The organism is Vogesella sp. XCS3 (genome assembly GCF_020616155.1).
Classification (GTDB): domain Bacteria; phylum Pseudomonadota; class Gammaproteobacteria; order Burkholderiales; family Chromobacteriaceae; genus Vogesella.
Genome location: NZ_CP085530.1, coordinates 419,019 through 475,321 on the forward strand (window position 1 = coordinate 419,019; position 56,303 = coordinate 475,321).

52 protein-coding genes, 1 tRNA gene and 2 riboswitches (2 of these 55 cut by a window edge) are annotated in these 56,303 nt (G+C 61.5%); of the genes, 34 read left to right on the forward strand and 19 right to left on the reverse strand.

Going from position 1 to position 56,303, the window contains the following annotated elements:
• The 4 genes from LCH97_RS01835 to LCH97_RS01850 all read left to right on the forward strand — a co-directional run.
• On the forward strand, positions 1 to 596 hold the 3' end of the coding sequence (locus LCH97_RS01835) for a YjbH domain-containing protein (protein ID WP_227303103.1). It extends 2,197 nt beyond the left edge of the window; 596 of the gene's 2,793 nt are visible here — the last part of the coding sequence; its start codon lies beyond the left edge, outside the window; the stop codon is at positions 594 to 596.
• 43 nt (positions 597 to 639) lie between these two features.
• Entirely contained in the window at positions 640 to 2,481 is a 1,842-nt protein-coding gene (locus LCH97_RS01840; protein ID WP_227303104.1) for an SLBB domain-containing protein, read from the forward strand.
• Between the two features lie 36 nt (positions 2,482 to 2,517).
• Positions 2,518 to 3,654, forward strand: coding sequence for a Wzz/FepE/Etk N-terminal domain-containing protein (locus LCH97_RS01845; RefSeq protein ID WP_227303105.1), 1,137 nt, complete (start codon positions 2,518 to 2,520; stop codon positions 3,652 to 3,654).
• Between the two features lie 87 nt (positions 3,655 to 3,741).
• A complete protein-coding gene (locus LCH97_RS01850) occupies positions 3,742 to 4,872 on the forward strand; it encodes a glycosyltransferase (protein ID WP_227303106.1) in 1,131 nt (376 codons plus the stop codon).
• A 50-nt stretch (positions 4,873 to 4,922) separates the two neighbouring features.
• Here the strand turns inward: LCH97_RS01850 and LCH97_RS01855 are convergent, their stop codons facing one another.
• Both LCH97_RS01855 and LCH97_RS01860 read right to left on the reverse strand, forming a co-directional pair.
• On the reverse strand, positions 4,923 to 6,227 hold the full coding sequence (locus tag LCH97_RS01855) for a nucleotide sugar dehydrogenase (protein WP_227303107.1): 1,305 nt from the start codon (positions 6,225 to 6,227) through the stop codon (positions 4,923 to 4,925).
• A 166-nt stretch (positions 6,228 to 6,393) separates the two neighbouring features.
• Positions 6,394 to 7,128 carry a peptidylprolyl isomerase gene (locus tag LCH97_RS01860; protein WP_227303108.1) on the reverse strand — a complete coding sequence of 245 codons (735 nt, stop codon included), beginning with the start codon at positions 7,126 to 7,128 and terminating at the stop codon, positions 6,394 to 6,396.
• 204 nt (positions 7,129 to 7,332) lie between these two features.
• Here LCH97_RS01860 and LCH97_RS01865 point away from each other — a divergent pair, with 204 nt between their 5' ends.
• Positions 7,333 to 7,833 (forward strand): GNAT family N-acetyltransferase, encoded by a 501-nt coding sequence (locus tag LCH97_RS01865; protein ID WP_227303109.1) that lies wholly within the window; start codon positions 7,333 to 7,335, stop codon positions 7,831 to 7,833.
• A 127-nt stretch (positions 7,834 to 7,960) separates the two neighbouring features.
• Positions 7,961 to 9,211: a nitronate monooxygenase gene (locus tag LCH97_RS01870; protein WP_227303110.1), complete on the forward strand. Its 1,251-nt coding sequence runs from the start codon at positions 7,961 to 7,963 to the stop codon at positions 9,209 to 9,211.
• A 70-nt stretch (positions 9,212 to 9,281) separates the two neighbouring features.
• Here the strand turns inward: LCH97_RS01870 and LCH97_RS01875 are convergent, their stop codons facing one another.
• Entirely contained in the window at positions 9,282 to 10,166 is an 885-nt protein-coding gene (locus LCH97_RS01875; protein WP_227303111.1) for a sulfite exporter TauE/SafE family protein, read from the reverse strand.
• Positions 10,167 to 10,348: 182 nt separating this feature from the next.
• On the opposite strand from LCH97_RS01875, the gene LCH97_RS01880 reads away from it, so the two are divergent.
• A complete protein-coding gene (locus LCH97_RS01880) occupies positions 10,349 to 11,035 on the forward strand; it encodes a MarC family protein (protein WP_227303112.1) in 687 nt (228 codons plus the stop codon).
• Between the two features lie 51 nt (positions 11,036 to 11,086).
• On the opposite strand, the gene LCH97_RS01885 is transcribed toward LCH97_RS01880, so the two are convergent.
• Positions 11,087 to 11,359 (reverse strand): SemiSWEET transporter, encoded by a 273-nt coding sequence (locus LCH97_RS01885; RefSeq protein ID WP_227303113.1) that lies wholly within the window; start codon positions 11,357 to 11,359, stop codon positions 11,087 to 11,089.
• A 150-nt stretch (positions 11,360 to 11,509) separates the two neighbouring features.
• Between LCH97_RS01885 and LCH97_RS01890 the strand changes: the two genes are divergently transcribed.
• From LCH97_RS01890 to LCH97_RS01900, 3 genes are all read left to right on the forward strand, one after another.
• On the forward strand, positions 11,510 to 12,271 hold the full coding sequence (locus LCH97_RS01890; RefSeq protein ID WP_227303114.1) for a TSUP family transporter: 762 nt from the start codon (positions 11,510 to 11,512) through the stop codon (positions 12,269 to 12,271).
• A gap of 72 nt (positions 12,272 to 12,343) precedes the next feature.
• A complete protein-coding gene (locus LCH97_RS01895; protein WP_227303115.1) occupies positions 12,344 to 13,039 on the forward strand; it encodes a TerC family protein in 696 nt (231 codons plus the stop codon).
• 381 nt (positions 13,040 to 13,420) lie between these two features.
• Complete coding sequence (locus LCH97_RS01900; RefSeq protein WP_017509182.1) at positions 13,421 to 13,894, forward strand: Lrp/AsnC family transcriptional regulator; 474 nt, start codon at positions 13,421 to 13,423, stop codon at positions 13,892 to 13,894.
• Between the two features lie 80 nt (positions 13,895 to 13,974).
• On the opposite strand, the gene LCH97_RS01905 is transcribed toward LCH97_RS01900, so the two are convergent.
• The 4 genes from LCH97_RS01905 to LCH97_RS01920 form a co-directional block, all read right to left on the reverse strand.
• Positions 13,975 to 14,826: a 23S rRNA (adenine(2030)-N(6))-methyltransferase RlmJ gene (locus tag LCH97_RS01905; protein WP_227303116.1), complete on the reverse strand. Its 852-nt coding sequence runs from the start codon at positions 14,824 to 14,826 to the stop codon at positions 13,975 to 13,977.
• 109 nt (positions 14,827 to 14,935) lie between these two features.
• Positions 14,936 to 16,054 carry a hypothetical protein gene (locus tag LCH97_RS01910; protein ID WP_227303117.1) on the reverse strand — a complete coding sequence of 373 codons (1,119 nt, stop codon included), beginning with the start codon at positions 16,052 to 16,054 and terminating at the stop codon, positions 14,936 to 14,938.
• The gene (locus LCH97_RS01915; RefSeq protein ID WP_227303118.1) at positions 16,051 to 18,903 is read right to left on the reverse strand and encodes an ATP-binding protein; all 2,853 of its coding nucleotides are present in this window, start codon (positions 18,901 to 18,903) and stop codon (positions 16,051 to 16,053) included. Before LCH97_RS01915 ends, LCH97_RS01910 begins: the two co-directional genes overlap by 4 nt.
• A gap of 203 nt (positions 18,904 to 19,106) precedes the next feature.
• Positions 19,107 to 21,269: a malate synthase G gene (locus LCH97_RS01920; protein WP_227303119.1), complete on the reverse strand. Its 2,163-nt coding sequence runs from the start codon at positions 21,267 to 21,269 to the stop codon at positions 19,107 to 19,109.
• 133 nt (positions 21,270 to 21,402) lie between these two features.
• Here LCH97_RS01920 and LCH97_RS01925 point away from each other — a divergent pair, with 133 nt between their 5' ends.
• A complete protein-coding gene (locus LCH97_RS01925; RefSeq protein WP_227303120.1) occupies positions 21,403 to 22,299 on the forward strand; it encodes a LysR family transcriptional regulator in 897 nt (298 codons plus the stop codon).
• Between the two features lie 161 nt (positions 22,300 to 22,460).
• Positions 22,461 to 22,545, forward strand: a tRNA-Tyr gene (locus LCH97_RS01930).
• Positions 22,546 to 22,651: 106 nt separating this feature from the next.
• Here LCH97_RS01930 and corA read toward each other — a convergent pair.
• Positions 22,652 to 23,623 (reverse strand): magnesium/cobalt transporter CorA, encoded by a 972-nt coding sequence (gene corA / locus LCH97_RS01935; protein ID WP_227303121.1) that lies wholly within the window; start codon positions 23,621 to 23,623, stop codon positions 22,652 to 22,654.
• Positions 23,624 to 23,882: 259 nt separating this feature from the next.
• Here corA and LCH97_RS01940 point away from each other — a divergent pair, with 259 nt between their 5' ends.
• From LCH97_RS01940 to LCH97_RS18825, 6 genes are all read left to right on the forward strand, one after another.
• Entirely contained in the window at positions 23,883 to 25,634 is a 1,752-nt protein-coding gene (locus tag LCH97_RS01940) for an ABC transporter transmembrane domain-containing protein (RefSeq protein WP_227303122.1), read from the forward strand.
• Between the two features lie 61 nt (positions 25,635 to 25,695).
• Positions 25,696 to 26,706, forward strand: a complete 1,011-nt coding sequence (locus LCH97_RS01945) for a nucleoid-associated protein (protein WP_227303123.1) — start codon at positions 25,696 to 25,698, stop codon at positions 26,704 to 26,706.
• 166 nt (positions 26,707 to 26,872) lie between these two features.
• The gene (locus LCH97_RS01950) at positions 26,873 to 27,688 is read left to right on the forward strand and encodes a bifunctional 2-polyprenyl-6-hydroxyphenol methylase/3-demethylubiquinol 3-O-methyltransferase UbiG (protein ID WP_227303124.1); all 816 of its coding nucleotides are present in this window, start codon (positions 26,873 to 26,875) and stop codon (positions 27,686 to 27,688) included.
• A gap of 272 nt (positions 27,689 to 27,960) precedes the next feature.
• A complete protein-coding gene (locus LCH97_RS01955; protein ID WP_227303125.1) occupies positions 27,961 to 28,110 on the forward strand; it encodes a hypothetical protein in 150 nt (49 codons plus the stop codon).
• 41 nt (positions 28,111 to 28,151) lie between these two features.
• Positions 28,152 to 28,358 (forward strand): hypothetical protein, encoded by a 207-nt coding sequence (locus LCH97_RS01960; RefSeq protein WP_227305437.1) that lies wholly within the window; start codon positions 28,152 to 28,154, stop codon positions 28,356 to 28,358.
• Positions 28,300 to 28,476 (forward strand): transposase, encoded by a 177-nt coding sequence (locus LCH97_RS18825; protein WP_227303126.1) that lies wholly within the window; start codon positions 28,300 to 28,302, stop codon positions 28,474 to 28,476. Before LCH97_RS01960 ends, LCH97_RS18825 begins: the two co-directional genes overlap by 59 nt.
• 176 nt (positions 28,477 to 28,652) lie before the next feature.
• Here the strand turns inward: LCH97_RS18825 and LCH97_RS01970 are convergent, their stop codons facing one another.
• Positions 28,653 to 29,291 carry a transcriptional regulator gene (locus LCH97_RS01970; protein ID WP_227303127.1) on the reverse strand — a complete coding sequence of 213 codons (639 nt, stop codon included), beginning with the start codon at positions 29,289 to 29,291 and terminating at the stop codon, positions 28,653 to 28,655.
• Positions 29,292 to 29,371: 80 nt separating this feature from the next.
• A complete protein-coding gene (locus LCH97_RS01975) occupies positions 29,372 to 30,340 on the reverse strand; it encodes an ornithine cyclodeaminase family protein (protein WP_227303128.1) in 969 nt (322 codons plus the stop codon).
• A 159-nt stretch (positions 30,341 to 30,499) separates the two neighbouring features.
• Between LCH97_RS01975 and LCH97_RS01980 the strand changes: the two genes are divergently transcribed.
• Both LCH97_RS01980 and LCH97_RS01985 read left to right on the forward strand, forming a co-directional pair.
• Complete coding sequence (locus tag LCH97_RS01980; protein WP_227303129.1) at positions 30,500 to 31,282, forward strand: transporter substrate-binding domain-containing protein; 783 nt, start codon at positions 30,500 to 30,502, stop codon at positions 31,280 to 31,282.
• 110 nt (positions 31,283 to 31,392) lie between these two features.
• Entirely contained in the window at positions 31,393 to 32,634 is a 1,242-nt protein-coding gene (locus LCH97_RS01985) for an FAD-binding oxidoreductase (protein WP_227303130.1), read from the forward strand.
• 350 nt (positions 32,635 to 32,984) lie between these two features.
• On the opposite strand, the gene LCH97_RS01990 is transcribed toward LCH97_RS01985, so the two are convergent.
• The 4 genes from LCH97_RS01990 to LCH97_RS02005 all read right to left on the reverse strand — a co-directional run bounded on the left by LCH97_RS01990 (position 32,985) and on the right by LCH97_RS02005 (position 37,387).
• The gene (locus LCH97_RS01990; protein ID WP_227303131.1) at positions 32,985 to 34,385 is read right to left on the reverse strand and encodes an L-serine ammonia-lyase; all 1,401 of its coding nucleotides are present in this window, start codon (positions 34,383 to 34,385) and stop codon (positions 32,985 to 32,987) included.
• 153 nt (positions 34,386 to 34,538) lie between these two features.
• Positions 34,539 to 35,795: a serine hydroxymethyltransferase gene (gene glyA / locus LCH97_RS01995; protein ID WP_227303132.1), complete on the reverse strand. Its 1,257-nt coding sequence runs from the start codon at positions 35,793 to 35,795 to the stop codon at positions 34,539 to 34,541.
• 149 nt (positions 35,796 to 35,944) lie between these two features.
• A riboswitch (glycine riboswitch) is annotated at positions 35,945 to 36,040 on the reverse strand.
• A gap of 1 nt (position 36,041) precedes the next feature.
• Positions 36,042 to 36,129: riboswitch (glycine riboswitch) on the reverse strand.
• Positions 36,130 to 36,293: 164 nt separating this feature from the next.
• Positions 36,294 to 36,743 carry a nuclear transport factor 2 family protein gene (locus LCH97_RS02000; protein WP_227303133.1) on the reverse strand — a complete coding sequence of 150 codons (450 nt, stop codon included), beginning with the start codon at positions 36,741 to 36,743 and terminating at the stop codon, positions 36,294 to 36,296.
• Positions 36,740 to 37,387, reverse strand: a complete 648-nt coding sequence (locus LCH97_RS02005; RefSeq protein ID WP_227303134.1) for an NAD(P)-dependent oxidoreductase — start codon at positions 37,385 to 37,387, stop codon at positions 36,740 to 36,742. Before LCH97_RS02005 ends, LCH97_RS02000 begins: the two co-directional genes overlap by 4 nt.
• Positions 37,388 to 37,510: 123 nt before the next feature.
• Between LCH97_RS02005 and LCH97_RS02010 the strand changes: the two genes are divergently transcribed.
• From LCH97_RS02010 to LCH97_RS02030, 5 genes are all read left to right on the forward strand, one after another.
• Positions 37,511 to 38,374, forward strand: coding sequence for a LysR family transcriptional regulator (locus LCH97_RS02010; protein WP_227303135.1), 864 nt, complete (start codon positions 37,511 to 37,513; stop codon positions 38,372 to 38,374).
• Between the two features lie 344 nt (positions 38,375 to 38,718).
• Positions 38,719 to 40,587: a methyl-accepting chemotaxis protein gene (locus LCH97_RS02015; RefSeq protein ID WP_227303136.1), complete on the forward strand. Its 1,869-nt coding sequence runs from the start codon at positions 38,719 to 38,721 to the stop codon at positions 40,585 to 40,587.
• Positions 40,588 to 40,715: 128 nt separating this feature from the next.
• Entirely contained in the window at positions 40,716 to 41,660 is a 945-nt protein-coding gene (gene mmuM, locus LCH97_RS02020) for a homocysteine S-methyltransferase (RefSeq protein WP_227303137.1), read from the forward strand.
• Between the two features lie 240 nt (positions 41,661 to 41,900).
• Complete coding sequence (locus LCH97_RS02025; protein WP_227303138.1) at positions 41,901 to 42,539, forward strand: YitT family protein; 639 nt, start codon at positions 41,901 to 41,903, stop codon at positions 42,537 to 42,539.
• Positions 42,540 to 42,731: 192 nt separating this feature from the next.
• Positions 42,732 to 43,370 carry a YitT family protein gene (locus LCH97_RS02030; RefSeq protein ID WP_227303139.1) on the forward strand — a complete coding sequence of 213 codons (639 nt, stop codon included), beginning with the start codon at positions 42,732 to 42,734 and terminating at the stop codon, positions 43,368 to 43,370.
• 68 nt (positions 43,371 to 43,438) lie between these two features.
• Here the strand turns inward: LCH97_RS02030 and dbpA are convergent, their stop codons facing one another.
• On the reverse strand, positions 43,439 to 44,821 hold the full coding sequence (gene dbpA / locus LCH97_RS02035; protein WP_227303140.1) for an ATP-dependent RNA helicase DbpA: 1,383 nt from the start codon (positions 44,819 to 44,821) through the stop codon (positions 43,439 to 43,441).
• Positions 44,822 to 44,932: 111 nt separating this feature from the next.
• The gene (locus LCH97_RS02040) at positions 44,933 to 46,042 is read right to left on the reverse strand and encodes a sorbosone dehydrogenase family protein (RefSeq protein WP_227303141.1); all 1,110 of its coding nucleotides are present in this window, start codon (positions 46,040 to 46,042) and stop codon (positions 44,933 to 44,935) included.
• Between the two features lie 167 nt (positions 46,043 to 46,209).
• On the opposite strand from LCH97_RS02040, the gene LCH97_RS02045 reads away from it, so the two are divergent.
• The 3 genes from LCH97_RS02045 to LCH97_RS02055 are packed head-to-tail and all read left to right on the forward strand — an operon-like array spanning position 46,210 to position 48,393.
• Complete coding sequence (locus LCH97_RS02045; protein WP_227303142.1) at positions 46,210 to 47,451, forward strand: SpoIIE family protein phosphatase; 1,242 nt, start codon at positions 46,210 to 46,212, stop codon at positions 47,449 to 47,451.
• On the forward strand, positions 47,448 to 48,008 hold the full coding sequence (locus LCH97_RS02050; RefSeq protein ID WP_017509206.1) for a SiaB family protein kinase: 561 nt from the start codon (positions 47,448 to 47,450) through the stop codon (positions 48,006 to 48,008). Before LCH97_RS02045 ends, LCH97_RS02050 begins: the two co-directional genes overlap by 4 nt.
• Before the next feature lies 1 nt (position 48,009).
• The gene (locus LCH97_RS02055) at positions 48,010 to 48,393 is read left to right on the forward strand and encodes a DUF1987 domain-containing protein (RefSeq protein ID WP_227303143.1); all 384 of its coding nucleotides are present in this window, start codon (positions 48,010 to 48,012) and stop codon (positions 48,391 to 48,393) included.
• A 133-nt stretch (positions 48,394 to 48,526) separates the two neighbouring features.
• Here LCH97_RS02055 and LCH97_RS02060 read toward each other — a convergent pair whose 3' ends face one another.
• Together LCH97_RS02060 and LCH97_RS02065 are read right to left on the reverse strand one after the other, a co-directional pair.
• A complete protein-coding gene (locus LCH97_RS02060) occupies positions 48,527 to 49,111 on the reverse strand; it encodes a DNA-3-methyladenine glycosylase I (protein ID WP_227303144.1) in 585 nt (194 codons plus the stop codon).
• Entirely contained in the window at positions 49,104 to 49,382 is a 279-nt protein-coding gene (locus tag LCH97_RS02065; RefSeq protein WP_227303145.1) for a TfoX/Sxy family protein, read from the reverse strand. The genes LCH97_RS02060 and LCH97_RS02065 overlap by 8 nt, the downstream gene beginning before the upstream one ends.
• 78 nt (positions 49,383 to 49,460) lie before the next feature.
• Here LCH97_RS02065 and LCH97_RS02070 point away from each other — a divergent pair, with 78 nt between their 5' ends.
• The 6 genes from LCH97_RS02070 to nirD all read left to right on the forward strand — a co-directional run.
• Positions 49,461 to 50,039, forward strand: coding sequence for an ANTAR domain-containing response regulator (locus LCH97_RS02070; protein WP_227303146.1), 579 nt, complete (start codon positions 49,461 to 49,463; stop codon positions 50,037 to 50,039).
• A gap of 245 nt (positions 50,040 to 50,284) precedes the next feature.
• Positions 50,285 to 51,547 carry a CmpA/NrtA family ABC transporter substrate-binding protein gene (locus tag LCH97_RS02075; RefSeq protein WP_227303147.1) on the forward strand — a complete coding sequence of 421 codons (1,263 nt, stop codon included), beginning with the start codon at positions 50,285 to 50,287 and terminating at the stop codon, positions 51,545 to 51,547.
• 11 nt (positions 51,548 to 51,558) lie between these two features.
• The gene (gene ntrB / locus LCH97_RS02080) at positions 51,559 to 52,437 is read left to right on the forward strand and encodes a nitrate ABC transporter permease (protein ID WP_227303148.1); all 879 of its coding nucleotides are present in this window, start codon (positions 51,559 to 51,561) and stop codon (positions 52,435 to 52,437) included.
• A gap of 1 nt (position 52,438) precedes the next feature.
• A complete protein-coding gene (locus LCH97_RS02085; protein WP_227303149.1) occupies positions 52,439 to 53,230 on the forward strand; it encodes an ABC transporter ATP-binding protein in 792 nt (263 codons plus the stop codon).
• A 352-nt stretch (positions 53,231 to 53,582) separates the two neighbouring features.
• Positions 53,583 to 56,015, forward strand: coding sequence for a nitrite reductase large subunit NirB (nirB, locus tag LCH97_RS02090; RefSeq protein WP_227303150.1), 2,433 nt, complete (start codon positions 53,583 to 53,585; stop codon positions 56,013 to 56,015).
• A gap of 154 nt (positions 56,016 to 56,169) precedes the next feature.
• A protein-coding gene (gene nirD / locus LCH97_RS02095) for a nitrite reductase small subunit NirD (RefSeq protein ID WP_227303151.1) crosses the window boundary here: on the forward strand, positions 56,170 to 56,303 show its 5' portion. 181 nt of this gene lie beyond the right edge of the window; 134 of the gene's 315 nt are visible here — the first part of the coding sequence; the start codon lies at positions 56,170 to 56,172; its stop codon lies beyond the right edge, outside the window.

Here is a 56,303-nt window from a genome sequence, read left to right on the forward strand (position 1 = left end):
CCGCGGCGTTGGGCGTTTCTGCCGTCGCGGTAGCCACTACCCGTGACAAGGCCATCTACAAGCAGCTTTCCAAGCATGGCGATAATGCGGTGGTAAAGGCCTGGGATAAGGCTGGTCGGGCCGCACCTTTGCTGGCTGTGGGTGCAGCGGGCGCAGCCATGACTCTGGCGGATGACCCTGTGCTGGTCAATACCGGTATCATCAGCTTACAATCCGCTGCGCTGGCCGGTGGTACATCCTTGCTGGGTAAGCGGCTGCTTAATCGCGCCCGCCCGGAAGAGTCTGCAACCCAGGTGTGGCAGCAGTCGCGTAGTGGCAATCGCAGTTTCCCGTCGAATCATGCTGCGGTGACCATGGCGGCCATCACGCCATTTGCGGAGGAGTATCAGCTACCTTGGTTGTACGTTGCGGGGGGTATGGCGTCGGCAGGCCGGGTTGCCAAGGGCAAGCACTGGCTTTCTGACGTGGTCGCTGGTGGCTTGCTGGGCTACGGTACTGGCTACACCTTGTGGAAGGGCCAGCGCAATACCTTGGTGATGCCATCTGTATCGATGGCAGGCAAGGCAGTATCATTGAATTTGACGCATCAATATTGATCATGTGGGCCGCGGCCTTATAAAACAAAACTGGTAGGACACGATGAACAAGAAGATTTGCTTGCTTGGCTTGATGAGTCTGGTGGCTACCGTCCAGGCAGCTGATGATGTAGATATTGCACAAAGAGGCAGCGCGCTGGGCTCGCCGTTGCTGGCTAGCCCATCGGGCAAGCGTGATGGCATGACTGTCACCCAGGTAGTTGCCCCCGGGGCTGTTGCTGCCGTGTTGCCAGAATTTTCGCGCTACGTGGCTGATAGTACGGGTGACCAGTTGTCCTTGTTTGGTGCTGCCTATTTTAGCCAGGCACCATCCACCTTTGCCCCCTTGCAAAACATGAATGTGCCCGATGATTATGTTATTGGCGCCGGGGACGAGCTGCAGATTCGTGGTTGGGGCATGGTGGATATCGATTTGCTTAGCAAGGTAGACAGGTCTGGTGCCATTTATATTCCCAGAGTCGGCAATGTGAGTGTTGCGGGGGTTAAATTCAAAGATCTGCAAGGCTATCTGAAAAAATCCATCAGCAAGATCTTCACGAATTTCGAACTGAGTGTTTCCCTGGCGCAGACGCGCGCGATTCAGGTTTTTGTAACGGGATTTGCCCGTCAGCCGGGTAGCTATCAGCTAAGTTCACTCAGCAGTGTAGTCAATGCATTGTTTGCCGTGGGCGGCCCTGCGCCAGAGGGATCGATGCGGCGGGTAGAGATCAAGCGTGGTGGTAAAACGGTTGCCACCTTCGATCTCTATGCGTTCATTGCCGAGGGCAGCAAAGCAGGTGATATTGCCTTGCAAGATGGTGACATCATCCATATCCCCGCCATGGGCAACCTTGTTGCCATTGCCGGGCTTGTGAAACAGCCGGCTATCTACGAAGTGTTACCTAATGAGACGGTAAGTAGCCTGATTCGTCGTGCCGGTGGTGTTCAGCCTGTCGCAGAGAGCAGTCGTTTGCAGCTGGATGTTGTCGAGAAGGGCTGGCTCAAACCACTGGAAAATGTGCCGGAATATGTTGGTTTATCTGGCTTGCTGCAGTCTACAGCCAAGTTGCCACTGAAACAGGGTGGGGTTTACCGGCTTTCCAGCGTTGATGCCATAGCATTGCGGGCGAATGCCAGCCAGCACTATGTGAAGGTTGATGGTGAAGTAATCAACCCGGGTGTTTATAAGCTGAGCAAGGGCGAAACCTTGCGTGAGTTGTTGTCGCGCATAGGTGGGGTGAGTGACGATGCCTACCTGTACGGGATGATATTTACCCGCCCCAGTATCCGCGAACAGCAGCAAAAAGCCTTATCCGAGGCAGTAGAGCGTTTCGAGAAAGAGTCCGAGGCAGCTGCGGCGGCCAAGTTGGCCGCAACCTCGGTTGGCGATAATGCCATGGCGATCCAGGCAGAGCTGGATCGTAATCGCAAGCGTGCGCAAAGCATGCGTAAAGTGCAGGCTATAGGTCGTGTGGCGCTGGAGTTCAATAGTTACAAGCTCAAACTGAAAGATGTGCCTGATTTGCCGCTGGAAAACGGTGACGCGGTTTACGTGCCGCGCCAGCCCGGTACGATTAATGTCTTCGGTGCGGTCAACAATGCGACTGCTTTCATGTTCAAGGAGAACCGTCGTGTCAGCGATTATGTCCAGCTGGCCGGTGGTGCGGGGCGTAATGCAGACACCGATGAAGTGTATGTCTTGAGGGCTGATGGTACGGCCATCAGTCGGGCTGGCCTGGGCTGGTTCAGTTCTGTTAATGGCTACAAGGTCTTTCCTGGGGATAGCATCATCGTGCCGGAAGCAATCGAGCGTGGCATCAGTACCACGCAGAGTCTGAAAGAATGGACCACTATCCTGTACCAGTTTGGTCTGGGTGCGGCGGGTCTGAAAGTACTTAAAGACTGATGCGTGTAACTGTGCAAGTTAAATGACTGGATTGCCATGAATAATAATCAAGACAATGTAAAAGATCTGGATAACGAGATTGACCTAAAAATGCTGGTGGCACAGCTCTGGCAAGGTAGAGCCATTGTTCTGTCTGCTGTGGTTGCAGGTGGTGCCATTGCCTTGGCGATCAGTTTGTCTATCCGTCCGGTATACACTGCATCTGCCAGTATTCTGCCGCCGCAGCAGCAAGCTAGTGGTCTTTCGGCTGCTTTGGGTTCTTTGGGTGCGATGGCTGGTGTCGCTGCGGGTGGTGCTTTGAAAAATCCGAATGATCTGTACGTGGCGATGATGAAAAGTCAAACCGTATCGGACAGGTTGATTGCCCAATTTGACTTGAAGGCGCGTTACGAGGAGGAGAAACTATCTCTGGCACGCAAAGCGCTCGATGCGGTGGTAGTGATTACCTCGGCCAAATCTGGTCTCATCGAAATTAATGTTGATGATCATGACCCGCAATTCGCTGCCCGATTGGCCAATGCCTATGTGGTGGAGCTCAAGCGGCTTAATCAGAATCTGGCAGTAACCGATGCGGCTAAACGGCGCATGTTTTTCGAGAAGCAGCTGCAGGAAGTCAAACAGAACCTGGCTAAGGCGGAGTTAGGTCTTGAGTCACTGCAAAAGAAAACCGGTCTGGTATTGCCGGAAGGCCAAGTCGGCATGGTTCTGAAAACAGTGACCGAGCTAAAAGCTAAAATAGCTGCAAAAGAAGTTGAAATTGTTGCCATGCGCAGTTTTGCCACAGAAAAAAACCCTGATTTTGTTCGCGCTCAGGAAATGCTGGCAGCCATGAAGAGGCAGTTGGCCGCATTGGATGATAGTGGGGGTGAGGGGAGTTTATCGGTGGGAGCCAAAAGTCTTCCGCAAGATGGTCTTGCCTATATCCGTGCTGTTCGAGAAGTCAAGTATAACGAGGCCTTGCTGGAGCTGATGGCTAAACAGTACGAGTTTGCCCGCGTAGAAGAGGGGCGTGACAGTTCCATGATCCAAGTGCTGGATGTGGCAACTGCGCCCGATCAGAAATCGAAGCCCAAACGTTCGCTGATTGTGATGTCTGGCGTGCTGCTGGGCTTGATGCTGGGCGTGTTGACCGTATTTATCCGCCCCTTTGTTGCCAAACTGCGCGCTAACTAGTCAGGTCTTGTGCCGGTCATCAGGGTGCAACCCACTGACTGCATTGTGGCTTTGATTTTTTTTGCTTGCATTTTTGATTGTAAGTCAATGGAAATTTACCTGTTTTTCGCAAGTCTTGTGTGCTCGCTGGTAGTGGCGATGCTGATTATTCGATACCAGCATTTGCACGAGCGTTTTTCGCTTGACCACGATCTGGCAGGGGTGCAGAAGTTTCATGTCACTCCCACGCCGCGTATCGGTGGGGTGCCGGTGTTTGGTGGCTTTGTTGCTGGTGCCTTGGTCTACGGCTTTCAATCGGATTTTGCAGAAATCGGTTTGTTGTTGGCCGCCTCATTGCCTGTGTTTGTGGCTGGTTTGGTGGAGGATCTCACCAAGCGTGTCAGCCCTATGGTGCGCTTGCTGGCGGCTTTCTTGTCCGCGGGTCTGGGGGTGATGTTGCTGAACGCAGTACTGGTGCGCCTGGGTTTGCCGCTGGTCGATGGCGTATTGCTAGCTTACCCGCCCCTGGCGGTGTTGGTGACAGTGTTCGCCGTGGGCGGCGTGTGCCATTCGGTAAACATTATTGATGGCTACAATGGTTTGATGGGGGGGGTAAGTGTGTTGGCATCGCTGGCATTCGCTTACGTGTCCTACCAGCTGGGTGATGGCTTGCTGTTTTCGGTGTCGCTGTCCCTTGCAGCCGCCTTGCTGGGCTTTCTGGTGTGGAACTTTCCGCGCGGCCTGATTTTTGCCGGTGATGCGGGAGCGTACTTTGTCGGTTTCATGCTGGCAGAGCTTGCGGTGCTGCTGGTTGCCCGTCATCCGCAAACGCTATCGCCATGGTTTCCATTGCTGGTACTGATTTATCCGATTTTCGAGACGGTCTTTACGATCTTGCGCCGTCGTCAGCGCAAAGTGGCGGCAGGCTTGCCTGATAGCATGCACTTTCATCAGGTGGTGTACAAGCGCCTGGTACGCTGGATGATCGGTCGACGTAACGCCAAGTATCTGCTTAAGCGCAACAGTATGACTGCGCCCTACCTGTGGGCCATGGCCTTGCTAACGGTCTCTCCGGCCATGCTGTTCTGGCAGTATGAGTGGGTTTTGCAGTTGTTCTGTATCTTGTTTATTGCCACCTATGTCTGGTTGTACCGTCGCATTGTGCGGTTCCGCTCGCCGCGTTGGCTGGTTTATCGCAAGGTAGTGCATGACAAGGAGCATTACGCTCCGCATGATTAGTTTGCAGTTATATGAATAGAAAAGCCGCCTTTGGCGGCTTTTCTATTTGTTTAGGCTTTGACAATATTGACGGCTGGATTCAAATATTTGCCCCGGCTATCTACTACCAGCTGGGCATGTTGGCGAATCATGTCGTAGTCAAACTTGTCATGGTCGGTGGCCAGCAAGACACAATCGTATGTCGCCAAGGTGTCAGCGGACAGTTCTGCGCTGCTTAGCTCGAAATGATGTTCGCGCATTTTGGGGAATACAGGCACGTGCGGGTCGCTATAGCTGATGTCCGCGCCCAGGTCGCGCAGTTTTTCCATCAAGAATACCGACGGGCTTTCGCGCATATCGTCTACGTTCTTCTTGTAGGCGATGCCCAGCACCAGGATCTTGCTACCGTTGATGGCTTTCTTGCGTTCGTTCAGTGCCGAGGCAATCTTGCTTACCACGTAGTCTGGCATGGACGAGTTAACCTCACCCGCCAGCTCGATAAAACGCGTGTGTACGCCGTACTCGCGGGCTTTCCAGGTCAGATAGAATGGGTCGATAGGAATGCAGTGGCCGCCCAGGCCCGGGCCCGGGTAGTAAGGCACAAAGCCGAAGGGCTTGGTGGCCGCGGCGCGGATCACTTCGTGAATATCGATGCCCATTTTGTCGGCGACGATCTTCATTTCGTTGACTAGGCCAATGTTTACCGCGCGGTGGATGTTTTCCAGCAGTTTGGTCATCTCTGCGGCGCGGGTGCTAGATACCGGCACTACTTTGTCGATGACCGCGCCGTATAGCGCCACGCCGATTTCCTGGCACGCCTCGGTAACGCCGCCGCATACTTTAGGGATAGTGCGGGTGGTGAAGTTGGGGTTGCCCGGGTCTTCGCGCTCTGGCGAGAACACCAGGAAGGCATCCTGGCCTACCTTGAAGCCGCGGGACTCGATGCGTGGCAGCAGCTCTTCGTCGGTGGTGCCCGGGTAGGTGGTCGATTCCAGCGACACCAGGTGGCCGGCGCGCAGGTGGGGTACCAGGCTATCGATAGTATTCAGGACGAAGGACAGGTCCGGTTCGCGGTATTTGTTCAGCGGTGTCGGTACGCACAGGATCAGCGCGTCGGCTTCCGGTGCGCGGCTGAAGTCGGTGGTGGCTTCAAAGCCGGCCGCACGGGCACTGGCGATGCTGTCAGCACTGATGTGTTCGATATAACTTTTGCCGGCGTGCAGGGCATCGACTTTGCTCTGGTCGATGTCAAAGCCCAGTATCTTGTAGCCGACTTCGGCAAAGCGCAGCATCAGCGGCAGGCCGACATAGCCCAGGCCGACAATGCCGATGACGGCAGATTTGTCTGCAATACGGTTCAGGAACGCGTTTTTCACAAAGTGTCTTCCATTATTCAATAAGCGGGGCTGCAGGGTGGGGCTGCCGCGAATGGCAAGTATTTTACGCCAAAACACGCAGCACAGCAGGCTGTGCTTGTAGCGGGCTGTACAAAGCAAAAAGCCCTGCCGGCCGTGTGGCGGGCAGGGCTTTCATCAGGCTGACTTACAGGGCAGGCATGCTGAAACCCTGGATATCGGCGGCTTTCACCAGCGAGCTCAGGTATTCGTGCATGGCTTGGCGGCCGGCCATTTCGTTCAGGTACTGCTGCAGACGAGGGAATACGTCGGCAAATGCCAGCTGGCCGCCTTCGGTGCGCTGTTTTACCTGGATGATGTGGTAGCCAAACTGGGTTTCTACCAGGTTCGGCGTGATTTGGCCGGCTTCGGTGCTGAATACGGCTTGTTCGAACTCCGGCACCATCTGACCACGGCCAAACTGGCCCAGATCGCCACCTTGTTTGCCGCTAGGGCAGGTGGAGTGCTCGGCGGCCAGGGCGGCAAAGCTGTCCGGGTTGGCCTGTACTTGCTCCAGAACGCCTTGTGCTTTGGCTTTGGCCAGCGAGGCGGCCAGCTCGTCGCCCTGACCCAGCGGGAACAGGATGTGGCTGGCAACAGCGCTTTCGCCCTGTTTGAAGTATTGCGGGTTGGCATCGTAGTAAGCCTGGCAGGCGGCTTCGTCTGCCGGGGTAAAGCTCAGCTCCTGGTCCAGCAGGGCGCCGATGGCCTGGCCTTCGTTGGCCGTGTCAAAACCATTCTCGCTGGCTTTTTGCAGCAGCAGCTGATGCAGAACCAGCTGTTGAACGGCGGCGTCACGCGGGCTGGCGGTATCTTCGTGGTTTGCCTGCTCGGCTTGCACCATGGCTTCGGTGATTTCAACGCCGTTTACGGTAATGGACATGTCGGTTTCCTGTGGAGAGTTGGTCTTTTGCGGCCTGCTATCTGGCGCAATACGGCAGTGTATGAGGGCAGTTTCCGTAATATCAATAGCCGGATTATGGATTTGTGTGTGAAAAATCCATCTGGCAGGGCAGGGGGCAGACGCCGCTGCCCGGCTGCGGTACAGTGCCGGCTGTTTGTCACTTTGCCGAGTGCCCAGGCTGCCATGCTTCCTATTGTTACTGCCCGTTTACGCTTGCGCGAGTTTGTGCTCGCCGATGCACCTTTTGTCTTGCAGCTGCTGAATGATCCTGACTTCATCCGCTTTATTGCCGACAAGCAGGTCCGCACGCTGCAGCAGGCGCAGCAATACCTGGTTGATGGCCCCTTGGCCAGCTATGCGGCCAACGGTTTTGGCCTGTGGTGCGTCGAGCGCATGTCTGATGGCCAGCCTTTGGGGATGTGTGGCCTGATCCGCCGCCATAACGTGCCGGATGTCGACGTAGGCTACGCCTTTATGCCTGCGGCGCGTGGCTATGGTTATGCCGTAGAAGCTGCTGCTGCGGCGCGGGCTTACGGCCTGGGCGAGCTGGCTTTGCCGCGCGTGGTCGGTTTTATCGACCCGGCGAATCGTGCCTCCGCTCGCGTGTTGCTGGCGATCGGTTTGCAGTCGCAGGGGCTGGTCGCGTTTCCCGGTGTAGAGGGTGATACCGAATTATTTGCCTGAGCTGGCGTGCAGCTCAGGGTTGGCCGCAGCTGTATGGAATACCGGCAACGAGCAAATGCTCTATTTTGTTGGATTTTATCAAGTTGCTTGGGCGATAATGCCGGCCATCTAAATGGAGAGATGTGTAATGCGTTGTCTGGATGATTTCCGTCTGCACCTTGCGGGCAAGGATCTGGTGCCCATCATGCAAGGTGGCATGGGTGTGGATATTTCTACTGCAGCCTTGGCGCTGGAAGTAGCCCGCCTGGGTGGTATCGGCCACATTTCCGATGCCATGTTGCCTACCGTGGCAGACCGTCGCTATGACACCAAATACGTGAAGAACAAGCTCAAACAGTACAAGTTCAACGTAGAAAATGCTGACAAGTCGGTCGTGAAGTTCGACCTGGACGAAGTAGCCGAGTCAACCCGGCTGCACGTCGAGGCCACCATGAAAGCCAAGCAGGGCGATGGGCTGATTTTCATCAACTGCATGGAAAAGCTCACCATGAATGCCCCCAAGGACACGCTGCGTGTGCGCATGCGTGCTGCCATGGACGCCGGCATTGACGGCATTACCCTGGCTGCGGGCCTGCACCTGGGCTCTTTTGCACTGATCGAAGACCACCCGCGTTTCCACGAAGTGCAGCTGGGCATCATCGTATCGTCGCTGCGAGCTTTGCAGCTGTTCCTGAAGAAAACTGCCCGCACCAAGCGTTTGCCGGACTACATCGTGATCGAAGGCCCGCTGGCAGGTGGCCACCTGGGCTTCGGCATGGACTGGCAGGACTACCATCTGGAAACTATCCTGGTAGAAATCCGCGACTGGATGCAGGCCGAAGGCCTGAGCATTCCGCTGATCGCAGCCGGTGGTGTGTTTACCGGTGCCGACGCGGTACGCATGATGGAGCTGGGTGCGCAGGGTGTGCAAGTTGCTACCCGCTTTACCGTGACGCACGAATGCGGCCTGCCGGACAAGATCAAGCAGGAATACTTCCGCGCTAGCGAAGAAGACATCGAGGTCAACCAGCTGTCGCCTACCGGCTACCCGATGCGCATGATCAAGCAGTGCCCCGCCATTGGCGACGGTATCCGCCCGAACTGCGAAGCCTACGGCTACCTGCTGGATGCCAGCGGCAGCTGCCAGTACATCGAAGCCTATAACCGTGCCGTGGCCGCGCACCCGGGCGAGCGCCGCGTGAAGGTAATGGACAAGACCTGCCTGTGTACCCATATGCGCAATTTCGATTGCTGGACTTGTGGCCACTACACCTACCGCCTGAAGGACACCACGCACCGTCTGGCGGATGGTAGCTATCAGGTGCTGAGCGCCGAGCACGTATTCCGCGATTACCAGTTCAGCAAGGAAGGCGTGGCGCTGCCCGCACAGGCCAGCTAAGCAATCCACCGTGCCTTGAACGACAAAAGGTTGGCCGCTGCGGCCAACCTTTTGCTTTACGGGGGCGTGATCAGGCTAACGCTTTGTACAGATTCCAGATCGACAAGCCGCTGATCAGCAGGCCTACCACTGTCATCAGTGCGCGCGCCGGCAGGTAGTGCGTAGTCCACGCAGCCAACGGGGCGGCGATCATGCCACCGATCACCAGGCCGGCAATCAGCTCCAGCTGCTCGAATACACCGATAAACACGGCAAACGACGCGGCACCCGCTACCGACAGGAAAAACTCCGCCGCATTTACCGAGCCAATCACCGTGCGGGGTGCGCCGCCGCGGCCGATCAGCGACGTGGTCACCACCGGGCCCCAGCCGCCACCGCCGATGGAATCCAGTGCGCCGCCCAGAAACGCCAGCGGGGCAATGCGCTTGGGTTGGCCGCGATCCGCCAGCTGCTGGCGCGCTTTCAGCAAAATATAGATACCCATTAGTAGCAGATAGGCCGATACCACCGGTTTGATGATGCTTACATCAACAAAGGCGAGCACGGCAGCGCCCGCTACCCCGCCCACTACACCGGGTATCACCAGGCGCTTGAACAGCTGGCGGTCGATATTGCCGAATTTCAGGTGCGCCAGGCCGGATGCGCCGGTGGTAAAAATCTCTGTCAGGTGGATGCCGGCGCTGGCGGCGGCAGGTGGCACACCCGCTGACATCAGTGCGGTATTGGCGGTAACGCCATAGGCCATGCCGAGTGCGCCATCAATAATTTGTGCCATAAAACCAATGGCGATGAACGTCCAGAACAGCGGGTCGTTCGTCCAGCCGCTGGCGGCTAGCAGCGCCTGTCGCGCTGTATCACCCAGGTGCAGCGTGCCGGCCAGGTGCAACAGGCCGGCGCTGGCCAGTACGGCTAGTAGCGAGTAGGTAGTCCAGTGGCGGCGCAGTCGGTGCAGCATGGTGTGGCTCCTGATAAGGTTGGCCGCAGTGTAGAGCTTGCCTTTATTGCCCCAAAGCTTGATTTCTGATGTTCTTAGCAGGTTTTTTCATAAGAACGGCAAGGTGTTGCGACTGTGGCGCTGGTAATGCCGGGCGGCAGTGCTAGAATCCGCTCATTATTCAATTAGCTTGGTGCCCGTGCATGACCCCGATGATGTCGCTGTTTGTCAGCAAGTTCCTGTTTGTGGCAGCCGCCTTGCTGCCCATCATCAACCCGCCCGGCCTGGTGCCTTTCTTTATCTCGCTGACCGCGCACAATAGCCAGCCGCAGCGGGCGTTTCTGGCGCGCCGTATTGCCATTTACTGCTTCTTGTTGCTGCTGGGCAGTATGTACATCGGTGGCTTTGTGCTGAGCTTTTTTGGCGTGTCGCTACCCGTGGTACAGCTATCGGGCGGCTTGCTGATTACCTTTGCTGCCTGGCGCATGCTGAACGATGCGCCGGCGGAGGCGTCGCCCGGTGTCGAGAAAATCGAAAACCGCGAGATACTGAAGCAGCGCGCTTTCTACCCGCTGACTTTCCCGCTGACGGTAGGCCCTGGCTCGATTTCTGTTGCCATCACCGTGGGCGCATCGCTCAGTAGCGCGGGCCGTGGCCTGGAAAAATTTGCTGTGGCACCGTTGGCCGCTGTTGCTGCGGTGGCGGCTATCAGCGTGCTGACCTGGTGGTGCTTGACCCATGCCGACAAGCTGATGCGCTATCTGGGGCGTACCGGCTCGGTAGTGTTCCTGCGCCTGACCGCTTTTATTCTGCTGTGTCTGGGTGTGCAGATCATCTGGGAAGGCTTCTCTGGCCTGGTGGAGCCGCTGCTCAAGAGCATCGGCAAGTAATCGCATTGCTTGTCGGGTAGCTAGGTAACAAGGGGGCTTGGCCCCCTTTTTTCATGATTTTTTCCGGCCTGCACGTATTTCGCGCCATTTCATCACCAGGATGATGGACGCCAGCAACAGGGTAATGCCATTGGCCAGCACAATAGGCAGCGCTCCCAGCCGCAAGCCGTAAGCCAGCCAGGTGGCCACGCCGGCTACCAGCATCAGATACATGGCGAATGAGATGCTGCGGGTATCGCCGGTACGCAGGGTGCGGATAACTTGCGGCAGAAAACTGGTGGTGGTGAGAAAGGCGGCAATATAGCCCAGCAGGTCTGTGGTCATGGTTGTTGCAGCTCAGCATGGCAAGGGTGGGTCGATACTATGGCTGTATCGGGCAAAACGTGCACGCAGTGTTTTTTCGATAAAGCTGCAATGCCCCGACAGCGGGGGCATATCCCGTTACAATGACGCCTCGCAAAAAACGGGGTGCTTATGTTTACGCTGGCTTTCTTGTGCGTGTTTGCTTTTCTGGCAGGCCTGATCGATGCCGCGGTCGGCGGTGGCGGGCTTATCCAGATCCCGGCGCTGTTCAATGCGCTGCCGCAGGTGTCGGTGGCGACGCTGTTTGGTACCAATAAAATGTCATCGGCGGTGGGCACGGTGTTTGCCGCACGTTCTTATCTGAAGCGGGTGACCATTCCGTGGCGGCTGGTGTTGCCGGCCGCTGCGGCCGCCTTTGTCATGTCTTTTGCCGGTGCGGCTGCGGTGAGCTATATCCCGCCGCAGTATATGCGCCCGCTGGTGTTGGTGTTGCTGATCGTGATGGCGGTCTACACCTTTCGCAAGAAGCAGCTGGGCGCCGTGCACGAGCCGGTAGCGATTGGCCGGCGCGAGATGCTGGTGGGGCTAGCCATCGGCGGGGGGATCGGTTTTTACGATGGTCTGTTTGGCCCGGGTACGGGTAGCTTTCTGATGTTTTTGTTCGTACGTTTTTTTGCGTTCGACTTCCTGCATGCATCCGCTTCGGCCAAGGTGGTGAACCTGGCGACCAACGTGGCGGCGCTGTGCTTCTTTATCCCCAGTGGCAATGTGCTGTTTGGCTACGCCGTGCCCATGGCGGTGTGCAATGTACTGGGGGCGCTGGTAGGCAGCTGGCTGGCCATGCGCAAGGGTGCGGGGTTTGTGCGTGTGCTGTTCCTGGTGCTGGTGAGCGTACTCATTTGCAAGCTGGCTTACGATATGGTGCTGGCCTGACAGCAAATTGAAAGTTTCCGCAGCGATAATCAGGGCTGCTCGTTGTAAAAGTTTTCGAGGGAGGATAACAAGATGTTTGAAATGATGGGTCAGAGTACCTTCTGGATTTCTGTGCTGCAGATTATCGCCATTGATATTCTGCTGGGCGGTGATAATGCAGTCGTTATCGCATTGGCTTGCCGCAGCCTGCCAGAAAACCTGCGCAAAAAAGGTATTTTCTGGGGCGTGGTAGGTGCCATTGGCCTGCGCGTAGTGCTGATCGCGTTTGCATTGCAGATTCTGGATATTCCGTTCCTCAAGCTGGTAGGTGGCTTGCTACTGCTGTGGATCGGTATGAAGCTGCTGGTGGGCGAGGATGACGATGGCCACGACGTAGACGGCAGTGCCCACCTGTGGGGCGCGGTAAAAACCATTATCGTGGCCGATGCCGTGATGAGTATCGACAACGTGATTGCCGTGGCAGGTGCGTCCGGTGGCCATATGCCGCTGGTGGTGTTCGGTATCGTGATCAGCATCCCTATCATTGTGTGGGGCAGCCAGATCGTGATGAAACTGATGGACCGCTTCCCGCTGGTGATTACCCTGGGCGGTGGCCTGCTGGGCTGGATTGGTGGCTCCATGCTGGTGAGCGATAAAGGCCTGACCAACTTTATCGGTACGCTTCCGGGCTGGTCGCATCAGGTGGCAGGCGCTGTTGGCGCGGCACTGGTGGTGATTACCGGTACCGTACTGGCCAAGCGCAAGGCGGCGACGGTGAGTGCCGAGTAGCACGGCATCGCTATTACGGGAAAACCGCCTGCGGGCGGTTTTTTCATGCCTGCGCAAAACGCTGCGGCCAACCCTAGGGTTGGCCGCATACGTCCGGCGTGGTGCCGGTGTGTCTTTTGTCCCGGGTGCTTGTGCCCCTTGTTTTACGCCTGCAGCTGGTGGCCCTTGTGGGGTGGCCAAGCTGTGTGGTGCAGCCCGTAGCGTGAATGGCGGCGGGTGGTCAGCGCACTTATGGTGCGCAGTCTGCGGTGCGTTTCAGTGGGTTTAATGTACCGCGTGGCCGGGTGAAGGTGCTTTTGATTGGCCGCCTGTTTTGCCATGATGGTGGATAAATCTTCTGCTGTTGTGCAAAATGCCGGAATGATCTGCCGGAGAGGCGCAATGGAAGAAAATACCTACAGCTTGAGTGCGCAAGACAGAAAGATTCTGCGTGAGCTGCAGCAGAATGCCAGGCTATCCAACGCCGAGTTGGCCGAGCGGGTGGGCATGTCGGCCAGTGCCTGCTGGAACCATACCCGCCAGCTGGAAAAAGAAGGCTATATCCAGGGCTATGTGGCGCTGATAGACCAGAAGCGCATGGGTTTGCGCGATACGGTGCTGATCGAGGTGACGCTGAACGCGCACGAGGAGGACACGCTGGCGCGTTTTGGTGCCGAGCTGGCGGCGCTGCCCGAGGTGCTGGAGGCGCACCTGGTGTCCGGGGAGTACGATTACCTGATCAAGGTGGCGGTAGACGGCACGGCAGGCTACGAGCGTTTCCTGCGCGAAAAGTTGTACAAGCTTTCCGGCATTCGCCATAGCCGTTCGCACTTCACGTTGCGCTGCATGAAGTCGGTGCCGTCGGTGCAGGTGTAAGCCGGTCTGTACGGGAAGCACACAAAGCAAAGCGGCCAACCTTGTCACGCAAGGTTGGCCGCTTTGTCATGGGTGCAGGCTCAGTTTTCGCGGTATTCCAGGCTATGCCAGGCGCCGTCGTCTACCGCCAGCGTTTTGCTCAGCCACGGCAGGGTTTCCTGCAGCGTGGCGTGCAGGGTCCACGGCGGGTTGATGATGAACATGCCGCTGCCGTGCATGCCGAAGCCGTCTTTGGATGGCGTGCGAACTGTCAGCGTAGCGTCCAGCCAGCTGTGGCAGGGCAGGCCTTTCAGGTCTTTCACCATTTCCTTGATTTCGGCGCGTTGCAGCAGCGGGTACCAGATGGCGTAGGTGCCGGTAGCAAAGCGTTTCAGCGCCTCTCTCATGGCTTTTACCACGTGCTGGTAGTCGGCTTTGTCTTCGTAGGGCGGGTCGATCAGCGTGAGGGCGCGGCGCGGCGGTGGCGGCAGCAGCGACTTGATGGCTTCAAAGCCGTTGGCACGCTCGACGCGCACGCGGCGGCCGGCGTCGGCAAAGCAGTCTTGCAGCAGCTGGTGGTCGCTGGGGTGCAGCTCGAACAGGCGCAGCTTTTCGCTGCCGGCCATGGTTTGGGCGGCAAACCACGGCGAGCCGGGGTAGTAGCGCAGCGCGCCGTCGGCGTCGGTATTGATGGCAGCAACCACTTCCAGGTAGCGCTTGACCGCTGCCGGGGCGTCATCGCGCTGCCACAGGCGGGCCACACCGTCTACATACTCGGCGGTTTTGGTGGCGTAGCCTTCGGTCAGGCTGTAAGCCCCTGCGCCGGCGTGGGTGTCGATATACCAGAACGGTTTGGCCTTCTGGCCGAGGTAATCAATGATCTGCACCTGAATCAGGTGTTTGAGCACGTCGGCGTGGTTGCCGGCGTGAAAGGCATGGCGGTAGCTCAGCATGGGTGGTGCACGGTAAGAAGTTGGCCGCCATTGTAGCGCATCAGCCGCCAGGCCGCCCAAGCGGCCGTGCGGGCTGGCAGCAAGGCCGGCGCAGAGGCCGGCCGGTGGCTTAGCGTTTTTTGCCTACAGCCGGTGTGCAGTTTTGCGTGGCGGTGGCGTAGCTGGTGTTCTTGATGGAGGTGTAATACAGGCGGCAGGCTTGTACTTCGTTCTTCCAGGTTTGCGTGCAGCTATCCATGGTGGCTTTGGCATCGGCCGACGGGTTTTTGCCCATGGCAGCTTGCCAGCAGGCCACGGTCAGATCCTGACGCATGATGCTGATGCCCTGGCTGTCGCTGCCTGCGTTCCAGATCAGGCTGGGGTGATTGCCGATGGCCACCGGTACTTGCTTGTTGCTGCCGATATCCAGCGGGAACTGGTCGCCCACTTTCAGCGTACCCAGCTTGAACTGGCTGGCCAGCCATTTGCGTGCCGGGCTGCCCAGTACCACCATGGGGCGCGGTACGCTCTGGCCGACTTTGGGCGCGGTCCAGCTTTGCATCAGTGCCATGGTGTACGGGGTAAAGGTGTCGTACACGCCTTCCAGTGCGGCGCCGGCATCGGCTGGTGCGGCAATCGGCGCGATATCGTCGATGGTCTGGTACAGGCCGTTCTGGCGCACGTCCACACCGTTAAAACCCAGCAGGTTGCCCCAGCGCACAGTGGTGGCGGCGCTCAGGTAGTCCTGGGTGTCGTTCAGCACGGTGTCGGGCGGGAAGTGCAGCAGCTGCACGGTATTATGGTTGCGCAGTGCCATGCCCAGGGTCAGGAAAAAGCGCCAGTTGCTTTGCCATTGCGGGGTTTTTTTCAGCTCTTCTGCCTTGGCGTAGCCGATGTCGCCAATGTCCAGATAGCGGCGGATGGCATCGCTGTAGTCATCCGGTACCGGGTATTTGTTTTCGTCCTTGTTGGCCGGGTTGGCCGCACGGTTCAGGTCGGCGTACAGGCGATCGCCGTTGCGATACACACGTACGGCAGAGGTATAGCCATCACGCTGTACGCTCTGACTGAGCCAGTGGCCGACGGTTTGTTCCAGCGAGCTGTCAGGTGCCGGGCAGTTGCTGATGCAGTTGGGGTAGGAAAACAGCCGCGCGGCGCGGTCCGGGCTGCCCAGGTCCACGATAAGGTTGTCAGCCAGGGCAACAGGGCTGAGTAGCAAGGTAATGCCAAGCGTAGCAAGGGTCTTCATTTGTGTTCTCTCGAGGCGTGCTCGGTGGTGTTGAAGTGTGCTTTCAGCCCGGCCTGGATGGCATCGATGGCGCTAGCCAGCTCTTCCACCAGCTTGGCGGGCGGGCTGCCTGCTTTGGCCTGGGCGTCCAGCTCTTTGGCCAGCTGCTGCATGTGCGGTGCATTGATGTAGTGCCCCACCGATTTCAGGTTGTGCGCAATCAGCTGGATGGTTTCGGTATCGCCGTGTTGCCAGGCCTGGCGCAGTTTGCCGGCGTCTTCGGCGTGGTGCTGGCGGAACTTGCGCAGCAGCGACTGGAACTGCTCGGGGTTAAGCGACATGGGCAACGGGCCTGCCTGGATGCCAGGCAAGGCATGGCTGCCGGGTGGGCTGCTGGCTGCTTCCTGGTTTTGCGGGCTGACAAAGCGGCATAGCAGGCGGTATAGCTGCTCGGGGGTGTAGGGCTTGCTCAGGTGCTCGTCCATGCCGGCTTCCAGTGCTTCCTGGCGGGCAGCATCAAAGGCGTGGGCGGTGACGGCAATGATGGGCAGAGTGGTCAGCCCCTGTGCCCGAATCTGGCGCGAGGCTTCCATGCCATCCATCACTGGCATGTGCACATCCATCAAGACCGCATCAAACAGACCGTGCAGTGCCATTTCTACCGCTTGTTGGCCGTTCTCGGCGCAGCTGACACTGGCGCCGGCTTCTTCCAGCAGCTCGCAGGCTATCTGGCGGTTGATCACATTGTCTTCGGCCAGCAGGATCTGCTTGCCCTGCAGGCAGCCGCCATTGCTGGCGGTCTGGCTGTCCTGTCCGGGCTGGGGTTGTTGTTCGTGCAGAATGGCTTGCCGTAATTGCTCCGGGCTCAGCGGCTTGACCAGTAGCGGCACCGGGCTGTCGTCGTCAGCCACGCTGCCGCTGTAGCGCGCGGCAATCAGCAGGATATCCGGCTCGCGGCCGGGTACCAGGCGGCGCAAGTTGGCCAGGTGTTCGGCGGCGCTAGCATTTTCCGGTAGCTCGGCTACCAAGAGCCCTGGGGTGATGTCGCCGTGCTGATAGAGCAGGGCGCGGGCGGTGCCGATGCCGCTGGCGCTGATTACAGTCAGCCCCAGGCTTTGCAGGATGTCGCTGGTGTTTTCCCGAATGCCCTCGTGGCGGTGAATCAGCAGCGCGGTGCTTTTTGCTGCCAGTGGTGTCACCTGGGTACCGGCTTCAAAAGGCAGGGTAATGGCAAAGTTGAAGCAGCTACCGTTGCCCGGGCTGCTGGCGGCCTCGATCTTGCCACCCATGGCGGCCACCAGTTGCTGGCAAATGGCCAGCCCCAGGCCGGTGCCGCCGTAACGCCGGGTGATGGACTCGTCTGCCTGGGTAAACGGCTGGAATAACCGTGTCAGGTGGGCTTCATCAATACCGATGCCGGTGTCGCTGACGGCAAAACTCAGCGTGATGACGCCATCTTCCGTGGCTTGCTGGCTATGCCGGCTGATGTGCAGGCACACCTCGCCGCTGTCGGTAAATTTCACCGCGTTGTTCAACAGGTTCAGCAGGATCTGGCCGAGGCGTACGGTGTCGCCGCTGAGTACGCGTGGTACATCCGGCGCAATGTCGATAATCAGCTCCAGCTGCTTGCTATCCAGTTGTGGTCGCAGCTGGTCGGTGAGCGAGCCGATGAAGCTTTCCAGTTTGAACGCGCGCTGTTCCAGCTGCAGGGTGCCGATTTCCGAGCGCGAGAAGTCCAGGATGTCGTTGATGATCACCAGCAGCGAGTTGCCGGCATGGTGGATCTTTTGCAGATAGTCGCGTTCGCGCGGGCTGCTGCTGTGCTGCAGTGCCAGGTTGGATAGGCCGATGATGGCATTCATTGGCGTGCGGATTTCGTGGCTCATGCGTGCCAGAAAGCCGGATTTGGCACGGTTCGCTTCTTCGGCGTGGCGCACGGCTTGTTGCAGCTCGCCCACCCAGGCCCGCACGAAGCGGTAGCCCAGCGACGCCATGGCCAGGAACATGATGGACAGCACCATGTAGACCGATGAGGAAGAGGCGGTGATCAGCTCCGCAGCCTGTTGCCAGCCCGCTACCGTGTTCAGGCTGGTGCTGGCGCTGACGGCTTCGTGGCTTAGCCAGAAAGACAGGGCGATGTACATATACACGCCAATGACGACCATGCCGGCTGCCAGCAGCATCCAGCGCAGGCTGGTGCGTGGGCTGTTGGCCAGCTGGAACAGGGCGCGGTTGCGCCAGTTGCATACCGGGTCGGCGACGACGGCCAGCACGGGGGCGGTAATGAACAGCATCTGCAACAGATTGCCCAGCCACCAGCCCTGCCACAGGCCGAAGGCATCGCCCGAGGCCATGTGGTTGGTGTGTATCCAGATAAATGCGCCACTGGCGCTGAACACGCTGCTGAAAAACGCCAGCAAACCATAAAACAGCAAGGAATCCAGGCTGCGCAGGTTGAGCGGAATCGCCATGGCGCGGTAGGCGATGGTGAAGACGGTCAGGCCTAGCGGATTGGCCAGGGCAAACAGCGCGGCCCAGCCCGGGGGCATGCCGGCGTATACCGACAAGATGAATGTAGACAGAAAGGCGGGGATCGCCCCCCAGGCCAAACCGAACAGCAGTGTCCACAACAAGCAGATGGTGAGTGGAGGGTAGGCGGAAACATAAAATGACACACCGCCAAAGTTCATCGGCATGCCGGACCACTGAAAAATGACAGCACCCAGACCCAGGGCAACGCAAGCGATGGTGGAAAAGACCCAGGCCAACAGTAGCAGGCTTCGCGGCGCGTTGGCGCTCATGCGCAAGCGGCGTAGGGAAATGGGCCGGTAGTTGCCACTTTCCATGGGGCGATTGCTTTGTATTTCCACGCTACTGTCCTGTCGGATAAATCAATCGGCTGGTATAGCTAGGATTCTGGCATAGGAAGGTGGCTTTTGTGTGTTGGATATGAGCAAAATTCAATAAAAAAGCGACGCAAAATAGCGTCGCTGGGGGCTCGGCAGCCAGCTTGCGGCAATTGTTAAGCAATTACTGCAAGCTGATGCTGATATTTATTGCCAATCTGGTGGTGTTACTGGGCTTTTGCCACCAGGCGCCAGGCGTGCAGCAGCGGCTCGGTGTAGCCGGATGGCTGGGCGCAGCCCTTGAATACCAGGTCGCACGCCGCCTTGAATGCCACCGAGCTATCGAAACGGCCGGCCATATTCTGGTAAGCCGCATCGCCCGCGTTTTGCTGGTCTACCACGGCGGCCATGCGCTGCAGGGTTTCCATCACCTGGGCTTCGGTGACGATACCGTGGCGCAGCCAGTTGGCAATGTGCTGGCTGGAGATGCGCAGCGTGGCGCGGTCTTCCATCAGGCCCACATTGTGGATGTCCGGTACTTTGGAGCAGCCCACGCCCTGGTCGATCCAGCGCACCACGTAACCCAGGATGCCTTGTGCGTTGTTGTCCAGCTCCTGCTGGATGTCGGCGGCGCTCCAGTCGGGGTTGGCCGCAACCGGGATGGTGAGCAGCGCGTCCTGCAGGTCTTCGGCCGGCTGTGCCTCCATACCTTTCTGTACGTCCTGCACATTTACCTGGTGGTAGTGCAGCGCGTGCAATACGGCGGCGGTAGGGGACGGCACCCAGGCGGTGTTGGCACCGGCTTTCGGGTGGCCGATCTTCTGTTTCAGCATTTCTGCCATCAGGTCGGGCATGGCCCACATGCCCTTGCCGATCTGGGCGCGGCCACGCAGGCCGCTGGCCAGGCCCACCTGGACGTTGTTGCGCTCGTAAGCCTGGATCCAGCTGCTGGTTTTCATGTCGCCCTTGCGGATCATCGGGCCCGCTTCCATCGAGGTATGCATCTCGTCGCCGGTGCGGTCCAGGAAGCCGGTGTTGATGAAGGCCACGCGGTGGCGGGCAGCGGCAATGCAGCCAGCCAGGTTCACGCTGGTGCGGCGTTCTTCGTCCATGATGCCCAGTTTTACGGTGTATTGCGGCAGGCCCAGCAGGCTTTCCACCGCGCCAAACAGCTCGTTGGCAAACGCCACTTCGTCCGGGCCGTGCATCTTCGGCTTCACGATGTAGATGGAGCCGGTGCGCGAGTTGCCGCGGCGTTGCTGGTCGTGCAGCGCGATCAGCGTAGTGACCACGGCGTCCATGATGCCTTCCGGAATTTCGCGGCCTTCGCCGTCGATAATGGCCGGGTTGCTCATCAGGTGGCCCACGTTACGGATGAACAGCAGGCTGCGGCCGTGCAGCGTCAGGCTGCCACCGGCGGCAGCAGTGTACTGGCGGTCGGCGTTCATGCGGCGGGTGAAGGTTTTGCCGCCCTTGGCCACGTCTTCGGTGAGCGTGCCCAGCATCAGGCCCAGCCAGTTGCGGTACACCACCACCTTGTCGTCGGCGTCTACGGCGGCAACCGAGTCTTCGCAGTCCATAATGGTGCTGATGGCCGCTTCCATCACGATGTCTTTCACGCCGGCGCCGTCCTGGGTACCGATGGCGCTTTGCTTGTCGATCTGGATTTCAAAATGCAGGCCGTTGTTTTTCAGCAGTACGGCAGTGGGGGCGGCAGCATCGCCGTTGTAGCCGATGAATTGTGCCGGCTGCTTCAGGCCGGTGCTGCTGCCGTTTTGCAGTAGCACTTCCAGCTGGCCATTGGCTACGCGGTAGGCGGCGGCCTGGCTGTGCGAGCCGGCTTCCAGTGCGGCGGCCTGGTCCAGGAAGGCGCGGCCAAAGGCAATGACCTTGCCGCCGCGCGCCGGGTTATAGGCGCCAGCGCGGGTGGCACCGTCGTCTTCGCTGATGGCGTCGGTGCCGTACAGTGCATCGTACAGGCTGCCCCAGCGCGCGTTGGCCGCATTCAGTGCGTAGCGGGCGTTCATCACCGGTACCACCAGTTGCGGGCCTGCTTGTTCCGCCAGCTCGGTATCGATATTGCTGGTGTCGATGCGGCTGTCGGCCGGTACCGGTTTCAGGTAGCCGATGCTGGACAGGAAAGCCTTGTAGGCGGCCATGTCGGCAATCGGGCCGGGCTGCTGGCGGTGCCACTGGTCGATTTCGGTTTGCAGGCGGTCGCGCTCGGCCAGCAGGGCGCGGTTTTTCGGTGCCAGGGTATGTACCAGCGCATCGAAGCCTTGCCAGAAAGCTTCGCTAGCCATGCCGGTGCCGGGCAGGGCTTCCTGTTCGATAAAGTCGTGAAGGTTGGCCGCAACGGCGAGGCGATGCTTCTGGATACGTGCAGTCATGGAAGGCTCTCTATTGTCGTGTTGCGCGGCTGCGCATGGGTTTGGAATAAGTATGGATGACGTCAGTGTAGCCATGTTGCTGCGCTGCGCAAAGCGCTAAAATGCCATAACATTTTTTACTTTTGGTGTACTAATGAGCGCCATAAAGCAGCTGGAAACCTTTGTTTCAGTGGTTAATCTGGGCAGCCTTTCTGCGGCCGCCCGGCAGGAGGATGTGGTGCCGGCCATAGTTGGCCGCCGGCTGGATGCGCTGGAAAACCGCCTGGGGGTCAAGCTGCTGGTGCGTACCACGCGCAGTATTTCGCTGACCCAGGAGGGCTCGGCCTTTTACGAGGATTGCCTGCGCATTCTGGGTGACCTGGCCGAAGCCGAGTCTGCCGTAGCCAGCGGTAACGCGCGCGCGCGCGGGCACCTGCGGCTGTCGGCGCCCGCCGGTTTTGGCCGCCGCCATGTGGCGCCGCACGTGGCCAGCTTTTTGCGGCAGCACCCCGATATCCGCATTACGCTGGACTTGTCCGACCGGCTGACCGACCTGGTGCGTGACCGTATCGACTGCGCCATCCGCATCTCCGACCTGGCCGACTCCAGCCTGATTGCCGTGCGGCTGGCAGAAAACCGCCGCGTGGTGGTGGCGGCACCGGCCTATCTGGCGCAGCGCGGCACGCCCAAGGTGCTGGCCGACCTGGAGCAGCACGATTGCCTGTCTCTGGGCGAGAGCCAGAGCCGCGGCTGGACGTTCAAAGTAGGCGGCGAGCTGGTGAACCTGAAAGTGCGCGGTGCGCTGGAGTGCAACGATGGCGCCGTGCTGCACGATTGGGCGCTGCAGGGGTTGGGACTGACCTGGCGCTCGATGTGGGAAGTAAAAGACGACATTACCGAAGGCCGCTTGGTCACCGTGCTGGATCGTTTTTCCTCGCCGGATTACCCGGTATACGCCGTGGTGGCGCAGCGCAAGTTTCTGCCGGGCAGGGTGCGTTTGTTTATCGAGCACCTGCGCGAGGTCTACGCCACGCCGGGTTATTGGGATTAAGTGCTGCCGGGCATTGCTTGCGCATGCAATAGCGCCAGTATGGTATTGGCAAGTGTTTGATAAATAATGGCCTGTTTTTGTCTATCGAAAAAAATGCAAAAAAATAGCAAACAGGGGCTTGACGCAGCTTGGCCGCATTGACATAATTCGCCTCCTGTTCTGGCGGGGTTCCCGAGCGGTCAAAGGGATCAGACTGTAAATCTGACGGTTCTGCCTTCGAAGGTTCGAATCCTTCCCCCGCCACCAGAATACTGAAAAGCCCGTGTCGAAAGACGCGGGCTTTTCGCATTCCGGCGCGCAATGCCTGGTGGCTGCGGCTAACCTGCTGCTGCGCAGCCTTGGCGGGCCTTCGCTACAGCCAGCCAGACTGCTTGAAGCGCCACCACAGTATGGCGTCCAGCACCAGCATGATCAGCAGGGTGATGGGGTAGCCGTCTACCGACTTCAGCTCCGGCATATGCTCGAAGTTCATGCCGTAAATACCGGCAATCATGGTGGGTACGGCAAATAGTGCCGCCCAGGCGGCCAGTTTCTTGCTGACGCTGGAATCGTCCAGCGAAATCATGGCCAGGTTGACCTGGATGGCGGTAGACAGGATGTCGCGCTGCGATTCCAGGTTGCGGATGATGCGCGCCAGGTGGTCGTCCACGTCGCGGTAGTAGTCCTGCAGCCCGCTGCACACGCGCGGAACGCGGCCGCCGTGCAGGCGCGCCGTGGCTTCGTGCAGCGGCACCAGCGCGTGGCTCACCATCACCAGCTTGCGCTTCAGTGCGTACAGGTCTTCGATATTCTGCCGCGCCGAACCGTTGCGCGAAAACAGCCGGTCTTCCAGCGCTTCGAGCTCGTCTTCCAGCTGGTGCATTACCGAAAAATAGCGGTCTACCACCGCGTCCATCAGCGCATAAAACACAAAGCCGGCGCCGTGTTGCAGCAGGTGCGGCTCTTTTTCGCAGCGTTCGCGCACGTTCTGGAAGCCCTTGCGCGTGCCGTTGCGGATGGACAGCACGTAGTTTGCCCCCACGAACACATCGACTTCGCCCTCGTTCAGGTTGCCTTCGTCGTCCAGCTGCAGGGTTTTCATTACGCAGAACAGCATGTCGCCGTATTCGTCCAGCTTGGGGCGCTGGTGGCCGTGCTGCGCGTCTTCCACGGCCAGCTCGTGCAGGTCGAATTCGTGGGTCAGCTCGCTGATTTCGCTGGGTAGCGGGTCTTTTAGCGCTACCCAGACAAAACAGTCCGGCCGGCGCAGGTAGTCGTGTATGTCGGTGCTGGCAATATCGCCCAGTTTCTGGCCGTTCTGGTAGGCCACGCAGTTGATCAGCATGCGGCTTGTCTCGTTATGGTTATGTTGCCGGCCTGGGTGGCGGGGCTGGCCTGGGGGCTTTACAGCTATTGTTGTGCCTGTGGCGGGAGATTGCCAGCTTCACGTAGACGCCGTGCGGTGCCGGCTTGATGGCAGGTGTGACGGGCTTTGGCAATAAATGCCGCGCTGGGCGGCGATGTCGCTTTGTCGTTGCCCTGCTCTTGAAATAGCCGATGTATGCGGCCATGTTCAGCTTTTATTCCTGTCTCAGGGTGCTGTGGTGAATAAACCAAGCCTGCTGCAAAAATTCACGCCGCTGGGCGGTTTGCTGCCCTTCATGCGCCCTTATCGTGGCCGTTTTGTGCTGGCAGGCCTGTCGTTGCTGGTGGCGGCTGCGGCGACGCTGCTGCTGCCGGTGGCGTTCCGCTACTTGATCGACCACGCTTTTACCCAGCGCCAGGCGGTGGACGGCTATTTCCTGGCGCTGTTGGGCCTGGCCAGTGTGCTGGCGCTGTTTACCGCGCTGCGTTTTTATCTGGTGTCGTGGCTGGGTGAGCGTGTCACGGCCGACTTGCGTAGCGCGGTATACCGGCACGTGGTGGGCATGAGCCCGGAATACTTCGAAACGCTGCAAACCGGCGAGGTACTGTCACGGCTGACTACCGACACCACGCTGGTGCAAACCGTAGTGGGCACCAGCTTGTCCATGGGTCTGCGCAATGTGCTGCTGATGCTGGGTGGCCTGGTGATGCTGGCGGTGACCAGCGCTAGCCTGACCGGCTATATCTTGCTGACGCTGCTCTTGGTCATCGTGCCGATTCTGGTATACGGCCGCCGTGTGCGGGCACTGTCGCGCTCCAGCCAGGACCGTATTGCGGACTCCAGCGCCATGGCGGGCGAGGCGCTGAACGCCGTACAGACGGTACAGGCGTTTGCGCAGGAAGGGCACGAAGTGGCACGTTTTGATGCCTCGGTGACGCGCAGTTTTGATACCGCACTGGCGCGCATCATGGCGCGCAGCCAGCTTACCGCGCTGGTGATCTTGCTGGTGTTCGGTGCCATCGTGTTTGTGCTGTGGCTAGGCGCGCACGCCGTGCTGGCCGGGCAGATGAGCAGCGGCCAGCTGGCGCAGTTCATTCTGTACGCGGTGGTGACCGCCGGTGCCATTGGTGCGGTGGCCGAAGTCTGGGGTGACCTGCAACGCGCCGCCGGTGCTGCCGAGCGCCTGCTGGCCTTGCTGGCGCAGCGCTCGCCAGTGCAGCCACCCGCACAGCCGCAATGGCTGCCACCAGAAGGCGAAGGCCTGCAGCTGGATAATGTCAGCTTTGCCTACCCCTCGCGCCCCGGCCAGCCGTCGCTGCAGGGGCTGAGCCTGCAGGTGCGCCCGGGCGAGCACGTGGCGCTGGTGGGGCCGTCTGGCGCCGGCAAGACTACGCTGTTCCAGCTGCTGCTGCGCTTTTACGACCCGCAAGTTGGTCGCATCCGCCTCAACGGTGTCGCCATCGACCAGCTGGACCCGGCCGCGCTGCGCCGCCACATCGGCATTGTGCTGCAGGACACGGTGATCTTTGCCGCCAGCGCGCTGGAGAACATTCGCTACGGCCGCCCCGACGCCAGCGACGACGAAGTGATCGCCGCTGCCCGCGCTGCTGCCGCGCACGATTTCATCGAAAAGCTGCCCGAGGGCTACCACAGCTTTCTGGGCGAGCGCGGCGTACGCTTGTCCGGTGGCCAGCGCCAGCGCATTGCCATTGCCCGCGCCATCCTGAAAAACCCGCCCATCCTGCTGCTGGACGAAGCCACCAGCGCGCTGGATGCCGAGTCGGAACAGCTGGTGCAGCAGGCGCTGGAGCACGCCGCTGCCGGGCGCACCACGCTGGTGATTGCCCATCGCCTGGCTACCGTCAAACAGGCAGACCGCATTATCGTGCTGGAGGATGGGCGCATCGTGGCCGAAGGCCGCCACGAAGAGCTGCTGCAAAGCTCGCCGCTGTATGCCAGGTTGGCCGCATTGCAGTTTGGCCAGGCTTAGAGCCTGGCGGCCGGATGTGCGATAATCGCCACCCGTTTTTCAGCCCCCAACAGGAAGCATCATGCAGATAACCGAAGCCCGCGTAGAACGCCTCGTGGTACACCGTGTCGGCAACCCGGCCCGCAGCGAGCCCTTGCAGCTGTCCGGCAAGGCCACCCAGGTGGACGAAGGCGTGTCGGCGCTGATTCTGGACGGCTACCTGAAGGGCATTGTCTCCGACAAGAAAAAGTACCAGTTCTATCACGAGAGCGACCTGAACCTGAACGAGCTGTACCACTACAGCCGCCAGTTCTTCCGCGGCGAGGCCGACCTGCTGGAGGTGTCGCAGCGCATCGCCAAGCACCTGTACGCCCGCTCGCAGCACCCCAATATCATGGCCGGCGACCTGCTGGTGATCCTGTTCTCCGGCCTGAGTGACGGCGACCGCGAGGTACGCGCGCTGGGCTTGTTCAAAGCCGAAATCCAGGAAGACTTCCTCACCATTGTGGAAAGCGGCGAGGTGTTCGACATCAGCCACGCCAGCGGCATCAACCCGCGCCTGATCGACAAGGGCGCGCTGCTGCTGGAGCACGGCCCGCTGCTGTACGCGGTAGACCGCCAGGGCAACGAGGCCAAGTTCTGGCTGGACGACTTCCTGCAGGCGATGCGCGTGCCCGATACCAGCACCAGCAGCAAGGTGGTAGCCGAGGTGCTGGAGCAGATCTCGGAAGAAATCGACGACCCGCAAGAACAGGTACGCTTCAAGGACGAAGTGATGAACCTGTGCAAGACCGAGCCGGAGCTGTCGCCGCGCCAGATGGGTAGCATGGCCGAGCGCTACGTGGGGCCGGAAGAGGTGGGTCGCCTGTTCGACAATGCCGCCGAAAGCTACGGCTTTTCGCTGGAAAGCGACGCGCCGCTGCCGGCGCAGTCGGTGGCCAAACGGCTGGAAAAGAGCTGGAGCAAGGTGGGTATCGGCCACGGTGTCAGCCTGCTGCTGCCGTCCGACCTTAGCCTGCAGAACGTGCGCAGCGTGAAAGGCGAAAACGGCGAGCTGACGCTGACGCTGTTCCTGCAGCAAAAAGAAGACTGAGCGCGTTTTTCGGGCCATATATTCAATGGCATTGATTTATTCAATATGTGCGTGCTGTCAGGTATTTTTGTGCTATGGATAATCAGACCTGCTGCAATGGTTGCTGCGGTGATTAGCCATTAGTCAAATTCATTTTGTTAGTAAAGTTCTTGCCAGTACGCTTCTGGTGCGTATTGTTAATCTTGCGGGGGAGATGATGATGAGCGGAAGTGGCCAAAAGTGCATTTGCCCAGTGTGCTCTGCTGAAAGTGGCAGCTATGCTGTACCTGTTAATGAGTATGGTATTTATAAATGTCCGCAGTGCGGACTTGAATATACCTCTCCGATGCCATCTGCCGCGCAACTGGCAGTGTTTTACTCGACCTATACGGATGTTCGTGCGCCCTCGGATGTTGTAATGCGCAATGCGCTAAGAAATATCAAACTATTGAATGGCTTAGGCTATTGTGAGCAGCAAGCTGTATTGGACTTTGGTACGGGTGCGGCAGATTTTGTAGATGTAGCTGGTGAAAATTGTTTTGGTGTTGATTTCAACGGTGTTAACAAGGCCCGATGCTATAAGAATCTGGACGACTTGCCAGTGAAACAGTTTGATTTCATTACGCTTTGGGGCGTATTGGAGCATCTTGCTGACCCTGTTGCTGTACTGGAAGAGCTAAAAAATTACTTGAGGCCGGATGGTATGTTGGTTATGACGACCGTGGACGCTGAGGGAGTAATTCCTTACTACTACAAACCAGTAGAACATTTGACTTATTGGACTAGAAACGCCACGGAGATTGTGCTGGGTAAAATCGGAGTGGAACTAGTCGAATACAAGCCATACAAAATGGTGCAACGGGCAGAAGTATATGTCGATAGGCTATTGAGTCGAACGCCCGTGGAATACAGGGCGGCATTTGATGTCACCATATCGGCATTGCCTGAATATGTGGAAATTCCCACTAATGAAGTGCTGATTGTTGGCAAAAGTAGGATTTAGCAACCAAGGTGCGGATCACCCGCTCCACCATCTCGTTCTGCTCCGGAAACCGTAGATTTGTAATTACCCACTAAAAACCTGCAGGTCATAATTCACACAGGAGCACGTGATGAGTATGACCATGGAAGACGACATCAACGCTGGACCGCCAAGCGCAAAGCCGCGCTGGTGATGGAGATCATTCAAGGCAAGCGCACGGTGGCAAAAGCCTCTCGCGCCTTCGACCTGGCCCCTCCGAGATCGAAACCTGGGTCGATGAGGCCAAGCGCGGCATGGAGAACGCCCTGCGTGCCAAGCCGATGGACATCCGCGAACAGTACGAAAAGCAGCTCAAAGCACTGCAGGAAGCATACGGCGAAGCCATGCTGGAGCTACGTGCCAGAAAAAAGCTGCAGTCTCTGCTGGGCGAGGACGACAAGTAGTTCACCTCGTCCGGCAGGGACTGGCAGACGACGGCATCCAGGTGCCCATCAGCAAGCTGTGCCGCTGGTTCGGCGTGCCGCGTCGCACGCTGTACTACCGCCCGCAAAAGGCCGCGCCCAAGCTGCAGCCGCAGCTGGTCGAGCCCATCAAAGAGATGATTGAAGAGAACCCTTCATTAGCAGAACGGCATGGTGGGGCGGGTGATCCGCACCTTGAAAGATCAGTGCGCGCATCGGCACCGCTTTGAAAACCTGGCGCACGCCAGCTGGGTTGTTGCAGACTGGATCGGGTTTTACAACCACCGACGCCCGCACCAGGCTTTGGGGATGAAGACGCCAGTGATGGCGTATCAATTAGCAGCCTGACCTGTGCAGAAAGGGCTGGGTCATTACAAGAGTTGGATGTGATCGCACTGGGGCTGAACCCTCGGCTACGTGCGGAGCTGGGTTTCAAGATGCCGATTGAGGGATTTACCAGAACATTTGGATGCCGTGATTGAATCACGACAAGCTGTGAAACATTAGTCCTGTTGCACTTGGTCTTAGAGACCACCTTCCTTCAATTCTTTCAGGTACTTGTACACGGTGGCGCGGCCCAGGCTCAGCACGTTGGCGATGTAATGGGTGGCGCTCTTGCCCTGGAAAGCGCCTTCGGCGTACAGCGCCGCCACCAGCTCGCGCCGCTGCTCGCGCGCGAGGCCATTCAGCGCCAGCTGGCGCTGCTGCAGCCAGCCGTGCATGAAGGTATTGATGCGTTCCTGCCAGTCGTCACGGAACAGCTCGGCCGGCTGTTCTACCAGCCCTGCGCCTTTGAGCAGCATGCCCAGCATGCCGTGCATGTCCTCGAACACCGCGATGTTGAAGTTGATGCACATCACGCCCAGCGCCTGGCCGTTATCGTCAAACAGTACGCTGCTGACGCAGCGCATGCGGCGGCCGTCCCAGTTCAGCTTTTCGTAAGGGCCGACAAAGCGGTCTTCAATGGTGCGCTCGATCTCTTCCAGCCCGGATTCGTCACCGATTTCGCGCCGCGACAGGTTATTGGCCAGGTAGCGCACGCGCTGCTCGGCCAGGTCGTGGATCACCACCTCGGCGTAGGGGAAAAACAGCTTGGCAATGCTGTCGGCCAGGTGGGCGTAGCGGGATAGAAGCAGGTCGGTAGCGTGGGCAGCTTGGCTCATGGGCATGGGTTCCGGGCAGAGACGGCATAGTGCCGTAGCGCAAGGTTGGCCACAAGTGCGGCCAACCTTTTATCGATACCCTAGTTGGCCTGCTGCACGCGTTGCAGCAGGGCGTGGGCGATGGCGATGTCCTGCAGGCCCATGCCGATGGAACGGAAGAACACGTGGCGCTGGTAGTCCGGGCGCGGGCAGCGTTCGGTCACCAGCTCGGCCAGGTCGCCACGGATGGCATCGGCCTGCCACTGGTGGTCGCGTGCGGCCAACACCATTTCGCCGGCGCGGCTAGGGGTGCTGTCGCGGTGGTCGCAGTACACGTCCAGCTGCGGTAGCAGCGCCGGTGCGATCTCGTGCGCCTGGGGCGCGTTGGTGCTGATCGAGGTAATCAGCGCCGGGCGGCGCAGCGCGCCCACGTCCAGCACCGGGCTGCCTGCTGAGGTACACAGCATGATTACGTCGGCATCGGCGGCAGCGTCTTCGGCCGAGGTGGCCAGTTCGATGCGGGCATCCATCGCCAGCAGCTGTGCCTGCAGGGCGCTGTCTGCTGCCAGGCCAGGGGCAAACACGCGGATGCGCGTCCACGGCCGTAGCGCCAGCACGTGGCGCAAGTGGGCCTGGCCGACAGCGCCGCAGCCGATTAGCGCGAGCTGCTGGCTGTCCGGGCGCGCCAGCAGCGCTACTGCTAGTGCGGTGGTGCCGGCAGTGCGCTCTACCGTGAGCAGGCTGGCGTCGCAGAACAGCAGTGGCTGGCCGGTGTGCATCGAGAACAGGCTGGTCCAGGCGGTTACCAGCGGCTTGCCGCCAGTCACGATATACGGCGACAGCTTGGCGCCAAACAGCTGCTGGCTGGCCAGCACACCCTGATAGGTGATGACGTCGCCGGTGTCGCCCGGAAACAGTGTCAGCGTTTGCGGTGGCTGCACCGCCTGGCCCTGGCCCAGTGCGGTGAACAATTGCAGCAGCACCTCGCGTACCGGCAGCTGCGGCAGGTGCGGGCGGATGGCGTCGGCGGTCAGGACAAGCGGGGCGGCGTGGTGATTGATAGCGTGCATGGTGTCATGGCGTGGCGAATGGCAATGCCCCTAGCTTAGCGATGAAGAAAAAAATTGTCCATGATGGAAATTTTATCTATTCTTGCCGGCAAGCGGCCAAGACGAGCCGCCACCCGCTACCGGCACCCGCCGGGCCGGACCCCGCCAGGAGAAATCATCATGAGCAAAACCCGCACTGCCAGCCGCTATCTGCTACCCCTCATCGCTTTGCTGGCCGGCCCTGCGCTGGCCGGTGGCCAGGCCGTCCGCATGGGGCTGGAGCCGTTTTACGCCCCGTTTGAAAGCAAGCTGCCCGACGGCAAGCTGGTGGGCTTCGACATCGAGATCGGCAACGCCATCTGCGAACGCATGGCCGCCAAGTGCAGCTATGTGGAAACCTCGTTCGAGGGGCTGATTCCGGGGCTGAAAGCGCGCAAGTTCGAGGTAATCAACTCGGCGATGAACATTACCGCCAAGCGCCGCGAATCGATTGATTTCACCGTGCCGATCTACATCGTGCCCATCCAGATGGTGGCGCGGCGTGACAGCAAGCTGCAGCCCACCGTGGCTGCGCTGAAGGGCAAGACCGTCGGCGTGCTGCAGGGCGCCACGCAGGAAGACTTTGTGCGCAAGCACTGGGAGCGTGAAGGCGTGAAGGTCGTGGCCTACCGCGACCAGAGCCAGATCTATCTGGACCTGGCCGCCGGCCGCCTGGATGCCTCGGTTCAGGAAGGGCAGAATGCGCAGGAAGGCTTTCTGGACAAGCCGCAGGGCAAGGCTTTCGAGTTCAAGGGCAAGGTGCTGAGTGACTTTGCCACCCTGGGCGAGGGCACCGGCTTTGGCGTACGCAAGGGCGACCCGCTGAAGGCCGAGCTGGACAAGGCCATTACCGCACTCAAGCAGGACGGCACCCTGAGCCGCCTGTCGCAAAAGTATTTCAAGCGCGACATTATCGCCAAGTAGGTTTTTACCCGCCCGGCTAGCCGCCGGGCGCCGGTGCGCCAGGGTTGGCCGCATCGTTTGACTATCGCCGCGGCCAACCCTGGCGCGGCAGCAGGAAGGCAACAAGCAGCATGGATGCAGATGTAATCGTACTGGGTGCCGGCATGGTCGGCGTATCGGCCGCCCTGGCCCTGCAGCAACGTGGCCGTCAGGTATGGCTGCTGGACAGGCGCGCGCCTGGTGAAGAAACCAGCCACGGCAACGCCGGCCTGCTGGAGCGGGCGGCGGTGATACCGTACGGTTTTCCGCGCCAGCTGTCGTCGGTGCTGCGCCTGGCGGCCAACCGCTCGCCCGACGTGCGCTACCACCCGGCCACGCTGCCATCCTACGCCGGCTGGCTGTGGCAGTACTGGCGCGAGTCGGCACCGGCACGGTTGGCCGCTACCGGCCGCGCCATGCTGCCCTTGCTGGAAGCCTGCCTGCCCGAGCACGACGCCTGGATTCGCGCCGCCGGTGTGACCGAGCTGCGCCGCAGCGAAGGCCTGCTGGAGGCGTGGCGCGGCGAGGCTGCATTTTTTGACGAAGCGGCCAATGCGCAGCGTATCGCCCGCGAATACGGCCTGGGCGTAAGCGTGCTGGACGCGGTGGCGCTGCGTCAGGCCGAGCCGGGGCTGGGGCAGGGCTTTAGCGGGGCGATTCACTGGCACGACCCGCACAGCATCCGCGACCCCGGCGCGCTGGTGCGCGGCTACGCGGCCTACTTCCAGACGCTGGGCGGGGTATTGAAACAATGCGCGGTGCAGGGCTTGCGCCAGGCCGGCAACGGCTGGCAGGTACATACCGACGCGGGTGTGTACCAGGCACGCGAAGTGGTGCTGGCGCTGGGGCCGTGGTCGGACGACCTGTACACGCCGCTGGGCTACCGCATCCCGCTACAGGTGAAACGCGGCTACCACATGCACTACCATGCGCGCGGCCCCGGCTTGCAGCGCACCGTGGTAGACATGGAAAACAGCTTTCTGGTGGCGCCGATGGCGCGTGGCTTGCGCCTGGCTACCGGGGTGGAGCTGGCACGCCGCGACGCACCGCCCACGCCAAACCAGCTGGCGCAAGCCGAAGCGCTGGCGCAGGGCCTGTTCCCGCTGGGGGAGCGAGTGGACGCCCAGCCATGGGTGGGCTGCCGCCCGTGTCTGCCGGACATGCGCCCGGTGATCGGCGCCGCGCCGCGTCACCCAGGTTTGTGGTTCTGCTTTGGCCACAGCCATCTGGGGCTGACGCTGGGGCCGGTTTCCGGCCGCCTGCTGGCCGAGATGATGCTGGGCGAGAAGCCGTTTACCGACCCCGAGCCGTACTCGCCGGCGCGCTTTGCCTGAGGGTGACTTAGGTACAAGCTTGGCAGGGGATAGGCCGCGCCATATTGGTCTCTACGGTCATCCTGTATTGAATCCGCTGCGCGGATTGTGTTTTGCATTGCCGGTTCCGCCCGGCGGACGGGGTACTTTCTTTTGCGTCGCCAAAAGAAAGTACCCAAAGAAAAGGCGACTCGGGGCTGCTCGAAACCCCGCCCAAAAGCACAGCCCCCAGGCACCGCCGAACTCGCCGCGTGCTAACGTCACGCGGCTCAAACAAATCGGCGGCTTAAAACCTGGGGGCTATGCTTTTGTACGGCTCGCGCCAACGGGCTGCGGGTGCCGTAATCACAATCTTCAAACGATAAAAGTCTTTAGCACTCCACAATATTCACCGGCACCTCGATCACATTGATCGCCAGGCCGCCGCGTGCGGTTTCCTTGTACTTGGTGCTCATGTCGCGGCCGGTGTCGCGCATGGTCTTGATCACGCGGTCCAGCGATACAAAGTGCTGGCCGTCGCCACGCAGCGCCATGCGCGCGGCGTTGATCGCCTTGATCGACGCCATGGCGTTGCGCTCGATGCACGGTACCTGTACCAGGCCGCCTACCGGGTCGCAGGTCAGGCCCAAGTTGTGCTCCATGCCGATTTCGGCGGCGTTTTCCACTTGCTCCGGCGTGCCGCCCAGCACTTCTGCCAGGCCGCCTGCTGCCATGGAACAGGCCGAGCCCACCTCGCCCTGGCAGCCCACTTCGGCGCCGGAGATCGACGCGTTCAGCTTGAACAGGATGCCGATAGCGCCAGCGGTCAGCAAAAAGCGCACGATACCGTCGTCGTTGGCACCTGGAATGAAACGGGCGTAGTAGTGCATCACCGCCGGGATGATGCCGGCCGCGCCGTTGGTCGGCGCGGTGACCACGCGGCCACCGGCGGCGTTTTCTTCGTTTACCGCCAGCGCGTACAGGTTGACCCAGTCCATCACGGTGAGCGGGTCGCGCAGCGCGGCTTCCGGCGAGGCCAGCAGCTTCTGGTACATGTCGGCGGCGCGGCGTTTTACCTTCATGCCGCCGGGCAGAATGCCCTCGCGCTCGCAGCCGCGCTTCACGCAGCTTTGCATGACTTGCCAGATGTTCAGCAGGCCGGCGCGCACTTCATCTTCGCTGCGCCAGGCCAGCTCGTTTTCCAGCATGATCTGGCTGATGGACTTGCCGTGGCGCTGGCACAGCGCCAGCAGCTCGGCACCGGTCTTGAACGGGTGCTTCAGCTCGGTGACGCCGGGCGGGGTGAAGCCGGCGTCGATGGCCGCTTCGTCCACCACGAAGCCGCCGCCCACCGAGTAGTAGGCGCGCTTGGACAGGCTATCGCCGTTGGCCGCAAACGCTTCGAAGATCATGCCGTTGGGGTGGTAGGGCAGCGCCTTGCGCTTGTGCAGGATCAGGTGTTCGCCTTCGACAAAAGGCACCACGTGGCTGCCCAACAGGCGGATGGCCTTGTCGGCACGGATGGCGGCCAGCATGCCGTCTACCGCGTCGGTGTCGACCAGGTCAGGGTATTCGCCCTGCAAGCCCAGCAGCACGGCCGTATCGGTGCCGTGGCCTTTGCCGGTGGCGCCCAGCGAGCCGAACATTTCGGCTTTTACGCTGGCGGTGGTGGCCAGCAGGCCGTCTTTTTCCAGCCGCGCCACAAACTGGCGGGCGGCACGCATCGGGCCAACGGTGTGGGAGCTGGACGGGCCAATGCCGATCTTGAAGAGGTCGAATACGCTGATAGCCATGCTGCTTCTCTTTTTATGGTGCGGGCGCGGGTAGCGCCCCGGGTGTTGTCTGTCCGGCTGTGTGGGCCGTGGTGTGCAGGTGCTGCCGGGGCAGCGGCGGCATTGTACTGAGCAATGCCGCCGCTGTGTGCACTACCGATGCTGCAGTGCGTTTTAACGATACACAGGGAAGGCCGCGCATAGCTCGGCCACCTGGCGGCGTACGCGCGGGGCAACGTCTGCGTTATCGATATCGTCCAGGATATCGCATACCCAGTGCGCTACCTGGCCGGCTTCGGCGCTGCCGAAACCGCGGCTGGTGATGGCCGGGGTGCCAATGCGGATACCGCTGGTGACAAACGGGCTTTGCGGGTCGTTCGGCACCGCGTTCTTGTTGACGGTAATGCAGGCCGCGCCCAGCGCCGCGTCGGCGGCCTTGCCGGTGAGGCCTTTGTCGATCAGGCTCAGCAGGAACAGGTGGTCGTCAGTCTTGCCCGATACCACGGTATAGCCGCGCTGGCGGAACACCGCCACCATGGTGCGGGCGTTATCCAGTACCTGCTGCTGGTAGGTTTTGAATTCGGGTTGCAGCGCCTCCAGAAAGGCCACCGCCTTGGCGGCGATCACGTGCATCAGCGGGCCGCCCTGAATGCCGGGGAAAACCAGCGACTGCAGCTTTTTCACCAAGGCTTCGTCCGGGTTGGCCGCCAGGATCAGGCCGCCGCGCGGGCCGCGCAGCGTCTTGTGGGTGGTGGTAGTTACCACATGGGCGTGCGGCAGCGGGCTGGGGTAGAGCCCGGCGGCCACCAGGCCGGCCACGTGCGCCATGTCTACAAACAGCCAGGCGCCAACGCTGTCGGCAATCTGGCGCATGCGCGCCCAGTCCACCACCAGCGAGTAGGCGGAGAAGCCAGCTACCAGCATTTTTGGCTGGTGTTCGGTGGCCAGCCGTTGCACTTCGTCGTAATCAATGGCGCCGCTTTCCGTGTTGATGCCGTACTGCACAGCCTTGTAGATCTTGCCGGAAAAATTGACGCTGGCGCCGTGGGTAAGGTGGCCGCCGTGTGCCAGGCTCATGCCCAGGATGGTGTCACCCGGCTGCAGCAGCGCCATATACACCGCGGCGTTGGCCTGGCTGCCGGAGTGCGGCTGCACGTTGGCATACTGTGCACCAAACAGCTGGCAGGCGCGGTCGATGGCCAGCTGTTCCACCACGTCCACGTGCTCGCAGCCGCCGTAGTAGCGCTTGCCGGGGTAGCCCTCGGCGTACTTGTTGGTGAGCTGGGTGCCTTGCGCCTGCATCACGCGCGGGCTGGTGTAGTTTTCCGAGGCAATCAGCTCGATGTGGTCTTGTTGGCGCTGGTTTTCGGCCTGGATGGCGGCCCACAGTGCGTCGTCGAAGCCGGCAATCTGCATGTCTTGCGTGAACATATCTGTCTCCATGTCGTGTCTGGCTGCAGCGGCAGCCGTGTGCATGGCTCTTTGGCGGGGTGCCCAGGGTGCCGCGTAACGGCATGGGCGGGCAGGGGCATGGCTGGCACAAAGGCGAGGGCACCCGCCCGGCCATGCCGGACGATGCCCCCTCTGTCCCTTGTGCCTGAGATATTGCGGCGCGCGATTGCGTACCGGGTGTCCTTCGGCGAGGCGGCTTTGCGGCCAACCTTCTCTCCAGAGTGCCTCGCGTCCACAGTTCTTTTGCCTGAGAGTTTCTGGGGCGATTCCCCTTCGGCGCTGCCGCAAGGGCAGTCTCTCCTGTGGTTGCGGCCGGGGCAGGTATGGCACCTGTCAACCGGCGTGGCTTGCAGAATCTAGAAGACGGCGAGTGCCACTGTCAATGCGTGAGATGAAACTATCGATGTGCAAACGCAGCAAAACGCCGCCCCTTGCGCAGGGCAAGCAGGGCGGCGTAGCGGGCGTTTTGCCGGCTGGCTAGAACATGCCGTTGCCGTTAGCGTCTTTGGCCGGCACTGGCTGGATCACGTCCCAGTGCTCGGCAATCTTGCCGTCCTGCACGCGGAAGATGTCCACCACAGCCACGCCCAGCTCGCCTGGCTTGTCCTGGCTGTGCACGTGCAGCATCACCAGGTCACCGTCGGCCAGCACGCGCTTGATGCTGGCGCGGCTTTGCGGGTTATTGGCGCGGATCCAGCGCACGTAGTCTTGCAGCGGCGCAACGCCGTTGGCCACCTCCGGGTTGTGCTGGATGTAGCCGGGTGCTAGGTAGGTGGCTGCTTGCTCGGCGTCCAGTTTGCCGAAGGCGGCGTCGTAAAAAGCCAGCACCAGTGCCTTGTTGGCGTCCTCGCGCGGGCCGGCCAGCGCGGGCAGGGCGGTGCTGGCCAGGCTTGCGGCCAACAGGGTGGCGGTTAACAGGCGCTTCATTTGGCTGCCGCCACGGTAAAGCGCTGGCGATGGTGACGTGCCTGCTCGGCTTCATCGACGATGGCCACCGCCAGATCGGCCACGCTGATGCCGGCCGGGGCTTCGCCGTCCATCAGCAGGTCGTTGGCACCCAGCTGGTACTGGCCGCTGCGCTCGCCCGGTGCCAGCAAAGCTGGCGGCGACACGAATACCCAGTCCAGCACGGTTTCGTCTTGCAGCTTGTTCAGTGCCTGGCGTGCGCCTTCGGCGCCTTCCTTGTATTCGGCCGGGAAGTGCGGGGTGTCGATCAGCTGCAGGCCCGGTGCCACGTACAGGCTGCCCGCGCCGCCCACTTCGATGAAACGCGCCACGCCGGCGGCCTTGGTGCCCGCCACGATGGCATCGTGGCCTTGCAGGAAGAGTGTGCGGATGTCGGCTTTGTCCCAGCCCGGGTTGAAGGCGCTGATCACTACGTCGTGGCCGGCTACGTCACGGGCGATGGTGTCGGCGTCGTAGGCGTTGCTGGCCTTGACGGTAAGGTTGGCCGCAGCGGCAACGCGTTCCGGGCGGCTGACCAGGGCGGTAACGTGGTGGCCGCGGGCCAGCAGTTCCTGTTGCAGAGCTTGGCCGACAAAACCGCTGGCGCCGATGAGTGCGATGTTCATGCTGTGTCCTTTCGGGTGGGGTAGGGGAATAACTGCATGGTAGATCACGCGCCTGTGGCTGATAATCCGTTATGGAATTCAATCATTGTTAAGCTGAGGTTCACGATGGAAGCGCTACGCAGCATGGCAGTCTTTGCCGCGGTGATCGAGCAGGGTTCGATGAATGCAGCCGGGCGTGAGCTGGGCATGACCGCATCGGCGGTGAGCCAGCACGTACGGCGGCTGGAGCAGCAGCACCAGGTGGCGCTGCTGCACCGCACTACCCGCAAGCTCACGCTCACCGAAGCCGGCAGCGTGTTTTACCGCAGCTGCGCCGCCATGTTGGCCGCAGCAAATGAGGCCAACGTACAAATGGCGGCGCTGCGTGACGAGCCGGTGGGCGAGCTGCGTATTGCCGCCCCCAGCGGTTTTGCCGGCGGGGTGCTGGGGCAGGCGCTGGCGCCACTGCTGGCGGCCAACCCTGGTTTGAGCCTGCGCCTGTTTTTTCAGGACGAGATGATAGACCTGGTACAGCACCGCATCGACCTGGCGCTGCGCGCCGGTAACCAGCCGGATTCCACGCTGGTGGCGCGCCATCTGGCCGATTGGCCGTTTGTACTGGTGGCGGCGCCGGCCTATCTGGCGGCGCGCGGCACGCCACTGCAGCCGGGCCAGCTGTACCAGCACGACTGGATAGGGCTGGAGCAGGAACACGGCCTGACACCTTTGCGTTTGCAGCGGGAGGGCGAGGTGGAAATATTGCGGCTGCGCTGCCGCATCGCCAGCAACAGCATGTTGTCGGCACGCGCCTTTGCACTGGATGGGCTGGGTATCGCCATGCAGCCCGAGCCGGAAGTGCGTGCCCAGCTGCAAGCAGGTTTGCTGGTGCAGCTGCTGCCAGACTGGCAGGCACCGGCCCTGCCGGTCTACGCGGTAACGCCGCGCCGCGATGTGCTGCCGGCCAAGGTGCGGCACGCTATAGCTTTATTGCAACAATCCATGCACTAGCCCTTGACTGTTTCTTGTGCAGTTATTGACATTTGCATTTATGGATAACTTAAAAAAACTTGTATGTATTGAAATATTTGGCTAACAAACAAAAGGGCACACCAAGGTTTAAAGATTTCGTTGGCCAAAGTCCCCCTCTTGGCGCATAAATTCAATGAAAATGCTTACAAGTGAGAGAGAAACGTTTTGTATCCGGCTCACTTTGGCATGATCACGTGCCATTTCGACAGTATTTTGTATGCAAATTGTTTTGTGGTGCCTGGGGAAGCTGGCTGGCGTGCTTGGTAGTACCATCGCGCAGTCCGAAAAAACATATCAATAGACATTCAGGGGAAGCTCGAATCATGACACTACGCACGCGCTTGATGATCTTTGTCCTGCTGGTACTCACCACGCTGTCCGTGGTGTTCTGTACCGTGGCGTACCTGAAAATGAGCTCGGCACTGGAACAAGAAATCCAGAACGAAATCAAGATGGCTGCTGACAACAAGGTTAGCTTTGTCAGCGAATGGGTAGATAGCCGCCAGAAAATCGTGGGCTCGGTGTTGCCGCGCTTCGGTACGGGCGAGCTCAAGCCGATGCTGGATCAGGCACGCGATGCCGGTGGCTTTGACGATATGTATGTCGGCCAGCCGGATAAAACCATGACCCAGTTCACTGGCGGGTCGCCAGTGCCACCGGGCTACGACCCTACCGTGCGCCCTTGGTACCTGGCTGCCAAAGACGCAGCAGGCCCGATTGCCTCGCCGCCGTACATCGATGCCGCCACCAAACGCCCCATCATTACCTTTGCCCAGGCGCGCAAGGATGGTGGCAACCTGGTAGCGGTAGCGGGGGGTGACGTAACCCTGGCGCGTGTGGTGCAAGAAGTGACCGCGGCCAAGCTGCCAGGTGACGGTTTTGCCTTCCTGGTTACTGCCGAAGGCGACGTGATTGCCCACCCGCAGAAAGATTCCGGCCTGAAGAAAATTGGCGAAGTAATGCCAGGCTTTGACTTGGGCGCACTGGGCAAGGATGGCCAGATCCAGGAGGTAGAGCAGGATGGCGTTACCGACCTGGTAGCGCTGTACCCGGTACCGAAAACCAGCTGGCTGTTTGGCGTGGTGGTGCCGAAGGCGGCTGCACTGGCACCGGTGAAGCAGCTGCTTTCCGTGATGGCCGGCCTGGCTGTGGCAGCCTTGGTGCTGGCGGGTATCCTGGCCTACGCCGGTGTGGCCAAAATGCTGGCGCCGCTGAACGTGCTGCATAAAGCCATGGTAGAGGTAGCGAGTGGCCAGGGCGACCTGACCAAAACCCTGCCGGTAGGCAACCGTGACGAAGTCGGCCAGATTGCCGAAGCGTTCAACCAGTTTGTGGCCAAGCTGCGCGAGATGTTCATCACCGTGCGTGACGAATCCGACGCCCTGGCGCGCGACGCCGCCGACCTGAACCGCGTGGCCGAGCAAATCGCCCAGGACTCGCGCGTGCAGTCCAGCGAGCTGTCGGCTACTGCCGCCACCATCGAAGAAATCACCGTCAGCATCAACCACATTGCCGACCACGTTGGCGAAACCGAAGCGCTGGTGTCGCGTTCGCGTAGCAACTCGGTGGAAAGCCACCGCGCCATGACCGAGGTGGAGCGCGAAGTGCAGTCCATCCTGCACGCGGTATCGTCCCTGCACGGTGTAATGGGCAGCCTGTCCGGCCAGTCCGAGCAGATCAAGGGTATTGTCGGTGTGATCCGCGATATTGCCGACCAGACCAACCTGCTGGCGCTGAACGCCGCCATCGAGGCGGCCCGTGCGGGCGAGAGCGGCCGCGGCTTTGCCGTGGTGGCCGACGAGGTGCGCAAGCTGGCCGAGCGCACCGCTACCGCTACCGTGCAGATTGCCGAGATGATCGATACCGTTATCCGTCGCACCGGCGAAGCCATTACCCACGCCGATGTCACCAACGAGAAAGTCAGCTCCGGTGTGACCCTGTCGCGCGAAGCCGCCTGCAAGGTGGAAGAGATCAAGCACAGTGCCGAGGAGATTTCCTCGCGCATGAGCGAAATCACTTCGTCCACCGCCGAGCAAGGCGTGGCCACCAACGAAATGGCACGCAGCGCCGAGCGCGTAAACGTGATGGCACAGCAAACCGATACCAGCCTGCAAGAAGCCCTGGCTACCATCAATGTGCTGGCTACGCGCGGGGATGAGCTCAAGGCGCTGGTGGCAAGGTTCCGCCTGTAATCGGCTATGCCGGCGGGGCGCAAGCCCGCCGGATATTCACCGGATAAACCCTGTTTGCCTGGCAAGCAGGGTTTATTTTCAAACACGCGAGCCCCTTAGCCGGGCTCGTTTCGCATGTAGGGGCAGCTATGCAAGACCCGTTGGCCGCAGTGGCCATGAATGATGTAATCATCCTGGATGGCGCCATGGCGTCCGAGCTGGAGCGTCGCGGCTGCGACCTGAACGACGCCTTGTGGTCGGCGCGTGTGCTGCTGGAAGCGCCCGAGCTGATCCGCCAGGTGCATTACGACTACTACGCCGCCGGTGCCGACGTGGCCACCACGGCCAGCTACCAGGCGAGCTTTGAGGGCTTTGCCAAGCGCGGTATCGGCCACGAACAGGCGGTAGCGCTGATGCAGCAGTCGGTACGCCTGGCGCAGGAAGCGCGTGACGCCTTTTGTGCCGATGCGGCCAACCTGGCCGGCCGCAAACGGCCGCTGGTGGCGGCCTCGGTCGGCCCGTACGGCGCCATGCTGGCCGATGGTTCGGAATACCGTGGTGGCTACGGCCTGAGTGTGCAGCAGCTGATGGACTTCCACCGGCCGCGTATCGCCGCACTGCTGGCGGCCGGCCCCGACCTGCTGGCCGGCGAGACTTTCCCGTGCGCCGAAGAGGCGCTGGCACTGGCCATGCTGCTGCGCGACGAGTTCCCCCGCGCACGCGCCTGGGTCAGCTTCTCGTGCCGCGATGCTGCCAAGCTGAGCGATGGCACGCCGCTGGCCGACGCTGTCGCCGCGTTGGCAGACTTCCCGCAGATTGTGGCCGTGGGCGTGAACTGCACTGCACCGCGCCACATTGCACCATTGTTGTGCGAGGCGGCACGGGTTTCGGGCAAGCGCCTGCTGACCTACCCCAACTCGGGCGAAAGCTACGACGCCACCACCAAGACCTGGCACGGCAGTAGCGACCCGGGTGCCTTTGCCGACGCCGCTCGCCAGTGGCGCGCTGCCGGCGCGGCCTGCATTGGCGGCTGCTGCCGCACCACGCCGGAAGATATCCGTGCGCTAAGCGCCTGGTTGCGCCCGCAGCGCTAGGGCTTGGGCCGGCCGGAGCCCGTCGGGTGCGCCAACACAAAGCCTGTCTGCCACGCAGACAGGCTTTGTTGTTGATGGGGCAGGGTGGCGCGCTGTGCCCGTTATCGGCGTAGCCAGGCTTGGCCAGCGAGGCCGTGCTTTTATCGCTATCGCTGGCAAGCTTGTTGCTTGTTGCACTGCAGCGTCCGCCAGCTTACCCGCTGGCAGGGCGCCGACCTGACAACAGCAAGTGGTAAAACCATGACGAGCGAAAGCAAGTGCCTGGAAGGCGGACACAATCCGCTGGCACATACCTGGGCGGAAGACCTGCTGGCCTTCCTGATCGGCACTTCCTTTATCGGCCTGGGCATGGCCATGTTCGCACAGGCCGGGTTGCTTACCGGCGGTACGGCCGGCATCGCCTTCCTGCTGCACTATTACAGTGGCGCCTCCTTTGGCTGGCTGTTTTTTGCGATCAATCTGCCGTTCTACGGGCTGGCTTTGCGCCAGATGGGGCGCGCCTTCACCTTGCGTACCTTTGTGGCCGTGGGCCTGGTGTCGCTGTTTTCCAGCCTGCACCGTACGCTGTTCCCGTTTGCCGGCAGCCTGAACCCTTACTACACCGGGCTGTTGGGTGGCCTGCTGATCGGCATGGGCGTGATTGCGTTGTTCCGCCACAAGGCCAGCGTGGGCGGGGTCAATATCCTGGCGCTGTACGTGCAGCAGCGTTACGGGCTGCGGGCCGGCAAGCTGCAGTTCGGCTTTGACTTGCTGGTGATGGCGGGCGCGTTGCTGGTAGCAGGTTGGCCGCAGCTGCTGGGCTCGCTGATTGGCGCGGCGGCCATGAGCCTGGTGATCGGTTTTTACCACCGGCCGGATCGTTACATCGCCCAGTCCTGATGGCAGGGTGAAAAATTGCGGTACGGCCATGCTTGTCATGGGCTTTGGCTTGAGTATTTGTCAGTAATGCGTGTTTCTTGATTGAAAATTGCTTTGTTGCTGATTTATTGAATGTCTTGATGCTGATTAATTGTGATTGTTGGCAGTATTGGTAAAATAACGAAATTGTTGCATTGCAATAGAGAACCCAAGATGACCGCTACTGCTACCACCCTGCCGCCTGCCACCACAGACGATGCGCTGGGCCATACCTGGCTGGAAGACGCGCTCGCCATTCTGGTGGGCACGCTGCTGATTTCATTCGGCGTGGCCATGTTCAAAAGCGCCGGCCTGCTCACCGGCAGTACCGCCGGGCTGGCTTTTCTGGTGCACTACCAGACGGGTGTGCCGTTTGGTGTGGCCTTTTCGCTGATCAACCTGCCGTTCTACTGGCTGGCAGTAAAACGCATGGGCTGGCTGTTTACGCTAAAGACCTTCGTGGCGGTGAGCCTGCTGTCGCTGTTTACCGGCCTGCACGGCCAGTTTGCCCACTTTGGCGGCTTGAATCCGTTTTACAGCGGCCTCATCGGTGGGCTGATGATGGGGATGGGCTTTATCGCGCTGTTCCGCCACAAGGCCAGCCTGGGCGGGGTGAACATTCTGGCGCTGTACGTGCAGGACCGTTACGGCATTCGCGCCGGCAAGCTGCAGCTGGGGGTGGATATGGTCATTCTGCTGGCGTCGCTGCTTCTGGTGAGCGTACCGGCGCTGCTGGGCTCCATTCTGGGCGCTGCCGCGCTGAATATGGTGATTGCCATGAATCACCGCCCAGACCGTTATATCGGCACCTGAGTCGTGCGTACTCCATAAAAAAACCGGCCATTGGCCGGTTTTTTTATGCCACGTCTTAACAGACTGGCTTATTCCACAAAGCGCATCTTGTAGCTCTTGGCCTTGATCTTGCCAGCGCTCAGGCGCTCGAAAGCCTGCTGCGCAATGTGGCGATCCAGCGCCACGAAGGTGTTGAACTCGAACACCGTGATCTTGCCTACCTGCTTGCCGTCTACACCGCCTTCGCCGGTTAGCGCGCCCAGAATGTCGCCCGGGCGCAGCTTCTCGCGTTTGCCACCGGCGATTTCCAGCATCACCATCGGTGGCTGAAGCGGGCCGCCGGGAGCCGGTTTCAGGTCGGCCAGCTCTTCCCAGGCCAGGTCGGCTTTCTGGTATTCCTCGATGCTGGCGGCACGGCGTGCGTCGCTAGGGCTGACCAGCGTCAGCGCCAGGCCGTGCTTGTCGCCGCGGCCGGTACGGCCGATACGGTGGATGTGCACTTCCGGGTCGTGCGCCACGTCCACGTTGATCACCAGATCCAGGTCCTTGATGTCCAGGCCGCGGGCGGCCACGTCGGTAGCCACCAGGGTGGTGATGGTCTTGCCGGCAAAGCGCGCCAGGATCTGGTCGCGGTCGCGCTGTTCCAGCTCGCCGTACAGGGCTTCGGCGCTAAAGCCTGCCTGCTGCAGCTCGGCTACCAGCTCTTTACAGCGCTGCTTGGTGTTGCAGAACGCCAGGGCGGAGGTTGGCCGCACGCTGTGCAGCACGCGGGCGACGATGTCCAGGCGCTGGTCCGGGTCGATCTCGTACCACCATTGTTCGATCTGGCCGGCGTCGTGCAGCGCTTCCACTTTTACCATGTGCGGCTGCTTCATGAACTGCTCGGCCAGCTTGCGGATGTTGTCCGGGTAGGTGGCGCTGAACATCAGTGTCTGGCGGTTGCGCGGGCAGGCGCGCACGATGCCGACGATTTCTTCGATAAAGCCCATATCCACCATGCGGTCGGCTTCATCCAGCACTAGCGTTTTCACGCCGGCCAGCTCCAGCGTGCCACGCGACAGGTGGTCTTGCAGGCGGCCCGGGGTACCCACCACGATGTGGGCGCCGTGTTCCAGCGAGGCGCGTTGCGGCGCCATTGGCGTGCCGCCGCACAGGGTAATCACCTTGATATTGTCGATGCAGCGCGCCAGGCGGCGGATTTCCTGCGCTACCTGGTCGGCCAGCTCGCGCGTGGGGCACAGCACCAGTGCCTGGATGGCAAACCAGCGCGGGTTGATATTGGTGAGCAGGCCCAGGCCAAATGCTGCTGTCTTGCCGCTGCCGGTTTTGGCCTGGGCGATGACGTCGCGGCCGTCCAGTACGGCTGGCAGGCTTTCTGCCTGAATGGCGGTCATGCTGGTGTAGCCCAGGCTATCGAGGTTGGAAAGCAGGTTTTGCGGCAGTTGCAGGGTGCTGAATTTGGCTTTGTTCACAATGACTTGGCGTTGGTTGATATGGCAAGGCGCGGAGTGTAGCAGCTGGCGGCGCTGCGGCCAACCTTGGGCGCGGTTTTAACACGCTGCCGGGGCTGGCCCAGTGCGGTATCAGCGGGTGCCCAGGCGCAGCAGCTGGCCGTTGCGGTCGTCGGCAAACCACAGTGCACCGTCGGCGGCCTGGGCGATTTCCACCGTGCCGGCCGGCCCGCCTTTACCGCGCCATGGCCCCAGTAGCGTGTGCGGTTTGCCCTGCGGCAGCCCGCGGCTATCGGTGGCGTAGGCCACAATGCGCTGGCCATGCTGGCGGTAGCCGTGCAGGCCCACCACCAGTTGGCCGCGCCAGGCCGCCGGTGCCTGTGGCCCCAGCCACCAGGCCAGGCCCAGCGGCGCGCTGTGCGCCGGCAGCAGCATGGCGGGGGCGCGGGTCGTGCGGCAGGCGTAGCGGGGGAATTCCGGCGCGTTGCGCTGTGCGTCGTAGCAATACGGCCAGCCGTAGTGGCCACCGGCTTGCAACAGGTTCAGCTCGTCGTGTGGCAAACCGTTGTCGTTGGGCAGGCCGGCGGCCAGATGCAGCGCGTCGCGGCTGTTTTCGGCTTGCAGTACGCTGCCGCCAGGGTGCACGGCGATAGCCATGCTGTTGCGCAGGCCTCGCGCCAGCACGCCCAGGTTTTGCAGGCGGCCGTCGGCCAGCACGCGGTAGCGGCGCACGCTGCCGGCCGGGTTGCCGCCTTCGGCCTCGCTGCACTGCGCCTGGCCGCGCTGCGTTTCGCAGTTGTCCGAGCTGCTGCCGATGTTCACGTACAAGGTGTCACCCGCCAGCGTGAAGCTGGTCAGCGGGTGGCGCTGGCGCAAGGGCAGGTTGGCGACGGTTTGCCGCTGCGTGGGGGCCGCCAGCTTGAGCAGGCTGATGCGGCCAAGCTCGCCCAGCAGGATGTGGCCATCCGGTAGCACCGCCACGCTGTGCGGGCGGTCCAGCTGGCGCGCCAGTACCGTCTTCTGCCACGTTTTGCCGCTACGGGTGAAGCGCAGCAGGCGGCCGGCCGGCGCGTCCCAGCGCACCATTTCGGTCAGCAGCACGCTGCCGTCCGGCAGCAGGGCAATGCCGCGTGGCAGCGTCAGCCCGCTGGCTACCACGCCCGCGCACAGGCCGGCGGCGGTCGGGGCGTCCAGTGCGGGCAGGCCGCCACAGTTGGCCGCAAGGGCAGCTTGCGTTGCCAATAGGGCTGCGCCTGATAGTAGCTTGCGTGTTTTTGTCATAAATTGTTTGATTTAATATAAAGCCTTCATTTGAAGGCTTTGTTTAACGATAGCGTCAAAGTTCTGTCACGGTTGCGTCATGCTGGCTACCTACACTGCGCGCATTCTTTCTAGCCGCAGGACACATCATGCAGCGCGACAATCTTGCCGTTACCCAGGTGGCCGGCCACTTGCTGGACAAGCCGCCGGTAGTGTCGGCGGACAGTACCAATTACCAGGTGCTGGAAGTGTTCACCAGCCACGAAGGCCTGGCCAACCTGCCGGTAGTGCGCGACAGCCAGCCGCTGGGCATCATCAACCGCAACCATTTCATGAGCATGCTGGCACGCCCGTTCCACCGCGAGATCTTTGGCCGCAAGCCGTGCACTGCCTTCATGGACACCAACCCGCTGGTGGTGGACTACCATCTGCCGCTGACCGAGCTGTCGTTCGAGGCGCTGCAGCGTGGTGGCAAGGTGTTGTCCGATGGTTTCATCATCACCGTGGATGGCGCCTACGCCGGCGTGGGGCAGGGCGTGTCGCTGATGCAGGCGCTGGCTGACCAGCAGGCCGAGAAGCACCGCCAGATGATGGACAGCATCCATTATGCCTCGGTAATTCAGCAGTCGTTCCTGCAAAGCTCGCGCCGCGACATGGCAGCCTGTCTGCAGGACTACTTCATGGTGTGGGAGCCGCGCGACGTGGTGGGTGGCGACTACTACTATTTTGTGAAGCGCGACGACGGCTTTTTCGTGGCAGTGATCGACTGCACCGGCCACGGCGTGCCGGGCGCGTTCATGACGCTGATCATGGCCTCGGCGCTGAAGCAGGTGCTGGGCAGCCACGACCTGCACGACCCGGCCGCGCTGCTGGGGGCGATCAACCGCCAGGTGAAGGAATCGCTGGGCCAGCTGGCCGACCACGAGCGCCACCCCGAGCTGCACGTGGAAGTGCGCAGCGACGACGGCATGGACTGCGCCTTCTGCTGGTACGACTACGCCAGCCACACGCTGACCTTTGCCGGTGCCAAAACCCCCATTTTCGTGCTGCCTCCCAAGGGCGACGAGGTCGAGGTGGTGGATGGCAACAAGAAAGGCGTGGGCTATGTATCTACCCCGCTGGACTACCAGTGGGACAACCGCCAGCTCAAGCTCAAGCCCGGCAGCCGCCTGTACATCAGCACCGACGGCATCATCGACCAGATCGGCGGTGCCAAGCGCATCTGCTTTGGCAAGAAGCGCTTCAAGGAACAGATTCTCAAACACGCCCACCTGCCGATGGCACAGCAGCAGCAAGCGTTGCTGGACGCCTTTCACCACTGGCAGGGCGAAAACAGCCGCCGCGACGACGTCAGCCTGTTTGGCGTACACATCAAGGAGCCACGCGCATGAGCCTGGACCACTTTTACCGTTTTCAAGACCTGGCGCGCCAGCAGAGCGTGGTTTTCTACTACACCGGCTACTTCTCGCAGGCCATTGTCAGCGCCATGGGCGACGCGCTGCGCCAGCGCCTGAACCAGACCGACGCCAGCAATATGCAGCGCCGCAAATTGTTCTCGGTGTTTATCGAGATGGCGCAGAACGTGGTGCATTACTCGGCCGAGCACCTGTCCGCCAGCGACAGTACCGACCAGGAAATCCGCCGCGGTGCGCTGTGGGTAGGCGAGCAGAACGGCCACTTCTACGTGGTCTGTGCCAACCCGGTAGCGCGCGAGCAGGTTGGCCGCATCCGCGACAAGCTGATGCCGCTGCTGGGGATGAGTAACGACGACATCAAACAGCTGTACAAGCAAAAACTGCGCAGCGACAACGACGCCGAAAGCAAGGGCGCCGGCCTGGGTTTCCTGACCGTGGCGCGCGATGCCACCGAGCCGGTGGAATTCGACTTTATCGACGAAGACGGCCCGCTTAGCCCCATCACCATGTTCTATCTGAAAGCTTCCATCTGATATGCAAAACCTTCATATCCCTGCTACCACCTACAGCCCGCAAGTAGACTTTGATTTTGCCCGCCACCAGCTGAGCCTGCGCGGCGAGAGCTACCCGGAAAACGCCAGCGTGTTCTTTGCCCCCATCATGGCAGCGCTGGACGCCTACCTGGCGCCGCTGGACCACGTGCGCATTAGCGTGGACGTGCAGTTGGCCTACTTCAACAGCGCCAGCACCAAGGCCATTCTGGCCGTGTTCGAGCGCCTGAACGCCGCTGCCGTAGCGGGTAACTACGTGACCGTTAACTGGCACAGCGACCCGGACGACGACACCATCATGGAGTTTGGCCAGGAGATTGCCGAGGATAACCCCGCACTGGACGTACACCTGCTGGAACTGGCCTGAGTCGTCGATACGGGCAGTGCCGCGCCCGGTTTGGCCGCCGGTTTTGACTTGGCGCTAGCCTGCCCGGCCGGTGTAGCCCGCTGCGAGCACCCGTGTCATGGCTGTTGCTGCCATGACTGGTGCCCGCTGTGCTTTATTGGCCTGGTTTGGCGCTATTGGCCGGGTGCTCGGGGCAGGTGAGCAGGTGGTCGTTCACCACGCCGGTAGCCTGCAGAAAGGCGTAGATCACGGTGCTGCCGACAAAATTCATGCCGGCTTTCTTCAGCGCCTTGCTGATGCTGTCCGATAGCGGCGTGCTGGCCGGTGCCTCTGCCAGTGTTGCCCAGTGGTTTTGCACCGGCTGGCCACCCACCTGCGCCCACAGCCAGTCGGCAAAGCTGCCGTGCTCGCGCTGCATGGCCAGAAACACCCGAGCGTTGCGGATGGCGCTGTTCACTTTCAGCCGGTTGCGCACAATGCCCGGGTCCTGCAGCAGGCGTTCCACGTCGGCCTCGGTCATCGCCGCCACCTTTACCGGGTCGAAGTCATGAAACACGCGGCGGTAGTGCTCGCGTTTGCGCAGGATGGTGATCCACGACAGCCCGGCCTGTGCGCCTTCCAGTATAAGCATTTCAAATAGCTTCTGGTCGTCGTGTACCGGTTTGCCCCACTCGTGGTCGTGGTAGGCCATGTATAGCGGGTCGTCGCCGCACCAGCTGCAGCGTGTCAGTTCAGTCATGCATTTTCTCCAGGTCTTCCAGTGCCAGTAGCAGTGCCAGGCGGTCATCGCGCGCCACCTGCTGCCAGTGGCGGCCGCTCAGCGCGCCTTCCAGCGCCCATAGCAGGTTCAGGCTAGCGCGTTGCCCGCTGCGCTTCACTTGCGCGTAGGCGGCCACCGCGCCCAACTGACGCAAGTTGGCCGCATCGGGTATGCCAGCCGCCCGCAGCATGCGCCATGAGGCAGGGCCAAGGTTGACGGTGTTGTCCATATTGCCAGTGTAACGCGGCACTGCTGCCAGCGTGCTGTCAGCGGCATGGCACAAACCTTGCTGCGTTCATGGCTAATTCACCCCAAAGACAGGTCTCCCATGTTAAGCGTCATGCTGGTCAACGATGGCTCCGGCAAGGCCGCCGCGCTGAAAGAAGCGCTGGCGGCTGCAGGCGTGCGCGTGGTGGCCGAGGTGGCGGCCAACCTGCAGCTGGCTGACATGCTGGCCGCAGCCCGGCCCGACGTGGTGCTGATCGACAGCGACGCGCCGTCGCGCGACATGCTGGAGCAGGTGTGCGTGATGGGTGCCCGCCACGGCCAGCCGGTGGTGATGTTTACCGACGACAACCGCCGTGACACCATCCGCGCCGCGCTGTCGGCCGGCGTGGCCGCCTACGTGGTGGGTAGCGTGGAAGCGGCGCGCATCCAGCCCTTGCTGGAGGTGGCCATCGAGCGCCACCAGCTGGAGCAAGCGCGGCGCAGCGAGCTGGCCAGCGCGCAGCAGCAGCTGGCCGAGCGCAAGGTAATCGAAAAGGCCAAGGGCTTGCTGATGCAGATGAAAGGCCTGGACGAGCAGACCGCCTACAAGCAGCTGCGCGAACGCGCGATGCAGCAGCAAAAGCGCCTGGCCGACGTGGCGCAGGAAATCATCAGCCTGGCCGAATGGCTGCAAGGCTGAGCCGCGCTGGTGCGTGGCCGCGCTATTGCGGTGCACAAACTACGCCGGCAGGCAGCAAAACACGGTTTCAAGGCTGGCACGGCACTTGCTGACGTGACAGCAGGCGCAAGGTAGCGCCAACACATTCAACAGGAAGGTGCCAACGGCGGCGCAAGCCTGGGAGTACGGACAACGGCGTCCGTTGCCCTTTCTGACGAGAGGGCGACGGACGCTTTTCTTTTGTGGCTACCGCTTAGGAGCAAACGATGAAAACGCGTCAGCAACCCGATACCCAAACCCTGGCGGCCGCCCGCCGCGACTTTCTCAAGGGAGCCTTGTCACTGATGGCCTCTACCGCCTTGCCCGCCGGCTTTGCCCTGCAAGCACTGGCTGCCCCTGTGGGCAAACCGGAAAAAACCGAAGTCAAAGTGGGCTTCATCCCGCTGACCGACTGTGCTTCGGTGATCGTGGCCTCCAAGATGGGCTTCGACAAGAAATACGGCATCACTATCGTGCCGTCCAAGGAAGCCAGCTGGGCGGCAGTGCGCGACAAGCTGGTTAACGGCGAGCTCGACGCCTCGCACGCGCTGTACGGCATGATCTACGGCGTGCACCTGGGCGTGGGGGGCCCCAAGAAAGACATGGCGGTGCTGATGACGCTGAACCAGAACGGCCAGGGCATCACGCTTTCCAACCAGCTGAAAGAGAAGGGCGCCACCACCGGCCCGGCGCTGGCCAAGCTGATCAAGGCCGAGCCGCGCGAGTACACCTTTGCCCAGACCTTTCCCACCGGCACCCACGCCATGTGGCTGTATTACTGGCTGGCCGCGCACGGCGTGAACCCGCTGACCGACGTGAAAACCATCGTGGTGCCGCCGCCGCAAATGGTGGCCAATATGCGGGTGGACAATATGGACGGCTACTGCGTGGGCGAGCCGTGGAACGCCCGCGCCATCGCCGACGGTATCGGCTTCAGCGTGGCCACCACCCAGCAGATCTGGCCGGACCACCCGGAAAAGGTACTGGGCACCACCGGCGACTGGGTAAAACAGCACCCCAATACCGCCCGTGCGCTGGTGGCAGCGCTGCTGGAAGCTTCGCGCTACATCGACGACGTGAAAAACCGCGCCGCCGTGGCCAAGCTGATCGCCGACAAGGCCTACGTCAACGCGCCGGAGCCGGTGATCGAAGGCCGCTTCCTGGGCGCCTACGAAGACGGCCTGGGCAAGAAGTGGCAAGACCCCAAGCTGATGAAGTTCTTCGACGGCGGCAAGGTCAATTTCCCCTATCTGTCCGACGGCATGTGGTTCCTGACCCAGCACAAGCGCTGGGGCCTGCTGAAAACCGACCCCGACTACCTGGCGGTAGCCAAGCAGATCAACCAGATCGCCGTCTACAAGGACGCCGCCGCCATGGCCAAGGTACCGGTGCCGGCCAGTGACATGCGCAGCAGCAAGCTGATCGACGGCGTGGTGTGGGACGGCAAGAACCCGGCGGCCTACGCCGCCAGCTTCAAGATCAAGGCCTGAGGAGGTGTGACATGACTGTTGCCAAACCCGTTGCGGCCAACCTGGCATTGCCGCGCCGCCGCAAGCCGGTATCGCCGGTAGCCCGCCTGGCCGCTACCCCCGTGCTGGCGCCGCTGGTGCCCTTGCTGCGCGCCGTGGTACCGCCCTTGCTGGGCCTGCTGGCTTTTCTGTTGCTGTGGACGCTAGTGTCGCAACTGAGCAAGGGCAGCCTGCCCGGCCCGGTGAGCACCTGGGCCTCGGCACGCGAGCTGTTTGCCGACCCGTTCTACCAGAACGGCCCCAACGACCAGGGCATAGGCTGGAACATCCTGATGTCGCTGGGCCGTGTCGGCGCCGGTTTCGGCATGGCGGCGCTGGTGGGCATTCCGCTGGGCTTCATGATCGGCCGCTTCGATTTTCTGGCGCGCATGACGGCGCCGGTGATCAGCCTGCTGCGCCCGGTCAGCCCGCTGGCCTGGCTGCCGATCGGCCTGCTGGTGTTCAAGGCCGCCAGCCCGGCGTCGATCTGGGTGATCTTCATCTCCAGCATCTGGCCGATGATCCTCAATACTGCCGCCGGCGTGCGCGCCGTACCGCAGGACTACCTGAACGTGGCGCGCGTGCTGCGGCTGTCGGAATGGAAGGTGTTCAGCGTCATCCTGCTGCCGGCCACGCTACCGCACATGCTTACCGGCGTGCGGCTGGCGGTGGGCACGGCCTGGCTGGTGATCGTGGCCGCCGAGATGCTCACCGGCGGCGTGGGGCTGGGCTTCTGGGTGTGGGACGAATGGAACAACCTGAACGTGGAGCACATCCTGATCGCCATCTTCGTGGTGGGGCTTGTGGGCTTGTTGCTGGAACAGGCGCTGGTATGGCTGGCACGCAAAGCCAGTTTCGGGCAGGAGAACTGACATGGACCGCTTTGTCGAGCTGGAAAACATCCATAAGCACTTTGATACCAAAAAAGGCCGCTTCGTCGCGCTGCAGGACGTCAACCTCACCATCCGCCAGGGCGAGTTCGTGTCGCTGATCGGCCACTCCGGCTGCGGCAAGTCCACGGTGCTCAACATCATCGCCGGCTTGCTGGACCCGAGCGACGGCATTGCGCTGTGCAACGGCCGCGAAATCGACGGCCCCGGCCCCGAGCGTGCGGTGGTGTTCCAGAACCACAGCCTGCTGCCGTGGCTCACTTGCTACGGCAACATCCTGCTGGCGGTGGAGCGCGTGTTCGGTGCCAAGGAAAGCAAGGCGCAGTTGGCCGCACGCACCGATGAGGCGCTGGCGCTGGTGGGTCTGCAGCACGCCCGCGACAAGCACCCGCACGAGATCTCCGGCGGCATGAAGCAGCGGGTGGGCATTGCCCGGGCGCTGGCGATGGAACCCAAGGTACTACTGATGGACGAGCCGTTCGGCGCGCTGGACGCGCTGACCCGCGCCAACCTGCAGGACGAGATGGTGAAGATCGTCGACAAGACCGGCAGCACGGTGGTGATGGTGACGCACGACGTGGACGAGGCGGTGCTGCTGTCCGACCGCATCGTGATGATGACCAACGGCCCGGCCGCCACCGTGGGCGAGATCCTGCACGTAGACCTGCCACGCCCGCGCAACCGGCTGGCACTGGCCAGCGACCCGGCCTACCACGCCTGCCGCAGCGCGGTGTTGGACTTCCTGTACCAGAAGCACAAGCGGGAAGCGGCCTAGCCGGCAACTGTTTGTCCCGCCAAGCGCGTTGATACCGGGCCTTGCGCCCGGTTTTTTCATGGGCAGGTCTGGCTGCGCCGCCTCGGGGTAAGCAGGGCGGCATGCCGCAAACTGGTGCGGCGCTGCACCAGCGCTAGGCAGGGTTGGCCGCAAAAGCGGCTGAAATGCTACTGCCAGGCTGGCACGGCAGTTGCTGTAGCCATAATACGCAAAGGTCTCTTGCGCCAATGGCGGCGCAGGAGCGGGACAAGGAAGTCCGCTGCCGTGGGGGTGCCCACGGTAGCGGGCTTTTTTTTTTGGACTGTGCCACAGCAAAGCCGCGGTGGCGCAGCCGGCTGGAAAGGACGCAACAATGGACAAACCCAAACTGGTCATGGTGGGCAACGGCATGGCCGGCGTGCGCACGCTGGAAGAGCTGCTGCGGCTGGCGCCCGACGCCTACGACATCACAGTGTTCGGCGCCGAGCCGCACCCCAACTACAACCGCATCATGCTGTCGCCGGTGCTGACCGGCGAACAGACGCTGCCCGACATCGTGCTGAACGACCTGGACTGGTACGCCGGGCACGGCATCACGCTGCATCTGGGCCAGCCGGTGACGGCCATCGACCGCGCCCGCCGTGTGGTGCACGCCGCCGACGGCCACTGCGTGCCGTACGACCGGCTGCTGCTGGCTACCGGCTCCAGCCCGTTCATCCTGCCGCTGCCGGGCAAAGACCTGCCCGGTGTGGTGACCTTCCGCGATATTGCCGACGTGGAAACCATGATCGCCGCTGCGGCCAACCATCGCCACGCGGTGGTGATCGGCGGCGGCTTGCTAGGGCTGGAAGCCGCCAACGGCCTGCTGGCGCGCGGCATGCAGGTAACGGTAGTGCACCTGGGCGAATGGCTGCTGGAGCGGCAGCTGGACCGCACGGCGGCCAACTTGCTGCAACAAAGCCTGGAAGCCAAAGGCCTGCGCTTTCTGCTGCAAACGCAGACCGCCGCGCTGGTGGCCGGCGCCGACGGCCGCGTGGCCGAGGTGCAGTTCCGCGACGGCAGCAGCGTGCCGGCCGGGCTGGTGGTGATGGCGGTGGGCATCCGCCCCAACTACGCGCTAGCCGAGGCCAGCGGCCTGTACTGCGACCGTGGCGTGGTGGTGAACGACCACCTGCAAACTTTCGACCCGCGCATTTACGCCGTGGGTGAGTGCGTCAGCCACCGTGGCGTTAGCTACGGCCTGGTGGCGCCGCTGTTCGACATGGCCAAGGTGGCGGCCAACCATCTGGCGCGCTTCGGCATTGCCCGCTACGTGCCGGCGGCCACCAGCACCAAGCTGAAGGTCACCGGTATGGACGTGTTTTCGGCCGGCGATTTCATGGGCGGCGACGGCTGCGAGGACATCACGCTGTCCGACCCGGTGGGCGGCATCTACAAGCGGCTGGTGGTGAAGGACGACAAGCTGGTCGGCGCCTGCCTGTTCGGCGACACCGCCGACGGCGCCTGGTACTTCCGCCTGATCCGCGAGCAGCAGCCAGTACACGCCATCCGTGAACAACTGATGCTGGGCGAGGGCGCGGTGGGCGATACCGGTCACCAAGGCCAGAACCGCGCCGCCGGCCTGCCGGACGACGCCGAGGTGTGCGGCTGCAACGGCGTGTGCAAAGGCACCATCGTCAAGGCCATCCAGGAAAAAGGCCTGTTTACCGTGGACGATGTGAAGAAGCACACCAAGGCGGCCAGCTCCTGCGGCTCGTGTAGCGGGCTGGTGGAGCAGATCCTGATCAGCTGCGTCGGCGGCGCCGCCGACGTGAAGCCCAAGTCGGAAAAGCCGGTCTGTGGCTGCAGCGACATCACCCACGGCCAGCTGCGCCAGGCCATCCGCGAACAGCACCTGACCAGCCTGGCCGACACCTTCCGCGTACTGGGCTGGCGCAGCCCGGACGGCTGTGCCAGCTGCCGCCCGGCGGTGAACTACTACCTGATCTCCAGCTGGCCCGGCGAGGCGCGCGACGACCCGCAGGCGCGCTTCATCAACGAGCGCGTGCACGCCAACATCCAGAAGGACGGCACCTACTCGGTGGTGCCGCGCATGTGGGGCGGCGTCACCAACCCGGCCGAGCTGCGGCGCATTGCCGACGTGGCCGACAAGTACGCCATTCCGCTGGTGAAGGTGACCGGCGGCCAACGCATCGACCTGCTGGGCGTGAAGAAGGAAGACCTGCCGGCGGTGTGGCGCGAGCTGGACATGCCGTCCGGCCACGCCTACGGCAAGAGCCTGCGCACGGTGAAAACCTGCGTCGGCAGCGAGTTTTGCCGCTTTGGCACCCAGGATTCCACCCGGATGGGCATCGATCTGGAAAAAGACCTGTTCGGCATGTGGAGCCCGGCCAAGGTGAAGCTGGCGGTGTCCGGCTGCCCGCGCAACTGCGCCGAATCGGGCATCAAGGACGTGGGCATCATCGGCGTGGACTCCGGCTGGGAGCTGTACATCGGCGGCAACGGCGGCATCAAGACCGAGGTGGCCGAGTTCTTCTGCAAGGTGAAAACGCACGACGAGGTGATGCAGTACAGCGGCGCCTTCCTGCAGCTGTACCGCGAGGACGCGTTCTATCTGGAGCGCACCGTGCACTTTTTGCAGCGGGTGGGCATGGACTACATCAAGCAACGCGTGCTGGACGATGCGGCCAACCGCAGCGAGCTGTACGCGCGGCTGAAGTTTGCGCTGTCGTTCGAGCAGGACCCGTGGGCCGAACGCTACCAGGGCGGCGTGGCGCAGCACGAGTTTGCGCCGCTGACAGTGTGACAGTCTGATGTCGCCACGGAAGCACACTGACAGCACGGAAAGAAAGCAACACGTAAAGCAGCTGCATGCTGTGTATGGAGCGTTCATGTCGATTACATCGTGGAGCTTTCCGTGTCGTTCCGTGTGTTTCCGTGGCCAAAAAAGGAAACCAAACATGAACAACTGGAAAGCCGTCTGCCGCCTGGCAGACATCCCGCCGCAGGGCGCGCGGGTATTGCAACGGGCAGGGCAGGTCGACATCGCCGTGTTCCGCACTGTGGACGATCAGGCCTTTGCGCTCTTGGACCG

Bases quoted from the DNA above. Each gene is read 5' to 3' on its own strand.
- LCH97_RS01840 (WP_227303104.1), top strand. From the start codon at position 640: ATGAACAAGAAGATTTGCTTGCTTGGCTTGATGAGTCTGGTGGCTACC.
- LCH97_RS01845 (WP_227303105.1), top strand. From the start codon at position 2,518: ATGAATAATAATCAAGACAATGTAAAAGATCTGGATAACGAGATTGAC.
- LCH97_RS01850 (WP_227303106.1), top strand. From the start codon at position 3,742: ATGGAAATTTACCTGTTTTTCGCAAGTCTTGTGTGCTCGCTGGTAGTG.
- LCH97_RS01860 (WP_227303108.1), bottom strand. From the start codon at position 7,128: ATGTCCATTACCGTAAACGGCGTTGAAATCACCGAAGCCATGGTGCAA.
- LCH97_RS01865 (WP_227303109.1), top strand. From the start codon at position 7,333: ATGCTTCCTATTGTTACTGCCCGTTTACGCTTGCGCGAGTTTGTGCTC.
- LCH97_RS01870 (WP_227303110.1), top strand. From the start codon at position 7,961: ATGCGTTGTCTGGATGATTTCCGTCTGCACCTTGCGGGCAAGGATCTG.
- LCH97_RS01875 (WP_227303111.1), bottom strand. From the start codon at position 10,166: ATGCTGCACCGACTGCGCCGCCACTGGACTACCTACTCGCTACTAGCC.
- LCH97_RS01880 (WP_227303112.1), top strand. From the start codon at position 10,349: ATGACCCCGATGATGTCGCTGTTTGTCAGCAAGTTCCTGTTTGTGGCA.
- LCH97_RS01885 (WP_227303113.1), bottom strand. From the start codon at position 11,359: ATGACCACAGACCTGCTGGGCTATATTGCCGCCTTTCTCACCACCACC.
- LCH97_RS01890 (WP_227303114.1), top strand. From the start codon at position 11,510: ATGTTTACGCTGGCTTTCTTGTGCGTGTTTGCTTTTCTGGCAGGCCTG.
- LCH97_RS01895 (WP_227303115.1), top strand. From the start codon at position 12,344: ATGTTTGAAATGATGGGTCAGAGTACCTTCTGGATTTCTGTGCTGCAG.
- LCH97_RS01900 (WP_017509182.1), top strand. From the start codon at position 13,421: ATGGAAGAAAATACCTACAGCTTGAGTGCGCAAGACAGAAAGATTCTG.
- LCH97_RS01905 (WP_227303116.1), bottom strand. From the start codon at position 14,826: ATGCTGAGCTACCGCCATGCCTTTCACGCCGGCAACCACGCCGACGTG.
- LCH97_RS01910 (WP_227303117.1), bottom strand. From the start codon at position 16,054: ATGAAGACCCTTGCTACGCTTGGCATTACCTTGCTACTCAGCCCTGTT.
- LCH97_RS01920 (WP_227303119.1), bottom strand. From the start codon at position 21,269: ATGACTGCACGTATCCAGAAGCATCGCCTCGCCGTTGCGGCCAACCTT.
- LCH97_RS01925 (WP_227303120.1), top strand. From the start codon at position 21,403: ATGAGCGCCATAAAGCAGCTGGAAACCTTTGTTTCAGTGGTTAATCTG.
- corA (WP_227303121.1), bottom strand. From the start codon at position 23,623: ATGCTGATCAACTGCGTGGCCTACCAGAACGGCCAGAAACTGGGCGAT.
- LCH97_RS01945 (WP_227303123.1), top strand. From the start codon at position 25,696: ATGCAGATAACCGAAGCCCGCGTAGAACGCCTCGTGGTACACCGTGTC.
- LCH97_RS01955 (WP_227303125.1), top strand. From the start codon at position 27,961: ATGGAGAACGCCCTGCGTGCCAAGCCGATGGACATCCGCGAACAGTAC.
- LCH97_RS18825 (WP_227303126.1), top strand. From the start codon at position 28,300: ATGGTGGGGCGGGTGATCCGCACCTTGAAAGATCAGTGCGCGCATCGG.
- LCH97_RS01970 (WP_227303127.1), bottom strand. From the start codon at position 29,291: ATGAGCCAAGCTGCCCACGCTACCGACCTGCTTCTATCCCGCTACGCC.
- LCH97_RS01975 (WP_227303128.1), bottom strand. From the start codon at position 30,340: ATGCACGCTATCAATCACCACGCCGCCCCGCTTGTCCTGACCGCCGAC.
- LCH97_RS01980 (WP_227303129.1), top strand. From the start codon at position 30,500: ATGAGCAAAACCCGCACTGCCAGCCGCTATCTGCTACCCCTCATCGCT.
- LCH97_RS01985 (WP_227303130.1), top strand. From the start codon at position 31,393: ATGGATGCAGATGTAATCGTACTGGGTGCCGGCATGGTCGGCGTATCG.
- LCH97_RS01990 (WP_227303131.1), bottom strand. From the start codon at position 34,385: ATGGCTATCAGCGTATTCGACCTCTTCAAGATCGGCATTGGCCCGTCC.
- glyA (WP_227303132.1), bottom strand. From the start codon at position 35,795: ATGTTCACGCAAGACATGCAGATTGCCGGCTTCGACGACGCACTGTGG.
- LCH97_RS02000 (WP_227303133.1), bottom strand. From the start codon at position 36,743: ATGAAGCGCCTGTTAACCGCCACCCTGTTGGCCGCAAGCCTGGCCAGC.
- LCH97_RS02005 (WP_227303134.1), bottom strand. From the start codon at position 37,387: ATGAACATCGCACTCATCGGCGCCAGCGGTTTTGTCGGCCAAGCTCTG.
- LCH97_RS02010 (WP_227303135.1), top strand. From the start codon at position 37,511: ATGGCAGTCTTTGCCGCGGTGATCGAGCAGGGTTCGATGAATGCAGCC.
- LCH97_RS02015 (WP_227303136.1), top strand. From the start codon at position 38,719: ATGACACTACGCACGCGCTTGATGATCTTTGTCCTGCTGGTACTCACC.
- mmuM (WP_227303137.1), top strand. From the start codon at position 40,716: ATGCAAGACCCGTTGGCCGCAGTGGCCATGAATGATGTAATCATCCTG.
- LCH97_RS02025 (WP_227303138.1), top strand. From the start codon at position 41,901: ATGACGAGCGAAAGCAAGTGCCTGGAAGGCGGACACAATCCGCTGGCA.
- LCH97_RS02030 (WP_227303139.1), top strand. From the start codon at position 42,732: ATGACCGCTACTGCTACCACCCTGCCGCCTGCCACCACAGACGATGCG.
- LCH97_RS02045 (WP_227303142.1), top strand. From the start codon at position 46,210: ATGCAGCGCGACAATCTTGCCGTTACCCAGGTGGCCGGCCACTTGCTG.
- LCH97_RS02050 (WP_017509206.1), top strand. From the start codon at position 47,448: ATGAGCCTGGACCACTTTTACCGTTTTCAAGACCTGGCGCGCCAGCAG.
- LCH97_RS02055 (WP_227303143.1), top strand. From the start codon at position 48,010: ATGCAAAACCTTCATATCCCTGCTACCACCTACAGCCCGCAAGTAGAC.
- LCH97_RS02060 (WP_227303144.1), bottom strand. From the start codon at position 49,111: ATGACTGAACTGACACGCTGCAGCTGGTGCGGCGACGACCCGCTATAC.
- LCH97_RS02070 (WP_227303146.1), top strand. From the start codon at position 49,461: ATGTTAAGCGTCATGCTGGTCAACGATGGCTCCGGCAAGGCCGCCGCG.
- LCH97_RS02075 (WP_227303147.1), top strand. From the start codon at position 50,285: ATGAAAACGCGTCAGCAACCCGATACCCAAACCCTGGCGGCCGCCCGC.
- ntrB (WP_227303148.1), top strand. From the start codon at position 51,559: ATGACTGTTGCCAAACCCGTTGCGGCCAACCTGGCATTGCCGCGCCGC.
- LCH97_RS02085 (WP_227303149.1), top strand. From the start codon at position 52,439: ATGGACCGCTTTGTCGAGCTGGAAAACATCCATAAGCACTTTGATACC.
- nirB (WP_227303150.1), top strand. From the start codon at position 53,583: ATGGACAAACCCAAACTGGTCATGGTGGGCAACGGCATGGCCGGCGTG.